Consider the following 57,671-nt stretch of genomic DNA (forward strand, 5'->3'; position numbering starts at 1 on the left):
GCGCTGCGCAGCCTGCTTCCGCAAGCAGCCGCGCCTGACGCGTTGCCTCAGGCGGCGGCGCCAACGCCTGCGGCGGAAACCACCGCTGCGGCTCCGGCCACGCCAGAGGGCGCTGCGCGTACTGCCGCCGCTGGCGCACACGCCGCAGCGGCGCAGCCGCTTGCAGGCACGACGGCAGCACAGCCCGCCGCCGGAGGCCGCCGCACGCGGCTGGATGCAGCAGCGTCCCGGTTGGAGGCCGCTGCTGCATTGTTGAGCCCGTACCCTGCCATGCAAGCGGCAGTACGGGATTTACGCGCCCGCGCCGCTGCGCTGGAGGGCGGGCGGTTCACGCTGGCGCTGTTCGGAGCATTCAGCGCCGGGAAGTCCAGCTTCGCCAACGCTTTGCTGGGCGAAGCGGTGTTGCCTGTATCGCCGCATCCGACGACAGCGGCGATTAACCGGATTATGGCGCCCGCAAGCCAGGAGCGCCATGCCACCGCCGACGTCCATATGAAATCAGTGGACGCTTTGCGGGAAGACCTTAAATACTCGTTTCGGCTGTTAGGGCTGGGAGAACCGGGTGCAGAGGGATGGCAGGATACCGTACATGCGTTGTCCCCGGAAGGCATTCACCCTGCCGGGCGGCCCCATTACAGCTTTTTGAAGGCTGCCGCCGCTGGATGGGAAGAAGCTGAACGTTTGCTAGGCCAGCAGCTTCAAGTGAATCTGGAGCAATACCGGGATTTTGTTGCATCCGAGCATAAGTCATGCTTTGTGGAGCATATTGATCTTTATTATGACTGCCCTCTGACCCGTCAGGGGATCGTGCTTGTGGATACGCCTGGAGCGGATTCAGTCAATGCGCGTCACACAGGTGTGACCTTCAATTATATGAAGCATGCGGACGCTCTTGTATTTGTCACGTACTATAATCACGCGTTTACCCAAGGAGACCGTCAATTTTTGAACCAATTGGGCCGGGTGAAAGAGACGTTGGCAATGGATCAGACCTTTTTTATCGTCAATGCAGCAGACCTCGCTTCGTCCGAAGAAGAGCTGCAATCCGTAACCCGGCATGTGCAGGAGCAACTGCAAGCGAACGGGATTCGTAAGCCGCGTATTTATCCGCTGTCTAGTATGCTGGCGCTGGAAGCAGCCGAGCAAGGAGAGGCTTCGCTGCGTGCCGCTTCACGTTTTGATGCGTTTGAAGATGATTTTTCAGCATTTGCAGCCGAAGAACTGGCCGGACTGTCCATCGCTTCCGCCATGCAGGAGCTGGGTCGGCTGCGAAGCAGGATAGTGCAGCACGCCGCAGATGCCAGATATAGCGTGGAGGAACGCGAAGGACGGTTGGAGCGATTAACCCATATCCGTGAGGAACTGGAGCAAACATTATTGAGCTTGTCTGATAGCAGTGGTGCAGCTGTGTTGTCTGGGGAAACCGATGAACTGCTGTTTCACGTACGTCAACGGCTGGCTTATCGGACTGGAGAGTTTATCGCGGAGGCGTTTCATCCGTCTGTCCTGCGGGAAGGTGTGGGCGATCTTCGTTCAGCCTTTGCTTCCTGTGGTCGTGAACTGATGCGCCTGATCGAACTGGAACTGTCACAGGAATTGCTGGCAACCACGCTGAGGCTGGAAAAAACGGGGCAAAGCTTGGTACGCAAGGCTATACAGCGGTGTGTAGAGGACATAAACCATCAGCTGGAAGGACTGGATTGCACGGTTCCAGAACCCAGAGAATGGGCTGTTCCCGAATGGAGTGATATTTCCCTGCAGGAGTCCATCCATTGGAAAGAATATTGGGGCAGCTTTAAAAATCCTAAGCTATTTTTTGAAGGATCCGGCCGTGCAGGTCTGCAAGCCACACTGGAGCCGGTGCTGCGTGAGCGAGTCGGGGAAGCTGTAGAGCAACAGCGAGAACGAATGTCCTCTTTTTACATTATGCTGGTACAGGAGGAACAAACGTGGCAGACGACTCAGCTTCGGGAGCAGATGCTGGAGACAATTCGCGGTATGGAGCATGCACTTACGGGTGGTGAGCAGCCACAGGTTTGGGAAGAGCTTGCCAGTCGGATCGCCGCCTTGGAGCAGGAAGAATCGCTAACGTAATTCTTTTCGCACATTGCCAAAGTTCATTTTTCAGATGGCCTAATCAGCCGCCTAATAGCATTCCATTCATAGCTTGCGGGCTACCGCCGCTTCATGGACAAGCTATCTTTCATCAGGACACCGGGTTGCGGGACAACCCGGTGTTTTACGCATGCTTCAAAAAGACAGCAATACCGAGTAATTAGCCATATTCAATGATAAGAAAGCGATTTAATTTGTCTAATCACCCGCCAATTGCGAACCTGCCTGAAAACGGTCAGTTATCCTCTTTGCCCCCTTGGAATGCGAATGGTAAACTTCACTAAGCCATATAACAACGTCGTGCAACTAATGGAGGGACATTGACATGGAAGTGCTCAGGCAATTGCAGGGCTTTTTTCGTGAGAGGAGACATTATCTATTTCTTTCCATTCTATGCCTTGCGATAGCGACGGCCCTGGGACTGGTGTATCCAAACCTGCTCCAAAGGCTAATTGATAACGCTATCATTCCCGGTGACTTCGGGAAAGTCCCCGCGCTGGCTCTAACTGTGCTGGGAGTCGTGATCGTCAAAGGCTTTATGCAATTTTTACACGGTTTTTTTGGTGGACGGCTGGGTAACTATCTGGCATACCGACTCCGCAATGCTTGTTATGAAAAGCTTCAATTTTTGTCCTTCAGATATTATGACACTGCCAAAACAGGGGATCTCATGTCCCGTTTGACGGGTGATTTGGAGGCGATTCGCAACTTTATCGGGTTTGGTTTTGCCCAAATCCTCAATGTGGTACTGATGGTCGTATTCGGATCAATAATGATGCTGTATATCAACTGGCAGCTCACCCTCATTACGATGATCAGCATGCCCTTGCTGCTCTTCGTCACGTTTAAGTTCGAATCCCGAATTCACCCCACCTTTCAGGAAATGCGGCTTGCGCTCAGCGCCTTGACGACAGCGGTGCAGGAAAATATAACAGGTGTGCGCACCGTCAAATCATTTGCCCGCGAATCATATGAGGTTGAAAAATTTTCAGTGCGAAATGAGCAATACAAAAATAATCAAATTCAAGCTGCTTCCCTGTGGAGCCGTTTCTTCCCCGCCATGGAACTGATTGCTTCGGTCAGTGTCGTTCTTCTACTGGGCATGGGGGGCTATCTGGTCATTGAAAAGTCGCTGACTCTGGGTCAGCTTGTCGCCTTTTTTAGCTTAATTTGGTACATTATCGGCCCCATCTGGAACATTGGCTTCCATATCAATAACTATACCCAGTCCAAAGCTTCCGGTGAACGGGTCTTGGAGCTACTGAATCAATCGGTGGATGTTACCGATGAAGCTGATGCTCTGTCGCTCGATGCTAATGAGGTAGAGGGCCATGTCACCTTTGAGCATGTCACTTTTGCTTACGGGAATAAGCTGCCCGCTGTCGTTGACATCAACCTGGATGCGCCCCCGGGATCAGTCATCGGTATTTTGGGCGGAACCGGATCAGGTAAATCCACCATTATTCAGCTGCTTATGCGAGCTTACAATGTGAACGCAGGCAGCATCAAGCTGGATGGGACGGATATACGCCATTTGAAAATCCGTGATTTACGTGCTCAAATTTCTTCCGTGTTCCAGGAGACGTTCCTGTTCTCATCTTCCATCCGTAACAACATTGCTTATGGATTAAGCCATGTCAGTAAGGATGACATTATACGCGTATCCAAGCTGGCCCAAGCGCATGAATTTATTACCGAGCTGCCATTGGGTTATGACACAGTTGTCGGTGAACGGGGACTGGGGCTGTCTGGTGGGCAAAAGCAACGGATTGCCATCGCGCGCGCACTACTTAAAAATCCGAAAATTCTGGTGCTTGATGATGCGACCAGCGCGGTCGATATGGAGACGGAGCATGAAATCCAGACCGGTTTTCAAGAGGTTATGCGGGGACGGACGACCTTTATTATTGCTCATCGTATTTCTTCACTTCGCCATGCTGATGAAATTGTAGTGCTGGAGGAAGGGCGGATAGCCCAGCGAGGAACGCATGAACAGCTCATTGCCACTCCAGGTCCGTATCAGGATGTGTATCATATTCAATACGCCGACTACATAGCCCAGACTCCTGACGGTGCATCCGAAAGGCAGGTGAGATCATGAATGTACCCGCTGAAAAAGCCAAAACGATTCAAAAACCAATGAATGAGCGATTTGTGTACCAGGATGATGATATCATCGACAAACCGTTTAACTGGAACGAATTCAAACGGTTGCTCGCATACATGAAGCCTTACGCCCGGCAGATCCTGCCGATACTACTGGTCATGATGATTCTTGGTACCATCACCAAGCTGACTGTACCCTATTTGATCAGTCTGGCCATTGACAAGGCGATTGCTCCCGTAGGGCCTGCACTGCCGAGTGTAAAATTGCTGCTGCTTATAACGGGAGCAGTGCTGTTGCTATATTTAATTCAATGGGCAGCCAGTACGTACCGCATTAAATTCACCAATATTATCGGTCAACGTGTCATTTACGATCTGCGTGAGGATCTGTTCAAGCATATTCAGAAGCTTTCTTTCAACTTTTTTGATAAAAGACCGGCTGGATCTGTCTTGGTACGCGTTACGAATGACATCAACTCGCTTCAGGATCTATTTACGAATGGTGCGGTGAATGTCCTGATTGACTGTGTACAGCTCACTGGAATCATCGTCATTTTGCTGCTGATTAACTGGAAGCTTGGTCTGGCGGTCATCGTGACTGTTCCGATCATGTTTTTAATCTCTACCAAGCTGCGTGTGCGCATCCGCCGTGCCTGGCAGGAAGTACGCATGAAGAATTCCCGTATCAACTCTCATCTGAATGAATCCATTCAGGGTATCCGTGTGACACAGGCGTACACGCAGGAGCAGGAAAACATGGCTTATTTCGATAACATGAACAGCTCCAGCAAGCGATCTTGGGATAAAGCATCTGCCATGAATCAGATATTCGGCCCGCTCATTGATATTACCGGAGGCTTGGGTACGCTTGTGCTGTTCTGGTTCGGAGCGCATCTGATTCAGACGGATCAGCTTACGGTAGGTCTGCTGGTTGCGTTTGCCAACTATGTGGGGAACTTTTGGGACCCGATTAATCGACTGGGCCAGATGTACAACCAGTTGCTGGTAGCGATGGCTTCGTCGGAAAGAATTTTTGAGTTTATGGATGAACAGCCGAATATTGCGAATAAGCCGGGAGCCCAAGACCTGCCGTCTATTCGTGGCGATATCCATTTTGAAGAAGTTATTTTTGAATATGAAAAGGGGCGTCAGGCGCTTAAAGGCATTCATCTCTCTGTCGAGGCGGGTCAATCCATTGCGCTTGTCGGGCATACCGGATCTGGTAAAAGCACAATCATTAACCTGCTCAGCCGGTTTTATGACATTACATCAGGGCGACTTACGATTGACGGTCATGATGTGCGTGACGTAACGGTGGAGAGCTTGCGTAGCCAAATTAGCATCGTACTTCAGGATACATTTATTTTTTCAGGTACGATCCGCGATAATATTCGATTCGGTCGACTGGATGCAACGGATGAGGAAATTGAAGCGGCTGCGAAGGCAGTCAATGCTCATGAATTCATCGTTCATTTGCCGGGCGGCTATGAAACAGAGGTAGAGGAGCGGGGCGGGATGCTGTCCATGGGCCAGCGGCAGCTGCTATCCTTTGCCCGCGCTTTACTGGCTAATCCACGTATTCTCATATTGGATGAAGCCACAGCCAGTATAGATACGGAAACAGAGCTGAAAATTCAGGAGGCTCTTCAGGTGCTGCTGGAAGGCAGAACCTCCTTCATGGTTGCTCATCGTTTGTCCACCATTCGGAATGCGGATCATATCGTCGTGCTGGATCACGGGCAGATCCAAGAAAGTGGGAATCATGAACAATTGATGAAAAAACATGGAATTTATCGGGGGCTGGTGGAAGCACAATTTAGATTTTTGTAAAAAAAAGATCAAAAAATCGCGATTTTTGTAAATTTAAATGCGGAGCGCTATTGCATTCTTGGAGCTAAACCCTGAAAATAAAGATGAAAAGAGATCAGAGCAATATCTTCAGAGGGGGAAGAGTTCAAGATGTGGGGTGCTCCTTTTTCTGCCGGGGCTAAAAAGATGCTGCTTCTGGGTAGCGGCGAATTGGGAAAAGAAGTCATTATTGAAGCTCAGCGGCTTGGCGTGGAATGTATTGCTGTAGACCGCTATGAACTGGCTCCAGCAATGCAGGTGGCTCATCGTTCTTATGGTTTGGATATGCAGGATGCTGAGGCATTGAAGGCACTGATTCGCAAGGAAAAGCCCGACATAATTGTACCTGAAATCGAAGCTATTGCTACGGGTGCTTTGGAAGAATTGGAGCAAGAGGGATTTCACGTAGTTCCAACGGCCCGGGCCGCTCGTCTTACGATGGACCGGGAGGGTATTCGCAGGCTTGCTGCCGAGAAGCTGCTGCTTCCGACCGCCTCCTACCGCTTTGCAGATGATTTTGAGCAGTTGCGGTCAGCGGTTCATGAGCTGGGCACGCCATGCGTGGTCAAGCCCTTGATGAGTTCGTCGGGTAAAGGGCAGTCTGTATGCCGGACACCCGAAGACGCGGAATCCTGCTGGAATACAGCGTTGGAAGGCGCACGTGCCAAAACAACACGTGTCATTGTTGAAGCTTTTGTTCCGTTTGAAAGTGAAATTACGTTATTGACTGTCAGATCGGTATCGGGTACGACTTTTTGCCCACCGATTGGCCACATTCAAAAGGATGGGGATTATGTCGAATCTTGGCAGCCTCATGGCATGACGGACAAGCAACTTTCGGACGCGGAGGACATTGCCCGTACGATTACGGATGAACTGGGTGGTTACGGATTGTTTGGCGTGGAGCTGTTTTTAACGGCTGATGGCGTCGTATTCAGTGAAGTATCCCCCCGTCCGCATGATACGGGAATGGTAACAATGATTACGCAGGATTTGTCGGAATTTGCGCTTCATGTACGGGCCATTCTCGGATTCCCGATACCGTCTGTTACACTGCTAACCCCTGGGGCTTCGGCTACCTTGAAGGCAGAACAAGCTACACGGGATTTTGTAATCGGTGGTCTGCATGATGCATTATTGCTACCCCGGACACAGGTGCGAGTGTTCGGTAAGCCAGAAACCAAGCCGGGACGCCGGATGGCTGTAGCGCTTAGCGCTGCGGGAGATGTGGAAACAGCACGGAAGACGGCCAAAGAAGCTGCCAATATGCTGAAAGTGGAGGTAAATCATGTCTAACAGTGTGATGATTCCAGTACTGACAATTCGTTCCGTAGAGCTTGGCGATTGCGAAGCCGTAACAGGACTGCTAAGAGAAGTCGGATATCCGATGACTTGTGGTGTGATGAAAGAAGTTATGGGAACTACGCAGGAGGACTGCCAAGCCAATATGATGGTCGCAGAAATGGATGGTCGTGTTGTCGGCGTAATCGGCATGCATACGGCTCAAAGCCTGGCTTATCCTGATCCTGCCGTACAAATCACCATGCTGGTCGTGAGCAAGGAGTATCGCGGCGAGGGCATCGGCAAGCGCTTGGTGGCCTGCGGTGAGGAGTGGGGACGTGCACAAGGAAGCTTTCATTTGTTCATTACCGGAGCAAATAACCGCATCAAACAAATAGAGGCCCAGGCATTCTACAACCGAATCGGCTTTGAAAAGCAAGGCTATCGTTTTAGCAAAAAGCTTAAATAACAGCCCTGTACAAGCCCGGATTATATTCAGAGCCTCATTACCATAGATCAGTTCCGTTTAGGCCATTGCCGAACGGGGCTATTTTTTTTCCAACTTTTATACCATTGATCCTGCTATGAAACATGTTATACTGCTAGAGTAAAGATTACAAAGTTGTAACCAGGCAGGTTCACAACAAGGCATTATACAATAAGGAGATGACGAAATGAAGAATATGTTGAAAAAAACACTGGTGATGGGAAGTTTAACCGCTATGTTATCCGCAGGATTCATCGTTCCGGCATCAGCTTCACCAGCTGACGATTTGTCTGCCCAATTACAACAATGGTTCCAGGATAACGGATATACGGTGAATACCTCTAACGGAACGACTACGATTACGAAGACCGTAATTCAAGATTTGTCCGGACAGGCTCAAGCGAAAACAAAGACAACGAATCCTTCTTCCGACAAGCAAGTAGCAAAGCCTGCTAACCAAAAAGGTTCACAGCCTGCTACCAACAAACAGTCGAAAGCTCAAAATACGAATTCAGGAGCAGGTCAGTCCGCCGGGTCGGATGCACAGCTCAGTAAGTCTCAATTTGCTGTAGAAGTAGTAAAGCTGGTGAATAACGAGCGTAGCCAAAAAGGTTTAAGCCCACTCGCTTCTAACGCGAAGCTTACCGAAGTAGCTTTGGCCAAGGCAAAGGATATGAGTACAAACAATTACTTTTCCCATACATCACCGACTTACGGCTCACCTTTTGATATGATGAAGAAATTCGGCGTAACTTATACGTATGCGGGTGAAAATATTGCGATGGGACAACAAACACCGCAAGAAGTTATGAAAGCCTGGATGAACAGTCAGGGACACCGTGAAAATATTTTGAAGGCAGAATATACACAAATCGGTGTGGCTTACTATAATGGATACTGGGTACAGGAATTTACACGTAACTAAAAGTCGATCATAAAAAAAGCGTTTCAAACGTCATTATGATATTATACTGACAACCTAACGCTAAATTCAAGGCCTGCTGACACGTTCAGCGGGCTTTTTACGTTGTTTTCCCCTCTATTGGTGCGCTTATCTATCACTTTTACTTATATGCAAGAACAGGCATAAGTGCGACAAGTATAGTATGATAACACTAAACTATATTGATAACTGATAACTGATAACTTATGGGAAAGTCAGGTGAACGAATGAGCTACGAAATTGTGCATGAAGGTGCCTTTGCTATGCTCAAGGTACAGATGAACCCTGGAGAAACGATTAAAGCGGAGATGGGAGCTATGGTTTCCATGTCTTCCAGCGTGGATATAAAGGGGACTGTGGATGGTGGGTTGTTGCGCGGCTTAGGCCGGATGCTGAGCGGGGAGAAATTCTTTTTTCAGGAGCTGAGAGCATCTCGAGGGCCAGCTGAGGTGCTGCTTGCTCCGGCAAGTATAGGCGATGTACAAGCAGTGGAATTGGACGGTACGTATAGACTTTTGGTGCAAAAGGATGGCTTCCTGGCGTGTACGGAGGGCATTGAGGTCAGCACTAAAATGCAGAATCTGATGAAAGGATTGTTCTCGGGCGAAGGTTTTTTTATCGTTGAAATTAGCGGTCGCGGAACTGTGTTTTTATCCTCTTACGGAGCCATTTATCCGATTTATGTTGCACCCGGAGAAGAGCGTATTATTGATAACGCTCATCTGGTGGCATGGCCGGACTATATGGATTACAAAATTGAAAAAGCGTCCAAAGGCTGGTTGTCCAGTGTAACGAGCGGAGAAGCACTTGTATGCCGTTTTCGCGGCGAGGGGACGATATTGATCCAAAGCAGAAATCCGGGCAGCTTCGGACAATGGATCAAAAGCTTTATACCCGATACCAAGTGAGTTTTTCAGCTATGCAGAGGTAAAGGACGAACTGTATGAACCAAAAAGTCGTAATAAAAAGGATGGCGATATGCCATCCTTTTTAGCATGCTACAGCATTTTGCATCATTCGATTCCCAACGCTCGAAAGTACAATAGATAGACGAACTAAACCGTTTCGATTTCTATATTGCTGATTTGAAATAGCTCTTGGGATTGTTGCAAAATGCTCATGTATGCTTCATAACACTCAGAACGGTTTATTTGCAAAATGATATGAGAAGCTTTATGTTTATTTCACTAAGTTATCAGGAGGGAACACGAGTGAATTCATCAAAATGGATCTGGCGGTCTGTCGGTTCCGTGTCCATCGCCGCCACACTGCTATTATTGTACGGATTTATTGCCGCAGTACGAAGCATTACGGCTCCAGAGCCGCTCGTTAGCACCAAACCTGTAAATTCGGGTTCATCGCAGATACAAAATGCGCCATCCGCTGCAACTCAGACGGGGGAGTTTCGGGTAGCTGCCATTGGAGATTCGCTGGCGAAAGGAACTGGCGATGACTCAGGCAGCGGTTTTGTACGACGGTCGGTGACCTTGTTAAATGATCAGGAAGGCCATAAGGCTCAGCTCATTAACAATCTGGGCATTAACGGCCTGACGACTCAGGGACTTTTGACCAAACTGGATGAGCCTGGCGTGGCCTATGTGTTGAAAAAGGCCAATGTTATTATTGTGTCCATTGGCGGAAATGATTTGTTTCAGGGGGCACAAGCTGCCCAAACCGGCAAAGAGCCACCTACGCTTAATGGCTTGCGCAAGGCTCTGCCTGATGCAGCCAAGCGTTTACAAAAAGTGCTGTTAAAAGTCGGGAAAATCAATCCTAAGGCAAAAATTATATACGTTGGACTATATAATCCATTCAGTGACCTGCCGGAAATGAAAATTCCGGGAAATCTGGTCGTGACGGAATGGAATTTGGCTGCTATGGCAATTACCAATAAAAACAGTCATATGACGCTGATTCCAACCTTCGATTTATTTCAGCAAAATTTGCCGGTTTATTTATCCTCCGATCATTTTCATCCTAACGGACAGGGCTATCAGGCAATTGCTGAGCGAATCGCTCAAGGGTTTGCAGTAGCAGCAGCGGCTAAGGAAGGCGACAATACGGGGGATGGACAACAGTCCACGAGCAGTCAACCTGCTGAAGTGAAGAAGGGAGGGAACAAGTGATGAGCATCCAATCTGCTGACAAGACTGAGTCCGATGTAGCCAAAGATTCGACAAGGATGAATGGAGCATCCGGCTATCATTCCGACTACCAGATCGGAAGTCAAGACGGAGGCAGAAGCAACAACGAAACGGTTCTCTCTGTTCAGCACGTCAAAAAGCGTATTGGACGCAAAATGATTATTCAAGATGTAACCTTCGATGTGCGTGCGGGTGAAATTTTTGGCTTTCTTGGTCCCAATGGGGCTGGAAAAACGACGACCATTCGGATGCTGGTCGATCTGATCAAGCCTACGGAGGGCACCATTACTGTGTGCGGTCATAATGTGAACCGTGATCCGGAGCAGGCTTTGCGGCATATTGGTTCTATTGTGGAAAATCCGGAGGTATACAGCTATTTGACAGGGTGGGAGAATCTGGAGCATTTTGCCCGCATGCAGCGTGGCGTGAATGAACAGCGCATTCGTGAAGTGGTGGAGCTGGTGCGGCTGGATCGCCGTATTCATGATAAAGTAAGTACGTATTCTCTTGGGATGCGCCAGCGTCTCGGTATTGCTCAGGCATTGCTTGGCAGACCCAAGCTGCTTATTCTGGATGAACCGACAAACGGATTGGACCCCAAGGGGATCAAGGAAATGAGAGCTTTTATACGTCTGCTAGCGGCAGAGGGCATGGCTGTATTTGTTTCCAGTCACTTGCTTAGTGAAATCCAGTTGCTGTGTGATCGTGTCGCGATTATTAGCAGGGGAAGGGTGCTTGCTGTTGGCGGTGTGAGGGAATTGGTTGAAACACATTCGCGTATGGCGGTATGGCAACTGGAGCCCCATGATCAGGGTCTTGCCCTGTTGGAAGGCTCTCCGCATGTACAAATCATTACAAACGCCGATGAACTGATTGATGATAGCATTGTTGCAGGCAGCGGAGCGGATGCTATTTTTACAGAAATGGACGAAGAGCATATCGCGGAGCTGGTCGTACAAATGGCGGCTTCCGGCATTTCCGTTAAAGGTGTAACCAAAATCAGCCCTACACTGGAGCAGTTATTCCTGAAAATGACGGAAGGTGAGATTCTTGAATAACATTTTACCGCTCGTACAAAATGAAACACTCAAAATCATCAAGAAGAAACGATTTTATGTCATTTTACTTGTTTTGCTTGTGCTTGTGCCGATTTTTACGTACGCTCAGATGAAGGTGGCAGAAAATAACCGCGAAAAATTCGGCAATGACTGGCGGCTGGAGCTGCGTCAGGCCATTACCGACAACCAAAATTCGCTGGGCAGCGACCGGGTTCCGGAGGAATGGAAGACCTACAGGCGTGTATTTGTCCAACAAATGCAATATTATCTGGAAAATGACGTGAACCCGAATGAACCAAGTGGTGTAACCTTTACCAGAGAGTTTATGGACAATTCCATTAATTTGTTCGTTCCATTGCTTATTATGGCGATTGCCTCCGATCTGGTTTCAGGAGAACGGACGACGGGTACGATAAAAATGCTGCTGACCCGCCCTGTCAGGCGGTGGAAGGTGCTGCTAAGCAAGCTGCTAACACTGTATATGTTCGTTTCGCTCATCATTTTGGCTGTGTTTGTGATCAGTTATCTTATATCAGGACTGTTTTTTGGCTTTAAAGGCTTTAATGTTCCGGTATTTACGGGCTTCCAAATTGCTGGATCAACGGTGGATGTGTCGGCGGTACATGCGATCCCGCAATGGTACTATCTGATGCTGCAAGCCGGATTGATCTGGTTCGTCAGTCTTGTGATAGCTTCGCTTGCCTTTATGGTTTCGGTGCTGGTACGTAGTACGGCGGCAAGCATTGTGGTGATGATGGCTGCGCTCATTTCGGGCACGATTTTAACGAATATGGCCTCATCCTGGCAGAGTGCCAAATATTTATTTATGGTTAACCTCGAATTGACCGATTATTTATCAGGAAGTCCCGCCCCGATTGAGGGGATGACCTTGCCATTTTCTTTAGCTGTACTGGGCATTTGGGGGGCTGCGGCGCTGATTGTTTCATTCGCCGTCTTTACGAAACGGGATATATTGAATTAAAATGGACAAGGTAAAAGAAAACATCTGTTTGCATTTTTGGTGAAAATCATCAAGAATAAGGCAAAACACGGTTACGATTAGACAAAGGGGGAGCATGAATGGTCGACAAAATCGACTTGTCTGCGGGAGCGACCGGCACTCAGAACGGAGCTTCAGAATATGGCGTGGACGACATTCAAGTGCTCGAAGGGCTTGTGGCAGTTCGCAAACGGCCGGGCATGTATATTGGGAGCACCAGTTCTTCGGGACTACATCATTTGGTATGGGAAATTGTGGACAATGCGGTGGATGAGCATCTTGCCAAGTTTTGCTCCCGCATTGACATTACAATGCATAAGGACGGTTCCGTTACAGTAACAGACAACGGACGTGGTATTCCTACAGGAATGCACAAAACAGGAATCCCAACACCGCAGGTAGTATTCACCATTTTGCACGCCGGAGGTAAGTTCGGCGGTTCGGGATATAAAAAGTCCGGGGGTCTGCACGGTGTAGGCGCGTCAGTAACGAACGCTCTTTCGGAATGGCTTGAAGTGGAAATTTACCGGGACGGCAAGATTCACCGTCAGCGGTTTGAATATTGGCAGGACAAGAAGGGCGTGGAACATGTCGGGGAACCGACCACAGGCCTTGAAGTGCTGGGCAATACCAACAAGACAGGTACCAAAATTACTTTTAAACCGGATATTCGTGTATTTCAGGCGGGCATTTATTTCAATTACGATACGCTGGCCGAGCGTCTTCAGGAAATTGCTTTTCTGAACTCAGGTCTTCGTATCCAGCTTAAAGATGAACGCAGCGGGAAATCGGATGAGTATTTTTATGAAGGCGGAGCAAGCCAATTTGTTGCTTTTCTGAATGAAGGTAAGGACGTGCTGCATGACGTCATTCACTTCAACGCGGAGAAGGAAGACGTTGAGGTGGAAATTGCCATTCAGTACAACGCAGGTTATACCGAAACGATTGCTTCGTTTGTCAACTCCATTCCGACACGCGGCGGGGGTACGCATGAAACGGGCTTCAAAACCGCTTACACCCGTGTCATGAACGACTATGCGCGACGCACGGTAATGCTGAAGGAAAAGGATAAGAATCTGGAAGGCAATGATTTACGTGAGGGAATGATGGCCGTAATCAGTGTCAAGATGGCCGAGGTTGAATTCGTCGGTCAGACGAAGGATCAGTTGGGTAGCGCTTCCGCACGTAGTACGGTGGATGCAATTGTATCGGAGCAGATTCAGCGTTTTCTGGAGGAAAATCCGCAGGTAGCGCAAACGTTAATCAAAAAGGCAGTTCAGGCGTCCAGAGCGCGTGAAGCAGCACGTAAGGCTCGTGACGAAATGCGTTCCGGCAAGAAACGCAGTGAAAGCTCTAATCTGAATGGCAAGCTATCGCCTGCGCAGTCCAAGGATTTTACACGAAACGAGCTGTTTATCGTGGAAGGTGATTCGGCTGGAGGATCGGCGAAGCAGGGACGGGATTCCAAAATTCAGGCTATTTTGCCCTTGAAGGGCAAGCCGATGAACCCGGAGAAATCCAAGCTGGCGGATGTTATGAAAAATGATGAGTATCGCGCGATTACAGCAGCAATCGGGGCGGGGGTAGGAACAGAATTTACGCTTGAAGATAGCAATTATTCCAAAATCATCATTATGACGGATGCGGATACAGACGGCGCCCACATTCAAGTGTTGCTGCTGACGTTCTTTTATCGGTATATGAAAGAGCTGATTGATGCGGGACGCATATTTATCGCTCAACCGCCATTGTATAAAATAACCCGTAAGTCAGGTAAGCTCGAAACGGTACGTTATGCTTGGACTGATGAGCAGCTTGACAATTACTTAAAGGAATTTGGACGGAATTTTGAGCTTCAACGCTATAAAGGACTCGGGGAGATGAACCCTGATCAGTTATGGGAAACAACGATGAATCCCGAGTCACGTACCTTGCTACGCGTCCAGATTGAGGATGCAGCCAAGGCTGAACGCCGTGTGTCCACATTGATGGGCGACAAGGTTGATCCGCGCAAGCGCTGGATTGTGGAAAACGTAGATTTTACGGAATATGTAGAGTAGTGCTATCAAATGAGGTGTATACATGAGCTTATCGGAGCAATTTTTGCCAGCTTTTCTGGAGGAAGTGGTCGGTGACCGCTTTGGCCGATATTCCAAATATATTATTCAGGATCGGGCGATACCGGATGTGCGGGATGGGTTAAAGCCAGTACAGCGCCGTATTCTGTACTCCATGTACGATTCCGGCAACACACCGGATAAGGCTTATCGGAAATCTGCCAAAACCGTCGGGGATGTGATGGGTAATTATCACCCCCACGGTGACTCGTCAATTTACGATGGTATGGTACGGATGGCGCAGCCTTGGAAAATGAGTCACGTACTGGTGGACGGTCATGGCAACTGGGGTTCCCAGGACGATGACCCTGCGGCAGCTATGCGGTACACGGAGGCACGTCTGTCTCCAATCGCGATGGAAATGCTGCGTGACATTGAAAAACGAACGGTTTTGTTCAAGGATAACTTTGATAACTCGACCAAGGAGCCAGTTGTGCTGCCTTCCCGTTATCCGAATCTGCTAGTCAACGGCTCCAGTGGAATTTCAGCTGGATTCGCGACTGAAATTCCAACACACAGCTTACGTGAGGTCATTGACGCCAGCATTGCCGTGATGGAAAAGCCGGATATTGAGCTGGAAGAGATTATGACCTTTATTAAAGGCCCTGATTTCCCGACGGGCGGACTAATTATGGGTGGCGAAGGCATTAAGGACGCATATCGTACAGGCAAAGGACGTATTTATATCCGTTCCAAAACGGAAATACAGTCTTTGCGCGGAGGTAAGCAGCAACTGGTGATTACGGAGATTCCATACCAGATTGTCAAATCAAGGCTCGTAACCGCCATGGAGAATATCCGTCTGGAGAAAAAGGTGGAAGGGATTGCCGAGGTTCGTGACGAGAGTGGCCGGAACGGTCTGCGAATTGTTGTGGAACTGAAGAAGGAAGCCGATGCGGAAGGAATTTTGGCATATCTGTTGAAAAAAACTGACCTTCAGGTGGCTTACAGCTTCAACATGGTAGCCATTGTGAACAAAGCGCCGCATCAGCTTGGTTTGAAATCCATTTTGGAAGCGTATATTGCCCATCAGCGCGAAGTTGTCACACACCGTATCCAGTTTGAGCTGGAGAAGGCGGAGGATCGCGCCCATGTGTTGGAAGGCTTGGTTAAGGCGCTGAACATTCTGGATGAGGTCATTGCGGCCATTAAATCTTCCAAAAATCGCCAGGACGCGCAAAATAATTTGCAATGGATGTTTGGCTTTAGCGAACGTCAGGCAGATTCTATTTTGACCTTGCAGCTGTACCGTCTCACGAATCTGGAAATTACTACGCTGGAAAAGGAATTAAGTGAAATCCAGAAAAAAATTACACAGTACCGTTCTATTTTGGAAAGTGATCGCAAGCTGGTCAGCTTGATCCGCAAGGAACTGCTGGAAATCCGTGAAAAGTACGGCATTGACCGCCGTTCAGACATACAGGGTGAGGTTGATGAGATTAAGGTAAATCTGGAAGTCATGGTTGGGGCAGAGGATGTATTGTTGACTCTTTCCAAAGACGGCTATGTGAAGCGCACAGGTATGCTGTCCTTCACCCGCTCTGGTGGGGAGCGTTCAGCTTCCGGCGTCAAGGAAGGAGATTATGTCACCCAATTGCTTGATGTCAACACACTGGATGTGCTGCTCATCTTCACTCAGCGCGGACAATATTTCTTATTGCCTGTGCATCAGGTGCCAGAGTATAAGTGGAAAGAGCCGGGAACCCCGATTGTTAACGTTATTCCTTTAACCAAGGATGATCGGATCGTGAGTGTCATTCCGATCAAAAATATGGAGGAAATCGGCAAAAGTCTGGTGTTTGTAACGAAGAAGGGCCAAGTGAAGCGAACCGAGCTGAAGGATTATGCAACGAAACGTTCCAGTGCCGTAGCAGCCTGCAAGGTAGCAGGGGACGATGAGGTATTATCGGTAACGCTAAGCGACGGTACCCGGGATATTATGCTAATTACCCGTGCGGGGATGAGCATACGCTTCAAGGAGCAAGAGGTTAATGCAATGGGTCGCGTCTCGGCTGGTGTCAAAGGTATACAGCTGGCGGAAGGCGACGAAATTGTTGCAGCGCTGTGGGTGGAAGAGGATGAAGGAGAAGTGCTGGTGCTGACGGAATCCGGTTATGGCAAGCGTACGCTTCTACTGGATTATCCTGCTCAGGGACGAGGCGGTAAAGGAATCACCACCTTCGAATTCAAGGAGGGCAAACGGGTACGTTCGAACGGAACTCGGATTGTGGCTGCCTTCTATTGCCGTGAAGCTATTCAATTGTTTGCGATCACTGCAGATGGACAGACGATGTCCTTCCTTTCGGAAAAAGCTCCTTTGACTGACCGCAAGGATACAGGCAAGCTGCTGGCTCCTGTGGAGAAGAAGGACGAAATTGTGAATGTGCTGCCGCGTAGTGAGCCACAGGCTTCCCGGTCCATAGAATAACAGGAAAGTCAAGCGCTTTTTAGCTCGAAAAAGAGAGGTCCTCTCGTGCCATTCCGGCACGAATGAGGACCTTTTTGCCGTCATGCTGTCGAACCTTGACCAGCCTCCAAAACCGAAGTGAGACTTCCTTCCCCTTTTCAATTGATGCTCCAAAAAGGGCAGGAAACCGGGGCTGAATGGCGAAAATTTAATGTGATGAAATACAATCCGGACGGTGGCCCATACGGTAACTATGATGCTTTTACTGACCCTGTTATTCAAAGGAGTGAGGCAAATTGCAAACGACCGAATTTGCGAAAATCTGGTCCAGAATGGCTAAGGATTACAAGGTTCATATGGAGCAGAAGTTGGCTCCATCATTAACTGAGGCTCAGCTTACGGTGCTGGAGGTTCTGAATGATTACGGCCGCATGAAACCGTCTCAACTGATCCCGTATCTCGCAACCACACCTGCGGCGGTTACAATGCTGCTAGACCGGATGGAGCGGAATCGCCTGGTCACCCGCTTTAGAGACGTAAAGGATCGCAGAATCGTATGGATTGTTATTTCGGATCAAGGAAGAGAAGAAGCGGAACGGGGACTGCAAATAAGGGATGATTTTCTAGGCTCTGCACTAAACCGCATTTCGCAGCATAATCAAAATTTGCTGGTTTATTTGTTAGGTAAAATCACCACAAAAACGAAAACTTCTGCATCGGCAAACGAGACAAAGGCAGTAAAGGAACAAATGGAGCGAGCGGAGTAAGCATCTCCTCTTTCATATTCTAAATAAAAATGCGCGGATAAGGCTGGCCAAAGGGGTCACACATATCCGCGTTTTTGTGTTGAAAAAACACATTCTGTAGCTGGTGACACCTTTTTTAAATGGATTTCTGTATTCTGTAAGCTTCATCTGCTCTTTTCAATACTTATATTTGTTACAGGGGTGAATGTTGACATTTACATATAACATGATAAAATTATTATACATGAATAACATTTCGTATACGAATAGTTGCTTGATTATGTATATGGAATGTGAATTGGGTAATGGGAAGAAGGATGGTTCCAATGAGTGACAGAGAGGAAGACAAACTTGAGGTGTATCGGATTATTCAGTCGGTAAGGGAGGTTAACAAAACGATATTTTATGCCTTCTGGAATGAGGAGCAGCATTTGGATCTGACAGCCGTTCAGCATATGGCTTTGGCGATTCTGAATAAACGACCCAATATCGGGTTATCTGAGCTGGCAGACTTAGCCCATATGGGTTGTAGCTCCATGAGCGGGGTGGTTGACCGCTTGACCAAGGCAGGATATATCGCTCGCGGACGGCATGAGCATGATCGTAGATCCTTAGTGCTGACGCTTACGGCAGAAGGAAAAGACATCATGCAAAAAGTAGACGCCATGTGGATGGAGCGCGTCTTGCCCATTCTGGACATCCCGAAGGAGCATCTGGACATGGTCTTGGATATCCATAAACAAATGATGATGAAATTGACACCGAAGGGAATGAATCAACCTGAGCAGTCCTCAAATGACACTACCGGGTAATGTACGCAGAGCACCCATTGTGGCCGCTCTGTTGATTGGCGCGTTTGTTGCGATTTTAAACCAGACGTTGATAAGTGTGGCTTTACCGAAAATGATGAGTGATCTGAATGTAGATACCAATGTGGCTCAGTGGCTTAGTACGGGCTTTATGCTCGTGAACGGGGTATTGATCCCAGTGACCGCATTTTTGATTGCGCGTTATTCCACTCGTAAATTGTTTATTAGTGCAATGATTATCTTTTCAATCGGCACGCTGTTGTGCGCTATTGCGCCGAGTTTTAGCATATTGTTGATCGGACGTCTCATTCAGGCCGCGGGCGCGGGTATTATGATGCCTTTAATGATGGTCGTTATCTTGAACATCTACCCCATTGAGCGTCGTGGCCGGGCGATGGGAACACTGGGGATTGCGATGGGTTTTGCTCCAGCCATTGGACCAACCTTGTCCGGTTATATAGTCCAGCATTACGACTGGCGGGTACTGTTTTGGATCATCCTGCCGATTTCAGTGATTTCGATTGTGATCGGATTTATTTTTCTGAAAAATGTAACGGAGCAGTCCAAGCCTAAGCTGGACATTCCCGGCATCATTTTGTCTACGCTCGGTTTCGGCGGACTGTTATACGGCTTTAGTGATGCAGGAACATCGGGCTGGGGAAGTATTCCGGTTCTGTCTACGCTTATTGTGGGGACGATTGCACTCATTCTGTTTATTGTTCGCCAGTTGAAGGTTGATGAACCTATGCTGGAGTTCCGCATCTTCAAATACGATGTGTATAGCTTGACGACCATCATTAATGTCATTGTGACGATGGCTTTGTACGCTGGTATGATATTACTACCGATTTATTTGCAAAATATTCGCGGCTTTTCACCGCTTGAGTCCGGTATGCTCATGTTGCCGGGGGCGATTCTGATGGGGGCCATGTCTCCTGTGACCGGGGCTATTTTTGACCGAATTGGAGCACGCTGGTTGTCCGTGATCGGCTTGTTGATCATGGCTGTGACGACTTGGGAGTTCTCACGCTTGACCGAGACAACGACCTATATGACACTGCTGGTTAATTATACGGTTCGGATGTTCGGGATGTCATTGCTGATGATGCCGATCCAAACGGCCGGGTTGAATCAGCTTCCGCAACGATTGAATGCGCATGGTACGGCGATGAGTAATACACTGCGTATGATTTCCGGTTCAATCGGGACGGCAATTCTGGTGACGGTGATGTCGACTCAAAGCAGCAACCGTCTGACGAATATTGTTGCATCTGAGGGATTATCTGTTACAGATAAAGCAGAGATGCTGGCAGCAGGCAATCAGGCTACGATTTACGGTATCAACTCAGCCTTTATCATTGCGACGCTGTTGAGTGTGGCGGCCCTGATTTTGGCGTTTTTCATCAAGAATACGAATGCTCAAAACGCTCGGCCCCGTCAGCAGTTGGTGAACAGCAAGAAAGGGCAGTCTGTGGTCTCCTCGTCATAAGGATGGGAAGGTTAATAGATTTTTTTTAAAAAAACCCGTAATGCATGTTTGTTTGATTACATGCGTTACGGGTTCTTTTTGTATATTGATTTGAAGATATTAAAAGCTAAATACGCAGACTTGCCTGCTCAATTCTCAGCTTCGATCATGCTTTCATAAAGCGATTTAGGCCACTCACTCCATGGGAATTGGGCTGGAGGGAACGAGTGGAAGCTCATGTTCTCCTTGCTAACTGGATGCGGCGCTCCGGCAAGCAGAGACCAGAGCGCCAATTGTTGACCTGGGCGGCTCAGGCTGCCACCGTATTTTTGATCCCCGTATAGAGGACAGCCGATAGCCTGCATCTGTACACGAATCTGATGCGAGCGTCCGGTGAGTAGCTCAATTTGTACAAGACTGAGCCCATCTGCTTGTCCAAGTACGCGGTACTCCAAAATAGCCTCCTTGGAGCCAGCCGTGCCGGGACGAACCGCCTGAACAGTGTTAGTGCGGCTGTCCTTTAGCAAGTGATGGGTCAGACGGCCTTGTAAGGCCGTGGGGACACCGTTTAGAACCGCTACATACATCTTGCGGAAACTACGACCTCGAACCGACTCAGACAGCCGGGAAGCAGCTTTGGACGTCTTGGCAAAGATCATGGCCCCGCCTACAGGCCGATCCAATCTGTGAACCAGTCCCAAAAACACGTTACCAGGCTTATTGTGTCTGATCTTGAGATCTTCTTTGAGTAAAGAGAGCAGATCAGGATCACCGCTGGCATCCTCTTGTGTTGGAACATTGACAGGCTTCACAATCGCCAACACATGGTTGTCCTCATAAAGAACAGCAATGTCCGATTGTGTATGCCCATGCCGGATAAGCTTATCTGGAGTCATAGGAGGAATTAAGCCTCCCAGCGTCCGAGAATACCGCATGGCAGGTTCAAGCCCGAGCGGGTGATCGGCAATCCGATTTCACCAGCACTGATTTGACCGCCGTACTTTTGCTGCATCGTCATGCTCAGCATGTTGCGCAGTACGGTAGGGGAAATACCCGTGGTATAGGAGTTAATCAGCATGAATAGCGGTTGATCGGAAATGATACTCATGCAGGATTCCAGGAACGGATACAGGCTTTCTTCCAGTTTCCACGTCTCACCGTTGGGTCCGCGCCCGTAGGAAGGAGGGTCCATAATGATCGCATCATATCGGTTTCCCCGGCGTTGTTCACGTTGCACGAATTTGAACACATCGTCCGTAATGAAGCGTACCGGACGGTCGGCCAAGCCGGACAATTGCACATTCTCCTTCGCCCACTGTACCATGCCCTTGGCGGCGTCCACGTGAACTACACTGGCCCCGGCATACGCTGCGGCAGTAGTGGCTCCCCCAGTGTAGGCGAACAGGTTCAGTACCGAAATCGGTCTGCCAGCGCCTTTAATCTTATCCATCATCCAGCTCCAGTTCGCTGCTTGCTCCGGAAAAAGACCAGTATGCTTGAAGCTGGTCGGTTTAATGTGGAATTTAAGCGGCCCGTAGCTGATCGTCCAGCGCTCGGGAGTAGGCTTTTTCATATCCCAGCTACCGCCCCCGGAGGAACTGCGATGGTAATGTCCATGAACATCGCGCCACTCGGCTGTTTCTTGGGACAACGGCCATATAATTTGCGGATCAGGCCGCCGCAGGACAATATCGCCCCAACGCTCCAGTTTTTCGCCGCCGCCTGTATCCACTACTTCATAATATTTCCATTCTTGTGCTACATACATGTACAATCCATCCTTCAGCAGTCAATTCAGGATTCCGGCAGTCCTCTGCACAAAAATCCTCATATGGAATCTATTGTACAACAAACCTTAGCAACAATCGAATGATTCCGTGGTGAAGCAAACAGCCTGAAAGGCCAAAAATATTTTTTTGCCGAATACACTTGTAATTAGAGCGCTTCCATATTAAAATGAAATCAATCCCACTTGTACGTACAACTAATCATTTTTCATCATAATGTTGAGAAAAATATTAGATTGTACGTACATAATATTTTATCTATGAATACAGCTGCAATTATACTTATTTCCTGACTGGAGGAATTTTTAATTATGAAACCGTTTAAATTTTGGTTTGCTACAGGAAGTCAGCATTTGTATGGACCCGAGACGCTCGATCAGGTACAAGAGCATTCTCGTCAAATTGTAGAGGGATTGAACCGTAGTGGTCATTTACCGTTTGAAGTGGTACTCAAGCCGGTTCTGACGAATTCCGACGCGATTCGTCGTCTCATTATTGATGCGAACGGAGATGACCTGTGTGCAGGGATTATTACCTGGATGCATACTTTTTCTCCGGCGAAAATGTGGATTGCTGGCTTGACGCGTCTGGCAAAGCCTTTGTTGCACCTGCATACTCAATTTAACCGTGATATCCCTTGGGATAGTATTGATATGGACTTTATGAACCTGAACCAATCCGCGCATGGTGATCGTGAATTTGGTTTTATCGGTGCCCGTCTGGGTGTAACTCGCAAAGTCGTCGTAGGCTATTGGGAGGAAGAAGGCGTTCAGAAACGCATCGGAGGATGGATGTCTACGGCTGCTGCTTATAGCGAAAGCCAAAATCTCAAAGTAGCCCGTTTTGGTGACAATATGCGTGAAGTAGCTGTAACCGACGGCAACAAAGTATCTGCTCAGGCCCAGTTGGGCTGGTCCATCAACGGCTATGGTGTGGGTGATCTGGTTGAGGTCGTTAATAACGTGTCAGAGGGGGATATCAACTCTCTGTTCGAAGAGTATAACGACCTGTATGAGTTGTCCGCAGAAGCCAAGCAACCGGGTGCAGTACGTGATTCTATTTTGGAGCAGGCTCGTATTGAGCTGGGCTTGAAAAAGTTTTTACAGGATGGAGAATTCGGGGCCTTTACGACGACGTTTGAAGACCTGCATGGTCTGAAACAACTGCCTGGTTTGGCGGTTCAGCGTTTGATGGCTCAAGGCTACGGATTCGGTGGCGAAGGTGACTGGAAAACGGCAGCATTGACACGTCTGATGAAGCTGATGGCGAATAACGTGGATACTTCCTTTATGGAAGATTACACCTATCATTTGGAGCCGGGCAATGAACTGAATTTGGGTTCTCATATGCTGGAGGTATGTCCGACGATTGCTGTGAACAAACCGCGTATTGATGTTCAACCGTTGGGTATTGGTGGCAAAGCCGATCCGGCTCGTCTTATTTTTGAAGGCAAACCGGGTAAGGCGCTCGTAGCATCCATCATTGAGCTGGGAGGACGTTATCGTCTGATCATTAACCAAATCCATGCTGTGGAAAATAAAAACCAAATGCCGAAGCTGCCTGTAGCCAGCGTTTTGTGGAAACCAGAGCCTTCGCTGGAAGTGTCCGCAGAAGCATGGATTCATGCGGGTGGAGCGCATCATACGGTGTTGTCCTATGCTGTAACCACAGAGCAATTGCTGGATTACGCAGAGCTGACAGGCATAGAAGCCGTCGTCATTGACAACAACACGAACATCCGTCAGTTCCGTCAGGAGCTGCAATGGAATGAACTGTACTGGCGTAATAAATAATGGATGCAATATATAAACAAGCTGCTTGTTGAAGCAGCTTACTCATAGGGTTTATCTGCGAACAGCCGCATGCTATGCGGCTGTTTTGCGTATGTTGGACCATGTGTAAAACACATATTTGAAATTAATATTTGACAATGATAATCATTATCAAATATTATTTGAGTAATAGGGAATGAATGCGTTCCATATGTCAAACAAAAGTGAGGGATGAACTTGGGTAAAATCATGATTGCTTATGCCAGTATGACTGGTAATACAGAGGAAATCGCAGAATTGATCGCCGAAGGCGTCCGCCAGGCAGGACATGAGGCGGAGTTGAAGGCTTCGTATGATTGCAGCGCGCAGGAACTGCTCGGTTATGACGGGTTCCTGTTGGGTGTATATACATGGGGAGATGGTGAGCTTCCTGATGAATTTTTAGATTTTTACGAGGAACTGGATGAGCTTGATCTATCCGGTAAAAAGACCGCTGTATTTGGCAGTGGAGATACATCCTATACACTATTCTGCGGCGCGGTTGATCTGGTAGAGGAAAAAGTCAAAGAACGTGGCGCAGCTGTTGTTCAGGAGAGCTTGAAGATCGAATTCAACCCACTGGACGATGAGAAGGAAAATTGCCGGGCTTACGGAAGACAATTTGCACAGGCTGGTATTGGGGTGTCCTGAGAAGAGAGCGAGGGATAGGTATGCGCAACAGCGATAGCTTAAGCGGCTTTCCTCTTCTGCACGACTACCAGCTTGAGGAGATGTGGAGAACTCCGCAGTCTACACGTCAATCGCAGGGAAAACGCGGGCGTGAAGGCTGGAATTGGAGGCAGCGGGTTCAATATGCGGTAGGGCATGCGCTAAATGAATACTTCGGTATGGAAGTAGAGGTGCGGCGGGAAATCCCCGTCCAGTACGTACTGGAGAAATGGTGGCCCACACAGCCAGTCGGCTTCGAATCGTTGTTCCATTATTGGGACGTCAAAAATAAAGTGTCAGGCGAGCTGTCTAACATTTGTGCGTTAAATAGGGACTTGTCAGTGCCGGTGATGTTGTACGAGCAATTTTGCACGTCGGTCCCTGAGCTTGAGGTTGACATTTCACTTATTGTACAGTCGGCCTGGCAACTGTCAGCTGGAGCGGATTCCTTACTGATTCAGAAGTACATCGTGGATTATAATCCCAACGTTATTCATACATTTCAACATTTGACGAATGTTTTTTGTTATTATGCATTTGGCGCTCTTCCGCAGCTTATGGAGGTCTACTGTTTGCTGGAAGGCAAAAAAGTCCGCTTTATGCCTGGTGCTGCTTCTTTACAGCAATCTTTGGATTACGTTCAGTTATTGCGGGACTCCAGAAAGGATGTACACGCGACAACAGAACGATGTCGTTGCGGAGCCTGCATAGAGGAACAACGATCACAGGGCAATAGCAACAGGATGGATAAGAACAAAAAAGAGCAGCAGGAGGCCAAAAACCGTAAAGAACGGTTGTTGGGACCTATGCTTTTCTCTTAGTACATTTTTTAACCCTTTAAATGCGAATAATCCCTTTTCATTGAAGAAGCCTTGGGAAACAAGGCTCTTTTTTATGAAATTTTTTTTGAAAAACTGAAAATTTATATTGCCTGAATAGATAAATATAACTATAATACTTCAATGTAAGATATTTATATGAAAATATTTAAATATAAAAGGAGACGATGTGTGTGTGCATAGTCAAGGATTACCTACCTACATAGATCATGTTCTTTCTCTAAGCATGGTATCCTGCTATGTGCTTATTTTACGTTCACGATTGGTTTGATGGCCTAATATTTCAAAATTAAAATATTAGCGTTGAATAATAAAATTTTTTGGACAACAGGGGTGGAAGAAGTGAGTAAGAAAACCGTACTGCCAATTCTCATCATACTGCTCATTCTGAGCGGCGGAACCATTGGCTACTATTATTGGTATCAGGCAACACACTTTGTTAAGAGTGACGATGCACGTATTCAAGCGGATCAATATAAGGTAATGCCGCAAATTTCCGGAGAGATTACACACATTGATGTGGAGGAAGGCGATGTTCTTCAGCGCAATGAACCGATTGCCGAGCAGGATGTATCGGGGCTGGATTCCAGCATGATCAGCAAGTCTGTACTGCGTGCGCCGATCAATGGTACCGTTATTAAGATTTATTCGAAGGAGCATGAAATCGGTTCTCCGGGCAGTGCTGTTGCGACCATGGTTGATATGAACAGCCTGTATGTCTCCACGAATATTGAAGAAACCGATATTGACCGCATTAAACCGGGACAGCTTGTTGACATTACGCTTGATGCAGCAGGTGACAAGACGATTCAAGGCAAAGTTCGCAAAGTGGGCGAAGCCTCAAATGCGGTGTTCTCGCTCATTCCTGCGGTAAACACAAGCGGTAACTTTAACAAGGTGACCCAGCGTGTGCCTGTAGAAATAGCTGTTAACAAGCCGAAGGATATGAAGCTCATTCCAGGAACGAACGTGGAAGTTAAAATCCATACATCTTAAAAAGGAGGGGTCCATGTGGCTGCCAATGAAACTGCTGCTGCTCCTTCGACAGATTCCTCCAAAGAACGCTGGCTTGCTTTTTTTGCCATCGTTTTAGGCGCCTTTGTCGCCATTCTGAACAACAGTCTGATCAATGTCGCCATTCCTCGATTGACGACGGACTTAGGATCAACGACGACACGTATTCAGTGGGTTATTACAGGTTACACGCTTGCATCTGGTGTAATCGTCCCGATTACCGGATATATGGAGCAGCGCATCGGATACAAAAAGTTTTTAATACTTGCGCTCAGCGTGTTCTCGCTGGGAACGGGAATATGTATTTTTGCATGGAGTGATTCTTCCCTGATCGCGGCACGGGTGCTGGCTGGTCTGGGAGGCGGTGTTATTATGCCGCTGAGTATGACGATTATTTACAAAATCATGCCGCGTGAACAAATCGGGATGTCCCTCGGGATATGGGGGATCGCCGCAATGGCGGCTCCAGCCGTTGGACCTACACTGAGTGGCTATTTAATTGAATGGTTTAACTGGCGTTTCTTGTTTATTGTCAGTGTGCCGGTAGCTTTATTTGCAATTTTAATGGTTATTCTTCTGATCAAGGAGCCGCCTAAAGCAACACCGAAGCCATTTGATTTGCCGGGCTTTTTGCTGGCCGCAACTTGCGCAGGAACACTCTTGTACGCACTGACCAACGGTCAGCATGATGGCTGGACTTCTTTTAAAATTGTCTCTCTACTGTTCATCGCCTTCTGGGCGCTTGTCTTTCTTATTTATGTGGAAAGCGGAAAAGACAATGCTGTAATCGAAATTTCATTATTTAAAAACTCAAAATATACGATTAGTGTCATTGCCTCCAGTCTGGTCATGATGGGGATGTACGGAGGAACGTTTTTGACACCGTTGTTTTTGCAAAATATTCAGCATGTGTCACCGATTGATACCGGAATCATCCTCATTCCACAGGCGATTGCAATGGCGGCTATGATGCCGATTGCCGGGCGGTTATTTGATAAGTTCGGCATTGTGCCTCTGGGACTTGTTGGCCTGACGCTGACCAGCTTTATGACATATCATTTGCATCAGCTTACGCCAGACACACCGCATATTTGGCTGGAAACCGTAATGGCATTTCGGGGCCTGGGAATCGGTATTTGTATGATGCCATTGTCTACAGTCGGTATGAACGCTGTTCATCCGAGTAAAGTAGCGAATGCGTCTACAGCATCCAATCTGGTGCGTACCGTTGCAGCTTCTATGGCTATTGCAGTGTTGACAGCGATTATGCAAAGCCGTTCGGCAGCTCATGCTCAACAAATTTCGGAGACTGTTACACCGGACGCGGCTCATGCGCTGCAAGCGTCGTTGGGTAGCTCATGGATGTCATCCGTAAGTAGCTTAATCACACTGGATGCCACATCAAGAGGAATTGCGGATACGTTCCTCATTTCATCCATACCGCTCTTTTGCACGATTCCACTAATCTTTTTGTTTATTCAAAGGAAGAAAGCAAAAACACAGCCGGAAGCTTTATAAAGAACTACAAAATATCGACTGGATGGCTTACATTATTTCCACGGACAGAAAGAAAGGGAATTATCATGAAAATATTGAGAGTAGAAAGTACATTAGCGGCCTTAGTGCTCAGCGGCGCAATGCTGGCAGGCTGCTCCAGTAATAGCGGCGCGGCACAGGATATGGTCGTTCCTGTCAAGATCAGCCAAGCGCAGCAGGGTATCATTGGGCAAGGGAACATTTATACAGGAACGGTAACACCTTCAGAGACGGTGAATATCGTTCCAAAAGTGGGCGGTAAAGTAGTTGAACTGCCTGTGGATATTGGCGCAGAGGTCAAAAAAGGTCAAGTGCTGTTCAAGCTTGATGACAAGGACATGCGGAATAATGTAGCGAAGGCCCGCGCCGCCGCTGCAGCAGCAGCAGCAGGAGTGAGCTCTGCTCAGGCATCCCATGAATCGACGATGGTTCAAGCCAACTCGGGCGTAGTACAATCCAAAAGCGGCGTGATTCAGTCCCAAAGCTCAATCAATCAGGCGCAGGGAGCCATTAATCAGGCTACTACAGCCGTAGAACAGGCGACACACGGCGTTTCCTCAGCGGCCAATACGGTGAAGCAAACGCAGCAAGCCTTGGCGGATGCTCAGAAAAATGTAACGCGTACACAAAGCCTGTTTGATGCGGGTGCGAGTACGCAAGCACAATTGGAACAAGCAAAAACAGCCGTTGTGAACGCAGAAGCGACATACAACAATGCGCAAAATGCACAGGCTAATGCCCAGGACCAACTGGTGGCTGCTCAGAAGGCGCTCACTACGGCCCGTAACAGCTACGATTCAGCAAAAAACAGCTACAGTAATGCTAACAGCGGTTACAGCAATGCACAAAATCAACTGAAGGTATCTCAAAATACAGCGGTTATCGAGTCCAGCCAACAGTCTCTCAAGCAGGCTCAACTAAATGTGAGCATTGCTCAGGACGCACTCGACGATACCGTGATTACATCACCGATTAACGGTATTGTAGGTACAAAAAATGCAGAAGTAGGCGAAATGGTATCCGCACAGACGCCTGCGCTGGTCATTGCCAACCTGAGTACAGTTAATACACTGATCTATGTACCGGCAGAGCAGATCAACAATGTAAAAGCAGGCGACAAGGTACAGGTACGTGTAGCAGCTTCCAATATTGTGACAACAGGTACAGTGAAAAATGTAAGTCCGTTGGACGCAAGTGGAAAAGGATATCCTGTGGAAATTTCGGTGGCTAATCCGGACGTGAGACTGAAATCCGGTATGCTGGCTGATATCAGCTTTGTCGCTGCGAATGCACAAGAAGGTATTGTCGTTCCTACTGCAGCGATTCAAAAGGATCAGGGCAAGCAATATGTATACGTTGTGAATGGTGACCATGCGAAACGCAAGGAAGTGAAGACAGTTCAAACGACAGGCTCACAAACACTGGTTACCAGTGGGCTGAGCAACGAAGAGAGTGTAATCGTGAGTAATCTGGCATTGCTGTCGGATAACTCGCCAATCACCATTAGCCAATAATTCGGCTTCAAAATCTATTGTGTTATATAGTAGAGATTTATTTGGGGAGTATCAGCCTAGGGCAGACTGGAGTAATTTTACCGGGCTGCCCTAGGCTGATTTCATGCGTACATTTTACATAGGATTAATGTCGATAGGGGTCTATTTTTGACGAACATTGGTATGATAGGATAGACTAAACTGGGAATAGATAGTTTACAAGGTAGGGATTTATTACATTTTTAAATCAGTGATCGGAGGTATTACGAGATGGAAGTAAAGCTGGTTGTAGATTATGATGCTTATGAGAAGGGTCAAACGATGGCTAAGTCCATTGAAGAACAGGCAGTCAAGCCAGAGAGTGCAGAAATAACGGATTTGATTATTGGAGACTGGGGCGGAGCCTACGAACAATCGCCGGAGGATTTTATTCCGGTACTGGTAAAGCACAAAGATCAATTTCCGAAGCTGCGTAAGCTGTTTATCGGGGATATGGAATATGATGAGTGTGAGGTTTCGTGGATTAATCAGACGAATCTGTCTCCGCTGCTGGAGGCGTTTCCAGCATTGGAATCCTTTTATGCCAAAGGAAGTCAGAACTTGAGCCTGGAACCGTTGCGGCATAGCCATCTTCAGGAATTGGTTATTATTTGCGGAGGCTTGCCAGCGAGTGTCATTCAGGAGATTCGCAATGCCGAGCTGCCAGAGCTGCGCAAGCTGGAGCTGTACTTGGGCGTGGACGAATACGGTTTTGACGGTGGTCTGGAGGACGTATTACCGTTCCTGAACGATAATCTTTTTCCCAAGCTGACTTACTTGGGGCTGAAGGATAGTGAAATACAGGATGAAATTGCGATTGCTGCGGCAAACGCACCCGTGATTGGACAACTGGAGGTGCTTGATCTGTCTCAAGGCACGTTGTCCGATAAAGGGGCAGAGGCACTACTCGCTAGTGAAAGCATCAAAGGGCTGAAGCACCTGGATTTGAGCTATCATTATATGTCTGATGAAATGATGAAACGTTGGAAAAGCTCAGGACTGAATGTGAATGTGGAGGATCAGCAGCAAGAGGACGAGGAAGATGATTGGCGTTATCCATCGTTGACGGAGTAAGTGAGGTGAGGCGGCTTTATGGCTGGGATATCAGACAGTAATGTCAGCGAGCCGTTTATTTTGTTCGGCAATCCAGGGAATCGGCGGACCACAGGACTACAGGAGGCGCGAAGCAGATTGAAGTTGTCGCCAGCTGTTGAGATTTCCTATAAAAATGTGCTGGAAGCCATCCGGGAGAAGCAAAGTCTGGACGAACTGATGGTCCGAATAGCTGGACAGTCTGCGTCAGACGGTGTAAATGCTAGTGTTTATGTGCAAGAGAGCATCCGTCAGTTACAGACGGGGCGGGCGGACATTAGTCCGCTGCTTCGTCTGGATGCACCGGGTGAAAGCTTTGAGGTAGAGCGTGAATTGATTGCTTTGGGAGCCCCGGATGCGGAGGGAGACGATTCTTTGTTGCCGTGGGCAGAATTAGCACATGACCCAGGTATATTGGCGTCAGAAGCGCGAGGCCTGCTGGAGCAGCACGGTCGTATTTGGCACCCGGCACAATGGTTCCGGGGCTATTGCCGTTTGTTGGCGTGGCTACAGCAAGAAGCGGCCCTGCTATGGCCCTCCTCACGCTGGATGAATGATCCAGTGGAAGTGGCTGTGATGTTCGACAAACGGCGTTGCAGCGTCGTATTGGACAAGGCGGGCATAAGGGTTCCGCCTGTGCTTTCACCACCAGACGGTACCTTTCGTGATGTTGCTGATCTGCACGCAGCGATGATGGAAAGCGGGGTTCACCGCCTGTTTGTGAAAATATTTTGCGGGTCCGGTGCTTCTGGTGTAATAGCTTATCAGGTGCATCCGCGGACACGGGCAGAACTGGCGGTAACCACCATTGGAACGGAAATCGTACACGGACAGCGTGTGTATTACAATGCCGGACGCTTGCGCCGTTATACGGACAAGCAGGACATTCATGCTATCCTGGGCTGGCTATGCTCGGAAGGGGTGCATGTGGAGCGCTGGATACCTAAAGCGAGTCTGAGCGGACGTGTTTACGATGTACGCCAGCTCGTTTGCGGATCAGAGGCTTGTCATGCTGTTTTACGTTTAAGCCGAGGCCCCATTACGAATCTGCATTTGCGCAATGAACGGCTGTTGCTGGAGGACGCCGGGTTGCCGCAGGATACGATAGAATCGGTGCAGCAGACTGCGGAAGCCGCAATGAGCGCTTTTCCGGCGTCTATGGTTGCTGGGCTGGATGTGCTGGTTCCGGCGCATGGCGGTCGTCCCTACGTGCTGGATGTAAATCCGTTCGGAGACCTGCTATACCGTGTAAAACATCAGGGCTGGAATCCTTATGAATGGGAAATGCTGCATCTCGCCAATGGGACTTCAACTTTGGAAAGGAAAGACTTGTTATGACCGATATGAACCAGATTGTCGGTTCTCATGATATTGTCATGATTACGCTCGACACGCTGCGTTACGATGTAGCCAAGCTGGAGGAAGAGAACTGTCCGAACCTGTGCGAGTCCGGGCCGTGGGAAAAACGCCATACGCCGGGCAGCTTTACCTATGCTGCACATCATGCGTTTTTTGGCGGATTCTTACCTACACCAGCCAATACAGATAAGGCCTCTCACATACGGCTGTTTCATACAAAAGATACGGGACTGCGAACGCATCCGCATACGTGGCTGTTTGATGCACCGGATATTGTATCCGGGCTGGCGGGTGAGGGCTACCGGACGATCTGCATTGGTGGAGTTATTTTTTTTACAAAAAAAAACAAGCTTGCCAAGGTGTTGCCGGGGTATTTTCAGGAAAGCTACTGGCGTATGACCTTCGGCGTTACGAATCCCCGTTCGACGGAGCATCAGGTGAATCATGCCCTAAAGCTGCTGGAGAAGGCGGACCCGGCGCAGCGGCTGTTTTTGTTCCTGAATGTTTCAGCTATTCATGGCCCTAATCACTATTTTCTGGAGGGCCCAGCCAAGGATTCCGTGGAGTCCCAACGTGCAGCCTTGCGTTATGTGGATGGGCAGCTTGGACGTTTGTTCGACGCTTTACGAAACCGGGGGAAGACATTTTGCATGGCCTTTTCCGATCATGGTACGGCTTATGGGGAAGACGGCTACGAAGGGCATCGTCTGGCGCATGAGGTCGTATGGAATGTGCCTTACCGCGAATTTGTATTGTAGGGTAAAAGAAATGATAGACTGCACTGGTAAAATGTAAAGAAATCAATCCAGCGCGAGGAGGGAGCAGAAATGAAAGCCATGAATCTGAATCACTCGCTTCTAACGGGAGCAGGAGCCAATCCCCCTGCGGGGCTGGACACAAACTCGACATCAAGGTCTTCATGGCCTGAGAACCCTGCCCAATGGGCACGCACGATCCGTGAAGCTCCCTACCGCTCCTATTTGTACTCTTACCCGCATAAAACGGCCTATCGGTCGTTTGATACACCACTCTCACTGCAAGAATTGTGGGAGAAGGAGGAGCTGGAGAGCTATTTTTTGTATATGCATATTCCGTTTTGCGCGGCTCGTTGCGGGTTTTGTAACCTGTTCACTTTGCCGGACAAGCGGCTGGATGTGCATAAGGAGTATGTGGATGCGCTTGAAAGACAAGCTCGCCAATGGGCGCCAATCATGGGTGGTCGGCCGTTTTCACGCTTTGCCATCGGCGGTGGCACGCCAACCTTGCTGGAGGCTCCTTTGGTCGAACGATTGTTTGACATTGCGGAAAATCTGATGGGTTTAGACCCTGAGCATGCTTCCATTTCGGTGGAAACGTCGCCGGATACGGTAACCGAAGATCGGCTGGAGGTGCTCAAGCGGCGTCGAACGGACCGTGTCAGCATGGGGATTCAGAGCTTTGTGGAGTCGGAGAGTGCGGCCATATACCGTCCTCAGAAGCCCAAGCTTGTGCGTGAAGCGCTTGCGCGGCTGGTGGAGTACGATTTTCCACTGTTGAACGTAGATCTGATCTATGGTCTCCCCGGTCAAACGGCGGAAACGTGGCTGTATTCTCTGGAAGAGGCGTTATCTTACGCACCGGGTGAAATTTTTATTTACCCATTATACATTCGGGAAAATACGATTTTAAAGCCGGGCTATACCGGGCTGGAGCATGATATTCGTCTCAGCTTGTACGAAGTAGCACGTGAAAGACTCAAACAGGCGGGATATGTACAATATTCCATGCGCCGTTTTGCCAAAAATGATGATGCACCCGGCAAGGAGCTGCTGCCATACAGCTGTCAGGAGGAAGGCATGGCCGGTCTGGGCTGCGGTGCGCGCTCCTATACGCGTAATGTCCACTATGCCAGCCGATACGGTGTTAGTGCAGCGGCAACGCGTGGCATTATTGCTGATTATGTCGCCGCCGAGCGTCATGATCTGGCTGATTACGGCTTTATTTTAAATGTGGAGGAGAGCAAGCGGCGTTTTATTCTGAAGGCACTTCTCCATCGTGAAGGTCTGGAGCTATCTGCTTACGCCGCGCGCTTCGATGCGTCTTTGGCGGATGATTTTGCAGGAATGTCCTTGTTATTGGAATCTGGTATGGCAGTGGTTGTAGACGACACATTGCGACTGACCGAGGAAGGAATGGCTTATTCCGATGCGATTGGCGACTGGATGATATCCACGGCAGTACGGGAGCGAATGGAAGGCTACGTAGGCGCATGAGAGCAACCCTATATTATCGTGGCTCGTTGACTTCCTGCAACTATACTTGCTCTTACTGTCCGTTCAGCAAAAACGTGGATAGCCGTGAGACATTGCACAAGGATCGGGCGCAACTGGAGCGTTTTGCCGATTGGGTACGGGAGCAGGGAACTTTGGGGCATCGACTTTCCATTTTTTTTAACCCGTATGGAGAAGCTCTGATTCATTCCTGGTACCGCAAAACCATGATTGAGTTTTCCCATATGGCGCATGTAGATAAAGTGGCTGTACAGACGAATTTGTCCACTAAGCTGGATTGGGCCAAGGAATTGAATCCGAGGACGGCTGCGTTGTGGGCGACGTATCATCCGGGAGAGACGAAGGAGCAGGCTTTTATATCTCAAGGCATGAAGCTATATGAACTTGGTATTTCCTACAGTGTCGGCACCGTGGGATTGAGGCAGGCTTTTCCCGCTATTCATTCCTTACGATCACAGCTTCCGAAGGATGTTTATTTGTGGGTCAACGCTTATAAGGATCGACCACATTATTATAGCGATGCCGAGATTGCTAAATTAACGGCTATAGATCCCTATTTCCAATGGAATTTGCAGGATTACAGCAGTCAGGGACGGGCGTGTCGTGCTGGGGAGGATGTATTTTACGTACAGGGTGACGGACGTGTAAAACATTGCTACCAGGATCGGCGAGTGCTGGGTCACTTGTACAGAGATGGCCTTGAAGGAATAAGCGCCAAGCGCCCGTGCCGGATGAAGGAATGCGGCTGTTATATCGGGTACATTCATATGGAGGAGCAACCGTTTCGGGAAATGTACGGCAGTGGTCTGCTCGAAAGGGCACCCCAGGTTCCTGTATCCTCAGCTCCACATATTTAGCATGGTCCTATAGAACGTAAAAATGAACCGACCCTTGCATTAAGCGAAGGTCGGTTCTTCCGTTTCACTGCATATTTTGTTAGGTGACTCTACACTTGATTCAGTCAGTCTGGACAATAGCTGTAATTTCTTCGTCCAGATCCAGTCTGACCTGCTCGCGATAGGCACGGATATTGTACTCGGAATGCAGGTATCTCAGGATGGCCTCAATCATGTTGGCTTCCACCAGATACTGGCTGCGACCCTGTACATGGACTTCTGCTGAGTATCCTGTATCCTCTTCCCAGCTTAATTCTACTGTCACATCATTGGGCTGGACACCTTTGCGTTCAGCCATATGCAGACAGATGGCGTTTACAATTTCATCCATACTTAAAATCATAACTTAGTAACGTCCTCCACGGGAATCATCAGGTCTGCGACGATTTTTAATCGCACGGTAGATACCTACTCCGACCATGATCAGGACGTATATAGCGAGAACGTTGACCGCAAGGCCAAGCAAGCTGCCCAATGCGCCCATATTACCGAACAGTCCGCCGAAGAGCATACCTGCCAAGCCACCCAGCATCATGCCCTTCAGGAATCCGCCGCCACCACCAAGGAATCCACCCGTTCTGCTTGCATTACCCGCAGTTGCACTGGATTTGGATCCGCTATCAGACTTATTGACTCCGTTGTTGTTAGTGGCCTTGCTCGGTGTAGATTGGTACGATTTTGGCCCGGATTTAAATCCGCCGCCTCGCCTCGCGTCAGCTGTAGATGGTGCGACCATAACAATCAGCAGGGTAAAAGCCATCATCAGCATCATCATATTTTTAAAAGTAAAAGTTTTTTTCATGTAAATATAATCCCCCTTGGTATGTTGGTTTGATATAGGTCAAACAGCCGCTTACCAGTAATACGAAACGGATAGAAAAGGGTTTCAAAAAAATTAAAACATTCAAATTTTATTGATATATAAAGCCTATGCTGAATGGACTAAAGCATTCTGTCTTACGGTTTAAGTGAAAATGGATTAGTATCCGCTCTTACATCTCCGGCAAGCAGCATACGCAGTACCATTTGGCACCACTCCAGACCCGCTTTGGCATTCATAAGCCCTTTTTGCACGAGAATGTAATCGCCGAAGCTTTTGCTGCCAAAATGCAGATCCTCGTCGGGAATGTCGTTCAGAATATCCTCAAGGTGCCGTATTCGCTGAATAAAATGACGCTTGCGTTCCTCCAGCATACGGTTGGCACTGCTTTTGTCCGTCAGCCAGAGACAGAACAGCCGCAGACTTAATTCGTCCCGTGTGACCGGAGCGGCCAGTGATTCCTGGGACCATTGCTGAAGCATATGAATTCCCTTGTCTGTAATGGTATACATTTTTTTATCAGGTTTGTCGGACTGCTGAATCCAGCGGGAAGCAAGCAATTCCTTGCTTTCCATACGCGCTAGCAGTGGATAGATCTGACTGTGCTTAGCCTGCCAAAAAGGCTGGATACGCAGCATCAGATCATAGCCGGAGGATTCTTCTCTGGCGAGAAGGCCCAACAGACCATACGATAGTAAATTCATAGATTTTATCTCCTTCATCCATCTTAGTAACGGTTATAACGGCTCTACGGCAGGTGTTCTGCCGCTTCATGAAAAGTGTACACTGAAACTGTATGGTTTGACAACTTTCAGATAGGCCGTTCACAGGTTAGCCAAAATTAACTCCGATCATCATACACTCATATGTGCTTATTTTCATAAAAAAGAGGGTATCTTTAGGCCGTTTTATGACCTAAATATACCCTCTTTAACGTTAATTATAGGATTTTTACTGCTTATTTCCATCAACAACCAGCGTCAGCTCCCCGGTGTCCGGATGGATGACCATACCGTGAACAGGTGCATTAGGCGGAAGCAAGGGGTGATTCTTAATAAGCTTTACAGTACTTCTAACCCCTTCCTCGATGTTGTCAAAACCTTTCAGCCATTTATTTAGTTTAATTCCTGCATTCTCCAAAGTGCTTAGTACCTCTTGTGAAATCCCACGCTCCAGCATTTCATTGACCATGTGGTCGGCATTCAGCGCGGCCATACCGCATTCGTAATGGCCTATGACGAGCACTTCATCCGCTTCCAGCTCATACAGGGCAACGAGCACACTACGCATAACGCTTCCAAAAGGCTGGGAGATAATCGCACCCGCATTTTTAATAATTTTGACATCACCATTGCGCAGATTCATGGCTTTGGGCAGCAGTTCGGTCAGACGCGTATCCATACAGGTAATGATGACCATTCTTTTATTGGGGAACTTGCCTGTACGATAGGCTTCGTATTCTTTGTTTTCCACGAAAACGCGATTGTATTCCAAAATCTCTTTGATGTGATCCACGATTGTTCCCTCCGTATGCTATTTAATGTTGAACTATTTTTTGCAGCAGACCAGCATGGAAAAAGCCTAATCCAGGTTTTAGCAGGCCGGAAATCAGGCTGTACCCCTTGACAAATATGTACTATCTGACGGGTTTTCGAAGCCTTCAGGAGCTGGTCGCAAATGTTGTGTGTTGATTATACTTTTTAATATAAGTATCATCAAGTATAAGAAGTATAAAGTTTTATCCATTTTTAGATAAGAGGTGACCTCGATTATGGCGCAACAGACGTTGGATCAATTGGCAGCTTTAAAAGAATTAGCACACAAAATCAAAAGTTATGGTGAGGCCGTGGGCTTGATGCACTGGGACTTACGGACAGGTGCTCCGCGCAAGGGCGTTGATATTCGTTCGGAAACGTTGGGTATGTTGTCCACTGAGATGTTCAAGCTGATTATTTCGGATGAAATGGGACAATTGCTGCAATTTTTTACAGCAGAAGACAAACTGGAGCAACTGGAGGAAAATGATCGCAGACTGGTGGAAGAATGCCGCAAAAATTATGAGCTGAACCGTTCGGTTCCGGCTGACCGTTACCGGGAATACAGCGTACTCGCTGCTCAGGCGGAGAGCAAGTGGGAGGATGCCAAGGAACATAGCGATTTTGCCGGATTCGAGCCTTATTTGTCTAAAATCGTAGAGATGAAGCGAGAGTTTATCGGTTATTGGGGAGTCAAGAACACGGAATACGACACGCTTTTGGATCAATATGAACCGGATATGACGGTAGAGAAGCTGGATGCTGTGTTTGATCGTCTCAAAAAGCGTCTGGTGCCGCTTTTGTCTAAAATTCAGGCTTCACCAAACCAGCCGGACAAGAGCTTTCTGGATGGTGTGTTTGATGTAAAGCAGCAAGAGAAGTTCGGCCTGTTCATTTTGAGACAGATGGGTTATGATTTCGACGCAGGTCGTTTGGATGAGAGCGTGCATCCTTTTGCGACAGGATTAAATCCGGGCGATGTGCGTATAACAACACATTATTTGCAAGATGATGTGACTAGCGCGATTTTCAGCTCATTGCATGAAGGTGGTCATGCGCTGTATGAGCAAAATATTGCGCCTGAGCTGGCAGGATCGCTGCTTTCTGAAGGAACCTCCATGGGGATACATGAATCCCAGTCTCGCTTGTGGGAAAATATGATTGGACGCAGCCGTGCTTTTTGGGATCGGTATTATACTGACCTGCAAAAGCATTTTCCAGACCGTCTGGCAAAGGTCACGGCAGATCAGTTCTACCTGGCCGTTAATCGTGTGGAAAATTCACTGATTCGTATTGAAGCGGATGAGCTAACATATAACTTACATATCATTATCCGCTATGAAATTGAAAAAATGCTGTTTAATGAAAAGCTGGATGTGAAGCGCCTTTCAGAAGTATGGAATGCGAAATATAAGGAATATCTGGGAATTCTACCGCCGGATGACGGGCATGGCGTTCTACAGGATGTTCACTGGTCCGGTGGTGCTTTTGGTTATTTTGCCTCTTACTCGCTTGGCAATATGTATGCAGCGCAAATTTTGGCGACACTGCGCAAGGAGCTGCCAAATCTGGATGAGCTGATTGCTGCTGGAGAGCTGGAGCCGATCAAGCAATGGTTGACTGAACGGATCTACCGTTATGGTAAGAGCCGGACGCCGTCCGAGCTGATTGTAGCCATTACGGGCGAGGATCTGAACCCGGATTATCTGGCTGATTATCTGGAAGAAAAATATACCTCCATATATAAGCTGTGATTTACTAGCTGTCATATCATCATTGGTGCATCTACCCCGCGTTCCTGGGCGAACGTGGGTTTTTTTTGTGTGATTAACCATTGAGTAGGCAGTCGCATAACAATATATGAAGTCTATAATGCAAAAAGGTGGGGAGGGAACAGGGATGAACATCGGCGCTCGTTTTAAAGCTGTGGGGGCTGCGGCACTGCTCGGGTTGCTGCTGCTCGGCGGGTGCGCACACAAAGGGGAGCAGACGATTGAGATCAGACTGGGTGAAGTAGCTCGAACGGTCTTTTATGCGCCACAGTATGTAGCCTTGAGCCAAGGGATGTTTGCTCAGGAGGAACTGGATGTCCAACTGGCGACGATTCCCGGTGGCGACAAGACGATGACGGCGTTGCTGTCCAATCAGGCGGATATCGCGCTTATCGGTGCGGAAACATCTATTTATGTGTATCAGCAAGGGGCAGAGGACCCCATCATTAATTTTGCACAACTGACGCAGACGGACGGAACCTTTTTATTTGCCCGGCAAATGCAGGCTAGCTTTGACTGGGAAAAGCTGAAAGGGCAAAATTTTCTTGGACAGCGCAAGGGTGGGATGCCACAAATGTCGTTGGAATTTGCACTGCGCAAACACGGCATTGATCCACATAAGGATTTGAAGCTGATTCAAAATATTGATTTTGCCAATGTTGCCTCTGCTTTCGGTTCCGGTACAGGGGATTATGTGCAGTTATTCGAGCCACAGGCATCTATTTTCGAAAAAGAAGGCCGGGGACGCGTAGTGGCCTCCATTGGTGTGGAGAGCGGCGAGCTGCCTTATACCGTATATATGGCTAAACGAAGCTATCTGAACGAAAATGGCGAGGCCGTACAAAAATTTACGAAGGCTGTATATCAGGCACAGCAGTGGATTGCCACGCATTCACCTGAGCAGATTGCTGAAGCCATTATGCCCTATTTCAAGGACACAGATCTGGCGGTTTTGACCAGTAGTGTCAAGCGGTATAAGGAACAAGGCACCTATGCCCTGAATCCAATGATTGAGGAAAAAGAATGGAAGAATTTGCAGGATGTTATGACTTCGGCGGGCGAGCTGAAAAGTCCAGTTGCGCTGGATCAACTGGTGAACCGAAGCTTTGCAGAGAAGGCGATTGCAGCAAGCTCATCAGGGAATGCCGACCAGCCTGCAAAAGCGGGAACAAATGGAGCCGCTGATACAGGTGAAGACGCCGGAGGCTCGCCATGACAGAAGAATGGAGTTGTCTTATTTCGGATGCAACGGTCCCGGTGGTGGAGCTGAAGCAAGTAACGCATGTGTATGTAACAGACCGGGAGGCCTCGCTTGCGGTTGAGGATATCGACTTTGCTGTAGGGACAGGAGAGTTTATCAGTTTGGTTGGCCCAAGCGGCTGCGGCAAAACGACAATCCTGTCCATGATCGCCGGATTATTGCGACCGGCGATGGGCCAAGTGCTGCTGCAAGGTCAGCCCGTAAATGGTCCGAGTCTGGAGGTCGGCTACATGCTGCAGCAGGATTATCTGTTTCCGTGGCGTACGATCATGGATAATGCGTTATTGGGTCTGGAACTGGGCAATCGGGTAGATGAAGCCTCGCGTGAACGGACCCGACTGCTGCTGGAAGGCATGGGGCTGGGAGGGAAGGAGCATCTGCATCCGTCCCAGTTATCCGGGGGGATGCGCCAGCGTGTGGCGTTGGTACGGACGCTTGCGACTAATCCAGGGCTGCTGCTGCTGGATGAGCCATTCTCCGCGCTGGATTATCAGACCAAGCTCCAACTGGAAGACCTGATTGCCGAAACCTTGCGTGAGCGGGGGAAGACGGCTATTTTGGTCACACACGATTTGGCCGAGGCGATTGCGGTCAGTGACCGGATTATTGTGCTGGGCCGAAATCCGGGCCACATCCGGCGTACCTTTGCAATTCCGGATGCGATCCGGGAAGTTCAGCCTTTTTATGCGCGCGAGCAGCCGGGCTTTAATGAGCTTTTTCATGAAATATGGGGTGAACTGGAGGCTTCGGGAGCAAAGGAGTGAGTCAAAGGATGAAGGGCGAAGATGATCGGCTTGGACAACACTGGATTCAAGGGCTGTATCAGGAGTGCCGACGCAGAAGGCGTTCGGAGCGGCGGTTGGTAACGGGTGTACAGACAGCCATTTTAGTTTTTTTATTCGTGTTGTGGGAAATTGCGGGTCGGATGAAATGGATTGATGTACTACTGTTTAGCTATCCAAGCAAAATATTTACCCAAATTGGCAAGGATGCGGTCAGCGGTGAGCTGTGGGGGCATGTCGGTGTCACGGTTGGAGAGACGTTGGTGGGTTTTTTACTGGGAACGCTGCTGGGGACACTGCTGGCTGTGCTAATCTGGTGGTCGCCGTTTCTTTCGAAGGTACTGGACCCCTATATGGTTGTCTTCAACAGTATGCCCAAGGTGGCGCTGGGGCCCATTTTTATCGTCATGTTCGGAGCCGGATTTACCGCTATTTTAATGACGACCCTCTCGATTACGGTCATTATTACGACGTTAGTTGTGTATAACAGCTTTCAGGAAGTGGACTCGAATCTGATCAAAGTGGTTCGCACATTTGGTGGATCGCGGCGCGATACGTTTAGCAAGGTGATTTTGCCTGCGTCCTTTCCGGCTATCGTCTCTACACTAAAGGTGAATGTCGGTATGGCCTGGGTTGGCGTGATCGTCGGTGAATTTCTGGTAGCTAAAAACGGGTTGGGCTATTTAATCATCTATGGCTTCCAGGTATTCAATTTTACGCTGGTGATGTCCAGTCTGCTTATCATTGCGGTCGTAGCGACACTGATGTATCAGGCGGTCGTGTATGTCGAGCGTCTGCTGCTATCTGATCGTCCTCAGCGATAAGAATCAAACTTCTATACAGTTCAGGATTTTTCAAATTCCTCATTTGTGTAAAATGTGAAAATAAAGTACCATGAAAATGAAAATGATTCAAAGTTTACGAAAACAGATTTCATCCAGAGAGGACAGAATTTTTTCATGGGCTTTCGTACGATTAAAACAGCTATTGCCGCATTAATGGCCGTACTGATTGCGGATGGTTTTGGCATTCATGGAGCCACCTCGGCAGGGCTTTTGGCTATTTTGGGGGTCGATGTCACGCGCAAAAGAAGCCTCCGTACCATTTCGGCGAGATTTTTTGCATCCGTTGTGGGGCTTCTTTTTGCTTGTGTTTTGTTTGTTGTATTCGGATTCCATGATTGGGTACTGGCATTATATATTTTATCGGCGTTTCCGGTCATTGTACGGGTGGGCTTTAAGGAAGGAATTGTCACGGGTTCGGTTGTGGTTTTCCGTGTGTTCAGCGGTGGTGTGATTGATATGCAGGTGCTGCTGACCCAGCTGTGTCTGCTGGTCATCGGACTGGGGTCCGCGATGGTTGTCAATTTGGCCTACATGCCACGCTCCGATAACACCATGCAGCAAATCCGGCAGGAAGTAGACCGGACGTTTTCCATTATATTCACAAATATGGCCAATACATTACGCAGTCCAGCATACATATGGGATGGCAAGGAAGTTATAGAAGCGAACAGCGTCATAGCCAGAGGGGTGACCGAGGCAGGGCGTTCATTGGAAAATCAGATGCTTCGTCCGCAAGAGGGCTGGAATGTGTATTTTTATATGCGCAGGGAACAACTGGATTCGATTCAAAATATGATGCAGCTGATCTCGCAAATGTATCAGCATATGCCGCAGGCCAAACTTTTGGTCGAGCTATTCGATCAGCTCAGCAATGACGTCCTGGCCGGGCATTATACGGGACAGACGGAGAAGCTGCTGGAGCAGGTACGTGAGGAATTCAAAAAAATGGAGCTTCCCGCAACCCGGGAGGAGTTCGAAATTCGTTCGACACTGTTGCAGCTTACACATGAATTACATCAGTATTTAAAAATTGCTAAAAAGGACAAGGCCCCCACTCCAGTCAAAGCTTAGAATCGGGGCCCAATCTAAACGGCTACTGTCTAACGATGGACAGTAGCTTTTTCTTGTTCAGTGATGACGGACGCAGCAGGAAGGGGTCGTTTGTGCCGAATTCGACCTGCAATCCATATGGCAACGGTGATCAGGCAAGGATAAAGCATGGCCCAGCCGACAAAGGGGAACACCACCGCCGTCGAGATGAATGACACCCAACTAATGGCTACGCCCCAGCGATTACCCCGTAGCAGCTTGATACCCGCAGCACACCCGCCCAGATAGGTCAGGATAAAGGTGGCGTTGGGGAACTGGATCAGGTTGGTAAGTGAAACAGTACCGCTACCGTAAAGAGACATAATGATGACGAAACAAAGGAAGAGAAACGCGATACCCCCAATTGGCGTATGAAAACGTCGGGACAAGAGGCCCATCCAGCGGAAGGCGTGTCCTTGCCGGGATAAGGCATACGCGACGCGTGAAGCAGCACCTACATAAGCGATAATTGTAGCTGTACAAATAAAGATGCCCGTCAGGCCCGCGATCACTGCGCCCCACGGACCAATAGCCCGGCTAATCACCCATACGAGCGAAGCATCTGATCCACCTGCAAGGTAGCTTTGTGTCCCGACTGTAGCCAGTGCAGTAAAAAAATAAAGCAGGCCAACGATGATGGCTGCAACGGTGACACCCTTAACAGCCGCCCGCTGAGGATTGGTGAATTCCTCCGACAAATGGGAGACGGCTTCCCAGCCGATGAAGCACCAGAACAGAATCGCGGCTGCCTGACCGACAGGAAGCCAACCGTGCGGAGCAAACGGTGTGAAGTGTACGGTTTTCATCTGAGGCAGCGCTGCGGCAATGGCGAAGATGAGGACAGCAACAATAGCAATAACAACGGCGATCTGAATACGTCCCGCAACTTTCATCCCGACCCAGTTAATGATCAGTCCAACCGCCAGCATGGCAGCAGCCAATCCCATGCGGCTCCCCTCTCCCCAGCCCATGGCGGCGGTCATATAGCCAGCTCCGGTGAGTGCGGCAACAGGTGCCCCAATCGGAACTGACATCAGAAAAAACCATCCGATATAAGAGCCTGCACGTGGTGAAAAAGCCAGCGTAACAAAATGTGAAACCCCTCCAGCGTTCGGGAATTTGGCGGACAGCAGTCCCATGGACAGGGCCATTGGCAAGATGAGCAGGGTCATAAAGCCCCACGCCAGTAGTGATGCCGGACCCGCCATTTCGGCAGCAAGACCGGGCACAATCAATATTCCCGAACCCAGCACCGCCCCGATATATAGTGCAATGGCCTGTGGAAGACCAATGGTGGATTGTAGTTTATGTTCATTTGTCATGCAGGTAAGCCTTCTTTCTCTTGTCATTTCTTTCAGCTTATCAGATAATCAATCTATCGGAAAAACGGAATATAACGATGGCTTGCATCGAAAAAAACGATTGAAGGAGCAACTTATGGAATCACGGCATTTGTTTACGTTTTTAAATGTGGTTGAGGCAGGCAGTTTTACCCGGGCGGCGCGTATACTGGACTATGCACAATCAAGTATAACTGCTCAAATTCAGACGCTGGAGACAGAGCTGGGCACACCTCTTTTTGACCGCATAGGTAAGAAAATCATGCTCACAGATGCCGGACGACGCTTGTTGCCCTATGCGCAGGAGATTTCCAAGATGCACGCCCTTGCCAAGGATGCGCTACGTTCAGAAACGGTGCTGACGGGCACACTGAAAATCGGAGCGCCAGAGTCGCTGGCCGCTTTCCGCCTGCCGAGCCTGATCCGTGAGTACAGGGAGCGATATCCGAAGGTAAAAATCGTGCTTAAACCCGGTGAATGCTGGGAATTGCGTGATATGACCCGCTCAGGTGAGCTGGATTTGGCTTTTTTGCTTCAGCCGGAAACAGAGGATAGAGAACTGCATGTTACTACGCTCATTCATGAGCCGATGGCATTGGTCGCACCATTGGGTCATCGACTGGCTTCCTATAATAAAGTAGAGCCAGCTGATTTGAAGGACGAAACCATTTTGCACACAGAGACGGGCTGCACCTATCGTATCCTTTTTGAACGGTATTTGAACAGACACGGAATTTTTGCAGACCCAAGTCTGGAGTTTTGGAGTATTGAAGCGATCAAGCAATGTGTCATGGTCGGATTGGGCGTTGCGCTGCTTCCGCTGGTTACGGTGCAAAATGAGCTGCGTGAAGGGAAGATGATGCGTTTAAGCTGGGATGACAGCGAACAGCAGGTGGCTACCCAGGTCGCCTATCACACGAAAAAGTGGAAATCCCCGGCGCTCAGCGAATTTTTACGGATTGTCGAGCAGCATGTAATACATTGGCGTGCATGAGTTCAAGCCATTAGGGCATAAGCTTATACAAATAATATTTTTTCCTTTTCGCCTATTCACTCAACATTCGCCCACAACCTGCATACATATGTATGGAATGATTGATTGATTGTATGGAGGAGGTTCAAGTATGGCATTAAGTCATAAAAATCGTAGAGAGATTATTACAAAAGCGATCTGCGGTAAAGGTCGCAAATTCTCTACCGTAACCCATACCGTAACTCCGCCTAATAATCCGACCAGCATTTTGGGGGCGTGGATTATTAACCACCAGTATGAGGCTGTGGCGGCTGGAGACGGCATTGAGGTCGTGGGGACGTATGATATCAATATCTGGTACTCATACGATAAAAACTCGCAGACCGATGTGGCTAAGGAAACGGTGTCGTACGTGGAAAATGTGCCGCTCTCGTATCTTGATCCGAAACATCGGGCGTCTACAGTGGAAGTATCCGCCGAGGCGACACAGGAGCCAAGCTGCGTTGAGGCCAGTGTGTCTTCAGGGGGCGGCAGCGTAATTATCCGGGTCGAGCGGGAATTTGCGGTGGAACTGGTGGCAGAAACGAAGATTGTTGTAGAAGTATTCCCGAATGGCAGCAGTGACGATTTTGACAAGGACTATGATTTTGGAGCGGAAGAAGGGGACTATGAGGAGCTCGACCCCGACCTCATCGACGACGAGCTCTGACGGAAGTAACCCAAAAGAGGGCCGCTTTACTCTTTGCGCCGGCTGAGACTGCGCAGGGGCAAAGGCCCTCCTTTTTGTTGTGTAGGGAAGGGAAATCGTTCAATCTTCCGTAATCTGGTAGGGAGGGGGAAGATGATGCAGCAGGCGGGACAGGCGCTTAGACGCTTCAGACAGATGTCGGATGATGAAAAGCAGCGCAGGCTGGAACGCTCCGGCATATTGGTTCGCTGGACTGACGATAACACAGCAGATTTTGCGGTAGGCTATGCGGTGCAGATCCATCAGCTACGAATGCTGGAAATTCGAAGACGCACGATTGAAGGACACTCCAAAGTCCGCGCGTATAATCCGTCTGCGTTGGATAGCAGCTCTCAGCTGTCCGTCCGAATGGAGCGTCTGGCTGTACGCACTTTGTACACACTCGGCCTCGACAGTGGCGAGGTGACGCTGACACTGCTGGGCGAGCGCATTTGTCAGGTGCGTGAAGTCGTGGCCCAGCCATGGCTAAATGATAGACGCCTAGACACGCTATTTGAAGACGCCGCTCGCGAAGAGGATGTTCAGGGGCAGGGCCTTCAAGCGGGACAAGGGGATAAACAGCTGCTAATCGGAATGGACCCTGAGTTTGTACTGGTCCGCATGCCGGAAGGTCGGGTCGTACCGGCTTCGCGATATTTGGGCCGCTTTGGCGTGGCGGGATGCGATGCGGTTACGCGCCGGGGTCGGACGTTGTACCCGGTTGCTGAGCTTCGGCCCGCACCAAGTGGCGATCCGGCTCTTTTGCTGACCCATTTACGCCGTGCCTTTGCGGCAGCAGCCCGGCGAATTGCCGATCGTACGCTAATTTGGCAAGCAGGCGGAATGCCGCAGTCCGGTTTTCCGCTGGGAGGGCATCTGCATTTTAGCGGAATTCCGCTGAACGGGTCTCTGCTACGTGCGCTGGACAATTATTTAGCGCTGCCTTTGGCGTTGTTAGAAGATGAACGCGCAGCCCGGCGCAGACCGCATTACGGCAATTTGGGCGATTTTCGCCGCCAACCGTATGGAGGTTTTGAATACCGTACACTACCCAGCTTTCTTGTTTCGCCGCAGCTCGCTAAAGGCGTGATTGGAATGGCTTTTCTCATCGCGTCTCAATATCCGCGCTTGCAGGGTAGGCCACTGGATGAGGAAAAGGCCCATAGAGCTTTTTATGAAGGAAATCGGATTGTGCTGGGGGAATATATGGAGCCTCTTATTTTGGATATCGTTTCACTGGATGTTTATCCACAATATAAAGCTTATGTAGGGCCTTTACTGGACAGCCTGCGTCAAGGGAAACAATGGGATGAATCGCGGGATTTGCGTCCGTTTTGGAAGCTTTCGTAAAATCTGTGATGTTGTCTGCGATACTTGCATGTTATCGACTGTCATTTTTGCTATAATGAAAGGTAATGTAAGTTTAAACGGAACAATGTGTGGGGGTTAGTAAAGGGTATGACTAAATATACACCGATGATTGAGCAATATTTATCCATAAAAGACCAGGCGCAGGATGCATTTTTGTTTTTTCGCCTGGGGGATTTTTACGAGATGTTTTTTGATGATGCGATTCTTGCATCCAAGGAACTGGAGATTACACTTACCGGACGCGAGGGTGGCGGCACGGAAAAAATTCCAATGTGCGGTGTGCCTTATCATTCGGCGGAAAATTACATACAGCGCCTTATCGAAAAGGGTTATAAGGTTGCCATCTGTGAACAGATGGAGGAAGCCTCGGCTACGAAGGGGATGGTACGGCGGGATATTGTCCGTGTCGTCACTCCGGGTACGGTGATGGAAGGCAAGGTGCTGGGTGACAAATCCAACAACTACATGGTATGTGTCACCGAGACGAACGGGATGCTGGCACTGGCGGCCTGCGATTTGTCAACAGGTGAGCTGTATGTGACCTCTGTACCTAATTCGAAAGAATGGCTATTGGATGAAATTAATATTTATGAGCCGTCAGAAATGCTGGGGGATGGTCATCTGCTCGATTTCGTAACCTCCCGAATGTCACCCGTTGGGCGTCGTGTTGTATACACAGCCTGGGACAAGTCTAAGGATGATCTTGTGCGTGGTCAATTTGGTGAAGCAACGTGGGCAAGGCTCAACGAGGAACGTAGGCAGTGTGTATCGCGTCTGATTGCTTATTTGAATGAAACGCAAAAAAGATCGTTAGGCCAGTTGACCCAGATTTCCGTTTATGAGCCAAACCATTTTATGATTCTTGATCCATTTACCCGCCGTAATCTGGAACTGGTGGAGACGGTTCGTGAACGCTCCAAGAAGGGATCGTTGCTGTGGTTGCTGGATCGGACGGAGACGTCGATGGGAGCGCGGTTGCTGCGACGCTGGATCGACAAGCCGCTGCTTAGCAGCCATCTGATCGAGGAACGGCTGGAGGCGGTTGACAAGCTGTACCACCAGTTTATTTTTCGTGAGGATGTGCGTGCACAGCTTAAAGAAATTTACGACCTGGAGCGCTTGGTTGGGCGAATTGCCTTTGGCAGCGCCAATGCACGCGACCTGATTGCACTCAAGCTGTCATTGACCCGAATTCCGGCTTTGCGTGAGCTATGCGCAGAATCGGAATCGGAGACACTGCGCCGAGTTGCCCAGACGCTGGATAGCTGTACAGACTTGTGCTCGTTGATTGAGGAAGCCGTGGCGGACGAGCCGCCTATTTCTGTAAGGGATGGGGGTCTCATTAAGGAAGGCTACCATCAGCGTCTGGACGAACTGCGGGAGGCAAGTGTGAACGGCAAACGCTGGATCGCCGAGCTGGAGGCCAAGGAACGTGTAGCGACTGGCATTCGGTCGCTCAAAATCGGGTACAACAAAGTATTTGGCTATTATATTGAGGTAACCAAATCCAATCTGGCTTCATTGCCGGAAGGACGATATGAACGCAAGCAAACGCTGGCGAATGCAGAACGATATATTACACCGGAGCTGAAGGAAAAGGAATCTCTGATTTTGGAAGCCGAGGATAAGATGGTAGATCTGGAGTACTCTCTCTTCTCTGAGCTTCGCAGTAAACTAAATACTGAAATTCCACGACTGCAAAAGCTGGCAGAGCGGGTGGCTGAAATTGATGTGTACCAGTCTCTAGCATCGGTCAGCGCAGAGCGTGGCTTCGTGAAGCCTGAACTGACAACGGGATATGATCTCGTAGTGGAGCAGGGGCGGCATCCCGTTGTGGAAGCCGTGATGAAGGATGGCAGCTTTATCGCCAATGGTACGGCGCTGGAGGAAGCAGATGCGCATATTTTGCTAATCACCGGTCCGAATATGGCCGGGAAAAGCACGTATATGCGTCAGGTTGCGCTGATCGCAATTATGGCGCAGATCGGTTGCTTCGTTCCGGCTGCACATGCGAAAGTGCCGATGCTGGATCGCATTTTCACGCGCATCGGTGCGGCGGATGACCTGATCGGCGGGCAGAGTACGTTCATGGTGGAAATGGCTGATATTCAGGTCATGACAGACAAAGCGACTCCGCGAAGCCTGATCATTATTGACGAGTTGGGACGCGGTACGTCCACCAGTGAGGGGATGGCGATTGCTCAAGCTGTGATTGAATTTGTCCATGACACAATCGGCTGTAAGGCGCTGGTGTCTACGCATTTTCATGAGCTGGCTCATTTGGAGCAAAGCCTGTCCTCGCTGCGGAATTACTCTATGGCAGTACAGGAAAGCGGCGACAAGGTGAATTTCCTGCGTAAGCTCATACCGGGCGCGGCCAGCAGCAGTTATGGTATTTATTGTGCCCGCCTTGCGGGTTTGCCGGATAATATCATTGAACGTGCGAACGGACTGTTGCATGGCTTTGAGCACGCGGCTGCCCAAGTGACGGCTGGCACCGAGACTGTTGCAGCAGCAAGGAAAAACGTTGTTTCGGACAACACCCATTCAGACCAGACGCTAGGGGAAAGCAGAGAAGCGGCGTTGCAGGCTCCCCTTGTGTCACAGCAAGCCACCGTTGTAAAAGAAAACACTCAGCAGGCGGTGAAAGACTCCGGTGTGCTGTACCATTCGGCTACCGGAGTCGTGCAGCTGTCCATTTTCGGAGAGCAAGACCTTGCTCCTGCCGAGCCGCAGTTGGAGACGGCCGAGGTTAATCCGATTGTGCGCCAGATTTTACGCAAGGTGAAAAACGCTGATGTCATGAATATGACACCTTTGCAGGCGATGCAGTTGTTAAATGAACTGAAAAACAAGGCCAATGGCCTGTAGTACCGATATCTGCAGTTAACGATATTATATTTCTATTTTCATCACACTTTGAAGTTAGGGGGAGGTAAAAAGGATGTCTAAAATTCGGGTACTGGATGAGCATATTGCCAACCAGATTGCTGCTGGTGAGGTTGTAGAACGTCCAGCCTCCGTCGTGAAGGAACTGGTGGAAAATGCGATTGATGCGGGCGGTACGCGTGTCGACGTATGGGTAGAGGAAGGCGGACTGCAAAGCATCCGGGTGACGGATAACGGTAGTGGCATTGAGCCTGAAGATGTCGAAACGGCGTTCTATCGGCATGCGACCAGCAAAATCGGGCATGGACGCGATCTGTTCCAGATCACGAGCCTGGGCTTCCGGGGAGAAGCGCTGCCGAGTATTGCGGCTGTATCGAAAGTGGAGTTGCTGACAGCAGCCGGAGATGACGGACGTGCCCGCAAATTGGTTATTGAGGGCGGCAAGCTGGTGCTGCATGAGGATGCAGCCGCGAGACAAGGGACGGATTTTACCGTCCGGGAGCTGTTTTATAACACGCCTGCAAGGCTGAAATATATGAAAACGATCCAGACGGAGCTGGGGCACATTTCGGATGTACTTTACCGAATGGCGCTTTCACACCCCGAAGTTGCCTTCACACTGCGGCATAACGGGAATACACTGCTTCAAACGCTGGGTAATGGTGATTTGCTTCAAGTGATTGCCGCTGTTTATGGAACCTCGGCAGCGAAATCCATGCTGCTGCTGGAAGGGGAGAGTCTGGATTACCGTATTAGCGGCTATGTCAGCCGCCCGGAGTGGACAAGATCGAATCGGAATGCCATCTCGACGGTGGTGAACGGACGCTTTGTGCGCAGCTATGGGCTGAATCAGGCGTTGCTCAAAGCGTATCATACCTTGCTGCCGATCAATCGTTTTCCACTGGCTGTGATCCAATTGGAAATGCATCCTTCACTGGTGGATGTTAACGTTCATCCCGCCAAGCTGGAGGTGCGGTTCAGCAAAGAAGCCGAGCTGTTTCAGCTGGTTGAGAACTCGATAAAAGCTGTTTTAGGACAGCAGGTGCTGATTCCGAAGGCAGTCAAGCGTGAAATCGGCGGCAAGGATAGCGGCTCGTTCGTGCAGGAGCAGTTTCATTTCTCGAAGGGAAACGGTATGGAAGGAAATTCTTCTGCTGGCGAGAGCCGAGGAGAGGCACAGCCGCTTGGCGGACCTTTCTCGGAGGGTCGTGACCCGCGCCAATCCATTCGCTTGGACGGAAATGAGGAGCACAAGCTTGGCACGGAGCGTGTGCAACGCCAGGATAGGGAGAGGCTCCTTGTCTCTGGTCGGGGGAACCCTTCTTCTGGGCAACGTGTCAGTGACGAGGAATTGGACGCAGATTTTGTGGATGGAAACGATGGGAATAAAGCCGAATCCGGTTCATCCCCTTTGTACAGCGGCAGAGTACAGGAAGCGGCTGCTTCTGTAGCTTATCGGCCTTCTGCTTCACCGGGTGGAGGAAAAGCCGAGGATTCCCGCTATTTCACGGATCAAAAGCCACGTCAGTCACGGCTGAATGCAGAGCAGTTGGCAGTGGTGTCGGGCGAGGCTCCCGAGATGCCCGCTTTTCCTGAGCTAAATTTGATTGGTCAGCACCATGGAACCTATTTGATTGCGCAGAACGATCAGGGGCTGTATTTAATTGACCAGCATGCTGCGCATGAACGGGTTAACTACGAATTTTATTATGAAAAATTCGGCAATCCCGAGGCGGTATCTCAGGAGCTACTCCTGCCGATTACATTAGAATTTACGCCCTCGGAGACGGAAAAGCTGAAAACAAGGCTGCAATGGTTTGAGCAGGCGGGAGTGTATTTGGAGCATTTTGGCGGTCAAACCTTCCGCGTTAGCTCTTATCCTTATTGGCTTCCTCAAGGAGAAGAAGCGGATGTTATTGAGGAAATGGCAGGATGGGTGCTGGATGAAAAAGCAATAGATCTGGCTAAGCTGCGGGAAGCAGCCTCGATCATGTGCTCCTGCCGGGCTTCAATTAAAGCGAACCAGAAGCTGACTGACCGACAGGCTGTCGTACTGCTGGAGCGTTTGGCGGCGTGCAGACAGCCATACACCTGCCCGCATGGGCGGCCCATCGTTGTATCCTTTTCCACATATGATTTGGAGAAGCTGTTTAAGAGAGTAATGTAAGGGAGTTTATATATGTTGCAGGATCGGGAAAACCGTGAAGAAGAAAAGCTGGCAAGGCTTCGGGAGGAACAAGCCCATTTATTGGTGACGACAGGGGATTCTCCCACCGCTGAGGTCGTGCAGCGGGCGGAACTGCTTGCAGCCGAGCTGGGGGTGCTGTATGCCCCCCGTCGTGGTATATCGGTAGCAAGGCTGACTGCTGCTCATAAAGTTCGTCAGGCGCTGGTGCTCGTACAGGGTGGGGTGAGGCTGATTAGCCCGGAGCAACCGCCGATGACTTTTCACCCGAGCATGGGCTTCATCCGCGCCAAGCGGGTGTTGAAGGGCGAGCCTGATCCGATGCTGACTGCCGCTCGGCTCGTTCCGGGGGACACCGTGCTGGATTGTACCGCAGGACTCGGAACGGATTCCCTCCTGTTTTCAATTGGAACAGGAAATTCTGGACAAGTAACTGCTGTGGAAAGTTCTTTTCCTGTCTATGCTTTAATCAAGGATGGAATGAGGCATTACCGTTCCGGCAACGCTGCGGTAGATGAGGCATTTTCCGGCATTGATGTCCGCTTTGGTCATCATTTGGATTATTTGCGAAGCTTGCCGGATCGTAGTGTGGATATTATCTATTTTGACCCGATGTTCCGTGATCCGTTGCTCGATTCTAGTGCAATCGGTCCATTGAGAGGATTGGCTAACCCGGATGCTCTGGATGAGGAAAGTATTGTTCAGGCAAAACGTATTGCAAGGAAAACAATTGTATTGAAGGAAAAACGGGGCAGCAGGGAATTTGCCCGCCTCGGCTTCCATGTGGAGCAACGGGGCACAACGAAAACAGTGTACGGAGTGATTGATATTGATAGCGGCATCTAAGCCTAAACTACTTGTTCTTGTCGGCCCGACTGCGGTCGGCAAGACGAAATTAAGCATCGAGATGGCACGGCAATTTGGCGGGGAAATTATTTCCGGAGATTCCATGCAGGTGTACCGTCATATGGATATTGGAACTGCCAAAATTTCCGAACAGGAAATGGAAGGAATCAAGCACCATTTGATTGATATTCATGAGCCGGAATACCCATATTCGGTAGCTGCTTTTCAGGAAGACTGCCGTCGTCTCATACCGGATATTCATGCCAGAGGGAAACTGCCGTTTATCGTAGGGGGGACAGGTTTATATGTGGAGTCTGTCTGCTATGAATACCAGTTTTCCGAGGTGGGAGCTGATGAAGATTTTCGTCAGGAACAGCTTGATTATGCCGAACAATTTGGAGCCGAGGCGCTTCATGCGCGACTTCAGGCGGTTGATCCCGAAAGTGCGCGTCGTCTGCATCCCAATGACCGGCGTCGAGTCGTTCGAGCGTTGGAAATATATCATGTTAGCGGAACGACGCTCAGCTCGCAATTGGCCAGTCAAAAAAAGGAATCTCCCTATCAGCTTTGCATCGTAGGTTTGACAATGGATAGGCAAATGCTATATAAACGTATTGAAGACCGAATTGACGGGATGCTCGATCAAGGGCTTGTTGCTGAGGTAACCTCCTTAATGGAACGGGGAGTGCGAAGCGATGCCATCTCCATGCAAGGTCTAGGCTATAAAGAGATATCCTCCTACCTGCGAGGAGAGGTGTCTTTGGAAGAGGCGGTGACTTGGCTGAAACGGGATACGCGTCATTTTGCGAAGCGGCAGCTCTCGTGGTTTCGCCACATGAAGGATATCCAGTGGGTAGATGTCACCGATTTCGGAAATTTTTCTGCTCATGCAGCCCGATTACACGAAATTATAGCAGGAAAGTTCCGGACAGACCTTGAATATACTTCAAAACAATCCAAATGATTATTGGGGGTACGGCTAAAATGAACAAGTCCATTAATATCCAAGATACGTTTCTGAATCAATTGCGCAAGGATTCTATACCGGTAACGGTATACCTGATCAATGGATTTCAGGTGCGGGGGACCATTAAAGCATTTGACAACTTCACAATTGTTATCGACTCGGATGGAAAGCAACAGCTGATCTACAAGCATGCTATTTCCACCTTTACACCGCAACGTAATGTGTCGCTTGTACAGCAACAGGATAACGCCAGCGATAACTGATTACGGCTTGACGGTCGCTTGGATTGATGAAACTTTTTAAGCGACCGTCTCGTCTAACCGTATAGGAATGAGACCCGGAGCAACCTGAACAGGGTTGTTCTTTTCATTCCATTTGCTTTCATGCTGCCGACAGCAAGCTATATATAGGTTCGGCAACATGTGATTATTCGCGAAAGGGAGTCAGGGTAATGCCAAACGATTCATTGTCCAGATCCGGCAATCGCAACAGAAACACGCCTAAAGAGAAGCCGAAGGGCAAGAAAAAGAAGATTACAGGTAAGCAAGTTGGATGGACGCTGTTTATTACGGCGGCGTTGGCTATATTTTGCGCGCTTGGTGGATATTTGTTTGTCATGGTAAATGGCGAACAAATTTACAAAGCCAACAAGGATAAAATTACAGTGAACGAGACATCAAAGGTTTACGATCGTAATGGTGTGCTTATGGGCGAGCTGTCCGTACAAAAAAGTGATCCTGTCAAAAGTGAAGAAATTCCACCATTGCTCAAAAAAGCTTTTATAGCAACAGAGGATAAGCGATTTATGGAGCACCAGGGGGTTGATATTTGGTCTATCGGGCGGGCGGCCGTAAAAGATATCGTAGCCCGTTCGGCTGTGGAGGGTGGCAGTACGCTGACCCAGCAGTTGGCCAAAAACCTGTTTTTGTCGCGTGACAAGACCTTTTTCCGTAAAGCGACCGAGGTATCTATAGCAATGGCGCTAGAACGGAATTTGACTAAAGATGAGATTATTACGTTGTATTTGAACCGGATTTGGTTTGGACGCTCCTACTCAGGAATCAAGGCAGCTTCTGTGGGGTACTTTGGGCAATCGAACTTAAAAGAATTAAAGCTTTGGCAGATCGCCACGCTGGCAGCTATTCCAAAAGGGCCTTCCAAATATAATCCAATCAGTAATCCGGAAAAATCAAAGGAACGACGTGCTGTGGTTCTCCAGCTGATGTTTGAGCAGGGAATGATTGGAAAGCAGGAAATGGAAGAGGCCAAGGCTGTAGATTATGATTACAAGCAGCCGGAAAAAGTTCAAAAGTATCAAAGTTTTATGGAGTATGTGATGAATGAGGCGGAGGATGCTTTGCCGGGAGTCAGCGGAAACGATCTGATCGTTGGCGGCTACAAAATTCATACGACGATGGATGCTCAGTCCCAAAATGCGCTGGATCAGGCGATGGCAGATGATAGTATGTTCGAAAAGAGCCCGGATGATCAGCCTGTTCAAGGCTCCATGGTTATCATTAACAACCAGACGGGCGGAATTGCTGCGATGGCACCCGGACGGGATTACAAAAAGGGAACCTTTAACCGCGCAACACAAAGCCGCAGGCAGCCAGGTTCGGCCTTTAAACCTATTGCGGCGTATGCGCCGGCTCTCGAATCCGGTAAATTTACAATGGATACACCTTTGAGTAATGAGCGACAGAGCTTTAACGGGTATAGCCCGAAAAACTTGCACGGTTATTCTTCGACCATCAGTATGACCGATGCCATTACCAAGTCTGAAAATATCCCGCCAGTATGGTTGCTCAACCAGATCGGTGTGGAAAGAGGGGTCCAATTCTCGGAAAGCGTAGGCATCCCGATGGACAAAAATGATCACTCGCTCGCTATCGCATTGGGTGGTTTAAGTAAAGGAACGAACACGCTCGAAATGGCACAGGCATACAGTGCTTTTGCCAATAACGGACAGTTCCAAAAAGCTTACTCCATCAAGCAAATTAATGATAGTGATGACAAAACGGTTTACACTCACAAAGAAGAATTTAAAACCGTAATGAGCGAGAAAACAGCTTATGAAATGACGCAAATGATGCAAAATGTAGTCAATAGCGGTACAGGCCGCAAGGCCCGTATTGATTGGCCTGTAGCGGGTAAAACGGGTACAACCCAGAGTGGAATTAGAGGGAACAATGGCAACCGTGATATCTGGTTTGTCGGTTATACGCCGGAATATACTGGTGCGGTATGGATGGGCTATGACAAGCCAGACAGCAAACATATGCTGAGAAACTACAGTGGGCAGTCGGCAGCCTTTTTCGGAAGGGTCATGGGTGAAGCTCTCAAGGGGCACCCGGTTACGCAATTCAGCCATCCAAAAGGATATGAACCACCAGTTGAGCAGAAGCCAGACGTGCCAGTCCAGGCTACCGCTCCAAGCGGACTGAGCGGGTCTTATAGTCAGGATACCCAAATTGTATCGTTGTCCTGGACTGCGGCGGCGGGAGATAATGTGCAATACCGTGTGTATCGCAAAGAGGCTTCCGAAGGGGGCTTTACGGTGATTATGGAGGCGATGAAAGGCACGAGTGGTGAAGATACGTCTCCATTAGCCGGAGCCGCGTATGAATATTATGTAACGGCTTATGGAGCGGATGGTAAGGAATCTGGACCATCCAATACAATCCGTGTGGAAATTCCGACAGAGACCACTCCGGTAGATCCACAGCAGGGAACTGAGCCGAATCAGGATGGAACATTACCGGATAACAGTGGGACTACAGACGGTCAGAACGGCACCGATCAGGGGAATACAGTCCCTGGAGGTACGGATAATAGCACCAGCCCAGGGCAGGTTCCGACGATTCCTGGAGACACTGACGGAAATGGCACTGGCAGTACAGGCAATCATAGTGGCAACTCTGGCACCGGTAGTGAC

Annotated in this window: 47 protein-coding genes (1 of these 47 running past the window's edge); 40 read left to right on the forward strand and 7 right to left on the reverse strand. The window is 49.0% G+C overall.

The features are described from left to right. The 15 genes from ACIFQM_RS02230 to ACIFQM_RS02300 form a co-directional block, all read left to right on the forward strand. On the forward strand, positions 1–2,094 hold a 2,094-nt coding region (locus ACIFQM_RS02230; RefSeq protein WP_430064991.1), incomplete at its 5' end, for a dynamin family protein. A 346-nt stretch (positions 2,095–2,440) separates the two neighbouring features. After that, positions 2,441–4,216 carry an ABC transporter ATP-binding protein gene (locus tag ACIFQM_RS02235; protein WP_430043656.1) on the forward strand — a complete coding sequence of 592 codons (1,776 nt, stop codon included), beginning with the start codon at positions 2,441–2,443 and terminating at the stop codon, positions 4,214–4,216. Then, positions 4,213–6,051 (forward strand): ABC transporter ATP-binding protein, encoded by a 1,839-nt coding sequence (locus ACIFQM_RS02240; protein ID WP_430043658.1) that lies wholly within the window; start codon positions 4,213–4,215, stop codon positions 6,049–6,051. The genes ACIFQM_RS02235 and ACIFQM_RS02240 overlap by 4 nt, the downstream gene beginning before the upstream one ends. A gap of 129 nt (positions 6,052–6,180) precedes the next feature. After that, positions 6,181–7,365, forward strand: coding sequence for a formate-dependent phosphoribosylglycinamide formyltransferase (gene purT, locus ACIFQM_RS02245; RefSeq protein WP_430043660.1), 1,185 nt, complete (start codon positions 6,181–6,183; stop codon positions 7,363–7,365). Then, a complete protein-coding gene (locus tag ACIFQM_RS02250; protein ID WP_430043661.1) occupies positions 7,358–7,819 on the forward strand; it encodes a GNAT family N-acetyltransferase in 462 nt (153 codons plus the stop codon). Before purT ends, ACIFQM_RS02250 begins: the two co-directional genes overlap by 8 nt. A 205-nt stretch (positions 7,820–8,024) precedes the next feature. Beyond that, positions 8,025–8,762 (forward strand): CAP domain-containing protein, encoded by a 738-nt coding sequence (locus ACIFQM_RS02255; RefSeq protein WP_430043663.1) that lies wholly within the window; start codon positions 8,025–8,027, stop codon positions 8,760–8,762. A gap of 245 nt (positions 8,763–9,007) precedes the next feature. After that, on the forward strand, positions 9,008–9,688 hold the full coding sequence (locus tag ACIFQM_RS02260) for a TIGR00266 family protein (RefSeq protein WP_430043665.1): 681 nt from the start codon (positions 9,008–9,010) through the stop codon (positions 9,686–9,688). Positions 9,689–9,955: 267 nt separating this feature from the next. Then, positions 9,956–10,906 carry a GDSL-type esterase/lipase family protein gene (locus ACIFQM_RS02265; RefSeq protein ID WP_430043667.1) on the forward strand — a complete coding sequence of 317 codons (951 nt, stop codon included), beginning with the start codon at positions 9,956–9,958 and terminating at the stop codon, positions 10,904–10,906. Further along, the gene (locus tag ACIFQM_RS02270) at positions 10,906–11,982 is read left to right on the forward strand and encodes an ABC transporter ATP-binding protein (protein WP_430043669.1); all 1,077 of its coding nucleotides are present in this window, start codon (positions 10,906–10,908) and stop codon (positions 11,980–11,982) included. The genes ACIFQM_RS02265 and ACIFQM_RS02270 overlap by 1 nt, the downstream gene beginning before the upstream one ends. Continuing rightward, positions 11,975–12,964 carry an ABC transporter permease gene (locus ACIFQM_RS02275; protein WP_430043671.1) on the forward strand — a complete coding sequence of 330 codons (990 nt, stop codon included), beginning with the start codon at positions 11,975–11,977 and terminating at the stop codon, positions 12,962–12,964. Before ACIFQM_RS02270 ends, ACIFQM_RS02275 begins: the two co-directional genes overlap by 8 nt. Positions 12,965–13,062: 98 nt before the next feature. Then, positions 13,063–15,042 (forward strand): DNA topoisomerase IV subunit B, encoded by a 1,980-nt coding sequence (gene parE / locus ACIFQM_RS02280; RefSeq protein ID WP_430043673.1) that lies wholly within the window; start codon positions 13,063–13,065, stop codon positions 15,040–15,042. 22 nt (positions 15,043–15,064) lie between these two features. Next, entirely contained in the window at positions 15,065–17,527 is a 2,463-nt protein-coding gene (gene gyrA, locus ACIFQM_RS02285; protein WP_430043675.1) for a DNA gyrase subunit A, read from the forward strand. A gap of 275 nt (positions 17,528–17,802) precedes the next feature. Then, complete coding sequence (locus tag ACIFQM_RS02290) at positions 17,803–18,273, forward strand: MarR family winged helix-turn-helix transcriptional regulator (protein ID WP_430043677.1); 471 nt, start codon at positions 17,803–17,805, stop codon at positions 18,271–18,273. Positions 18,274–18,578: 305 nt separating this feature from the next. Next, positions 18,579–19,064 (forward strand): MarR family winged helix-turn-helix transcriptional regulator, encoded by a 486-nt coding sequence (locus tag ACIFQM_RS02295; RefSeq protein ID WP_430043678.1) that lies wholly within the window; start codon positions 18,579–18,581, stop codon positions 19,062–19,064. Further along, positions 19,048–20,550: a DHA2 family efflux MFS transporter permease subunit gene (locus ACIFQM_RS02300; RefSeq protein WP_430043681.1), complete on the forward strand. Its 1,503-nt coding sequence runs from the start codon at positions 19,048–19,050 to the stop codon at positions 20,548–20,550. The genes ACIFQM_RS02295 and ACIFQM_RS02300 overlap by 17 nt, the downstream gene beginning before the upstream one ends. 128 nt (positions 20,551–20,678) lie before the next feature. Here the strand turns inward: ACIFQM_RS02300 and ACIFQM_RS02305 are convergent, their stop codons facing one another. After that, a complete protein-coding gene (locus tag ACIFQM_RS02305; protein WP_430043683.1) occupies positions 20,679–21,425 on the reverse strand; it encodes an RluA family pseudouridine synthase in 747 nt (248 codons plus the stop codon). An 8-nt stretch (positions 21,426–21,433) separates the two neighbouring features. Continuing rightward, positions 21,434–22,297 (reverse strand): class I SAM-dependent methyltransferase, encoded by an 864-nt coding sequence (locus ACIFQM_RS02310; RefSeq protein WP_430043685.1) that lies wholly within the window; start codon positions 22,295–22,297, stop codon positions 21,434–21,436. Between the two features lie 330 nt (positions 22,298–22,627). Between ACIFQM_RS02310 and araA the strand changes: the two genes are divergently transcribed. From araA to ACIFQM_RS02365, 11 genes are all read left to right on the forward strand, one after another. Continuing rightward, positions 22,628–24,109 carry an L-arabinose isomerase gene (gene araA, locus ACIFQM_RS02315; protein ID WP_430043687.1) on the forward strand — a complete coding sequence of 494 codons (1,482 nt, stop codon included), beginning with the start codon at positions 22,628–22,630 and terminating at the stop codon, positions 24,107–24,109. Positions 24,110–24,319: 210 nt separating this feature from the next. Then, a complete protein-coding gene (locus ACIFQM_RS02320) occupies positions 24,320–24,778 on the forward strand; it encodes a flavodoxin (RefSeq protein ID WP_430043689.1) in 459 nt (152 codons plus the stop codon). A 20-nt stretch (positions 24,779–24,798) separates the two neighbouring features. Continuing rightward, positions 24,799–25,617 carry a hypothetical protein gene (locus ACIFQM_RS02325; RefSeq protein ID WP_430043691.1) on the forward strand — a complete coding sequence of 273 codons (819 nt, stop codon included), beginning with the start codon at positions 24,799–24,801 and terminating at the stop codon, positions 25,615–25,617. Between the two features lie 360 nt (positions 25,618–25,977). After that, positions 25,978–26,631, forward strand: a complete 654-nt coding sequence (locus ACIFQM_RS02330; RefSeq protein ID WP_430043693.1) for an HlyD family efflux transporter periplasmic adaptor subunit — start codon at positions 25,978–25,980, stop codon at positions 26,629–26,631. Between the two features lie 15 nt (positions 26,632–26,646). Continuing rightward, the gene (locus ACIFQM_RS02335; protein ID WP_430043694.1) at positions 26,647–28,167 is read left to right on the forward strand and encodes a DHA2 family efflux MFS transporter permease subunit; all 1,521 of its coding nucleotides are present in this window, start codon (positions 26,647–26,649) and stop codon (positions 28,165–28,167) included. Positions 28,168–28,232: 65 nt separating this feature from the next. After that, positions 28,233–29,699 (forward strand): efflux RND transporter periplasmic adaptor subunit, encoded by a 1,467-nt coding sequence (locus ACIFQM_RS02340; RefSeq protein ID WP_430064993.1) that lies wholly within the window; start codon positions 28,233–28,235, stop codon positions 29,697–29,699. A 249-nt stretch (positions 29,700–29,948) separates the two neighbouring features. After that, complete coding sequence (locus ACIFQM_RS02345) at positions 29,949–30,791, forward strand: STM4015 family protein (RefSeq protein ID WP_430046310.1); 843 nt, start codon at positions 29,949–29,951, stop codon at positions 30,789–30,791. Positions 30,792–30,809: 18 nt separating this feature from the next. Further along, positions 30,810–32,147: an STM4014 family protein gene (locus ACIFQM_RS02350; RefSeq protein WP_430043699.1), complete on the forward strand. Its 1,338-nt coding sequence runs from the start codon at positions 30,810–30,812 to the stop codon at positions 32,145–32,147. Beyond that, entirely contained in the window at positions 32,144–32,926 is a 783-nt protein-coding gene (locus tag ACIFQM_RS02355; protein ID WP_430043701.1) for an STM4013/SEN3800 family hydrolase, read from the forward strand. The genes ACIFQM_RS02350 and ACIFQM_RS02355 overlap by 4 nt, the downstream gene beginning before the upstream one ends. 69 nt (positions 32,927–32,995) lie before the next feature. Then, positions 32,996–34,420 carry an STM4012 family radical SAM protein gene (locus tag ACIFQM_RS02360; RefSeq protein ID WP_430043702.1) on the forward strand — a complete coding sequence of 475 codons (1,425 nt, stop codon included), beginning with the start codon at positions 32,996–32,998 and terminating at the stop codon, positions 34,418–34,420. Further along, positions 34,417–35,295 (forward strand): STM4011 family radical SAM protein, encoded by an 879-nt coding sequence (locus ACIFQM_RS02365; protein WP_430043705.1) that lies wholly within the window; start codon positions 34,417–34,419, stop codon positions 35,293–35,295. The genes ACIFQM_RS02360 and ACIFQM_RS02365 overlap by 4 nt, the downstream gene beginning before the upstream one ends. A 100-nt stretch (positions 35,296–35,395) precedes the next feature. Here ACIFQM_RS02365 and ACIFQM_RS02370 read toward each other — a convergent pair whose 3' ends face one another. The 4 genes from ACIFQM_RS02370 to ACIFQM_RS02385 form a co-directional block, all read right to left on the reverse strand. Beyond that, entirely contained in the window at positions 35,396–35,677 is a 282-nt protein-coding gene (locus ACIFQM_RS02370) for a YxcD family protein (RefSeq protein ID WP_430043707.1), read from the reverse strand. 3 nt (positions 35,678–35,680) lie between these two features. Further along, positions 35,681–36,136 carry a hypothetical protein gene (locus ACIFQM_RS02375; protein WP_430043710.1) on the reverse strand — a complete coding sequence of 152 codons (456 nt, stop codon included), beginning with the start codon at positions 36,134–36,136 and terminating at the stop codon, positions 35,681–35,683. A 155-nt stretch (positions 36,137–36,291) separates the two neighbouring features. Beyond that, the gene (locus ACIFQM_RS02380) at positions 36,292–36,858 is read right to left on the reverse strand and encodes a PadR family transcriptional regulator (RefSeq protein ID WP_430043711.1); all 567 of its coding nucleotides are present in this window, start codon (positions 36,856–36,858) and stop codon (positions 36,292–36,294) included. Positions 36,859–37,105: 247 nt separating this feature from the next. Next, positions 37,106–37,669, reverse strand: a complete 564-nt coding sequence (locus ACIFQM_RS02385) for a beta-class carbonic anhydrase (RefSeq protein WP_430043713.1) — start codon at positions 37,667–37,669, stop codon at positions 37,106–37,108. 256 nt (positions 37,670–37,925) lie between these two features. Here ACIFQM_RS02385 and ACIFQM_RS02390 point away from each other — a divergent pair, with 256 nt between their 5' ends. From ACIFQM_RS02390 to ACIFQM_RS02410, 5 genes are all read left to right on the forward strand, one after another. Next, positions 37,926–39,443, forward strand: coding sequence for a carboxypeptidase M32 (locus ACIFQM_RS02390; RefSeq protein WP_430043715.1), 1,518 nt, complete (start codon positions 37,926–37,928; stop codon positions 39,441–39,443). Between the two features lie 145 nt (positions 39,444–39,588). Then, complete coding sequence (locus ACIFQM_RS02395; protein WP_430043717.1) at positions 39,589–40,677, forward strand: ABC transporter substrate-binding protein; 1,089 nt, start codon at positions 39,589–39,591, stop codon at positions 40,675–40,677. Continuing rightward, a complete protein-coding gene (locus ACIFQM_RS02400) occupies positions 40,674–41,486 on the forward strand; it encodes an ABC transporter ATP-binding protein (protein ID WP_430043719.1) in 813 nt (270 codons plus the stop codon). Before ACIFQM_RS02395 ends, ACIFQM_RS02400 begins: the two co-directional genes overlap by 4 nt. An 8-nt stretch (positions 41,487–41,494) precedes the next feature. Further along, entirely contained in the window at positions 41,495–42,328 is an 834-nt protein-coding gene (locus ACIFQM_RS02405) for an ABC transporter permease (protein WP_430043721.1), read from the forward strand. A 135-nt stretch (positions 42,329–42,463) separates the two neighbouring features. Continuing rightward, positions 42,464–43,420 carry an aromatic acid exporter family protein gene (locus ACIFQM_RS02410; protein WP_430043723.1) on the forward strand — a complete coding sequence of 319 codons (957 nt, stop codon included), beginning with the start codon at positions 42,464–42,466 and terminating at the stop codon, positions 43,418–43,420. 29 nt (positions 43,421–43,449) lie between these two features. Here ACIFQM_RS02410 and ACIFQM_RS02415 read toward each other — a convergent pair whose 3' ends face one another. Next, entirely contained in the window at positions 43,450–44,760 is a 1,311-nt protein-coding gene (locus ACIFQM_RS02415; protein WP_430043725.1) for an amino acid permease, read from the reverse strand. Between the two features lie 115 nt (positions 44,761–44,875). Here ACIFQM_RS02415 and ACIFQM_RS02420 point away from each other — a divergent pair, with 115 nt between their 5' ends. The 9 genes from ACIFQM_RS02420 to ACIFQM_RS02460 form a co-directional block, all read left to right on the forward strand. Then, on the forward strand, positions 44,876–45,772 hold the full coding sequence (locus ACIFQM_RS02420) for a LysR family transcriptional regulator (RefSeq protein ID WP_430043727.1): 897 nt from the start codon (positions 44,876–44,878) through the stop codon (positions 45,770–45,772). 130 nt (positions 45,773–45,902) lie between these two features. Further along, positions 45,903–46,460, forward strand: a complete 558-nt coding sequence (locus ACIFQM_RS02425; RefSeq protein WP_014281435.1) for an outer spore coat protein CotE — start codon at positions 45,903–45,905, stop codon at positions 46,458–46,460. A 132-nt stretch (positions 46,461–46,592) separates the two neighbouring features. Next, positions 46,593–47,828, forward strand: a complete 1,236-nt coding sequence (locus tag ACIFQM_RS02430) for a putative amidoligase domain-containing protein (RefSeq protein ID WP_430043730.1) — start codon at positions 46,593–46,595, stop codon at positions 47,826–47,828. Positions 47,829–47,936: 108 nt separating this feature from the next. Next, positions 47,937–50,720: a DNA mismatch repair protein MutS gene (gene mutS / locus ACIFQM_RS02435; protein ID WP_430043732.1), complete on the forward strand. Its 2,784-nt coding sequence runs from the start codon at positions 47,937–47,939 to the stop codon at positions 50,718–50,720. 73 nt (positions 50,721–50,793) lie between these two features. Next, positions 50,794–52,905 (forward strand): DNA mismatch repair endonuclease MutL, encoded by a 2,112-nt coding sequence (gene mutL, locus ACIFQM_RS02440; protein ID WP_430043734.1) that lies wholly within the window; start codon positions 50,794–50,796, stop codon positions 52,903–52,905. A 12-nt stretch (positions 52,906–52,917) separates the two neighbouring features. Next, the gene (locus ACIFQM_RS02445) at positions 52,918–53,769 is read left to right on the forward strand and encodes a class I SAM-dependent methyltransferase (protein WP_430043737.1); all 852 of its coding nucleotides are present in this window, start codon (positions 52,918–52,920) and stop codon (positions 53,767–53,769) included. Then, entirely contained in the window at positions 53,753–54,733 is a 981-nt protein-coding gene (gene miaA, locus ACIFQM_RS02450; protein WP_430043739.1) for a tRNA (adenosine(37)-N6)-dimethylallyltransferase MiaA, read from the forward strand. Before ACIFQM_RS02445 ends, miaA begins: the two co-directional genes overlap by 17 nt. A gap of 20 nt (positions 54,734–54,753) precedes the next feature. Next, a complete protein-coding gene (gene hfq / locus ACIFQM_RS02455) occupies positions 54,754–54,999 on the forward strand; it encodes an RNA chaperone Hfq (protein ID WP_023989043.1) in 246 nt (81 codons plus the stop codon). 188 nt (positions 55,000–55,187) lie between these two features. Beyond that, a protein-coding gene (locus ACIFQM_RS02460; RefSeq protein WP_430043741.1) for a PBP1A family penicillin-binding protein crosses the window boundary here: on the forward strand, positions 55,188–57,671 show its 5' portion. The gene runs 177 nt beyond the window's last position; only the first 2,484 of its 2,661 coding nucleotides appear in the window; its start codon is at positions 55,188–55,190; its stop codon lies off the right edge, out of view.

Source organism: Paenibacillus sp. NRS-1782, assembly GCF_050467685.1.
Taxonomy (GTDB): domain Bacteria; phylum Bacillota; class Bacilli; order Paenibacillales; family Paenibacillaceae; genus Paenibacillus; species Paenibacillus terrae_A.

Excerpts from the sequence above, each read along its gene's own strand:
- purT (WP_430043660.1), top strand. The coding sequence starts at position 6,181 with ATGTGGGGTGCTCCTTTTTCTGCCGGGGCTAAAAAGATGCTGCTTCTG.
- hfq (WP_023989043.1), top strand. The coding sequence starts at position 54,754 with ATGAACAAGTCCATTAATATCCAAGATACGTTTCTGAATCAATTGCGC.
- ACIFQM_RS02320 (WP_430043689.1), top strand. The coding sequence starts at position 24,320 with ATGAACTTGGGTAAAATCATGATTGCTTATGCCAGTATGACTGGTAAT.
- ACIFQM_RS02260 (WP_430043665.1), top strand. The coding sequence starts at position 9,008 with ATGAGCTACGAAATTGTGCATGAAGGTGCCTTTGCTATGCTCAAGGTA.
- ACIFQM_RS02425 (WP_014281435.1), top strand. The coding sequence starts at position 45,903 with ATGGCATTAAGTCATAAAAATCGTAGAGAGATTATTACAAAAGCGATC.
- ACIFQM_RS02370 (WP_430043707.1), bottom strand. The coding sequence starts at position 35,677 with ATGATTTTAAGTATGGATGAAATTGTAAACGCCATCTGTCTGCATATG.
- ACIFQM_RS02340 (WP_430064993.1), top strand. The coding sequence starts at position 28,233 with ATGAAAATATTGAGAGTAGAAAGTACATTAGCGGCCTTAGTGCTCAGC.
- ACIFQM_RS02430 (WP_430043730.1), top strand. The coding sequence starts at position 46,593 with ATGATGCAGCAGGCGGGACAGGCGCTTAGACGCTTCAGACAGATGTCG.
- ACIFQM_RS02400 (WP_430043719.1), top strand. The coding sequence starts at position 40,674 with ATGACAGAAGAATGGAGTTGTCTTATTTCGGATGCAACGGTCCCGGTG.
- ACIFQM_RS02365 (WP_430043705.1), top strand. The coding sequence starts at position 34,417 with ATGAGAGCAACCCTATATTATCGTGGCTCGTTGACTTCCTGCAACTAT.
- ACIFQM_RS02420 (WP_430043727.1), top strand. The coding sequence starts at position 44,876 with ATGGAATCACGGCATTTGTTTACGTTTTTAAATGTGGTTGAGGCAGGC.
- ACIFQM_RS02445 (WP_430043737.1), top strand. The coding sequence starts at position 52,918 with ATGTTGCAGGATCGGGAAAACCGTGAAGAAGAAAAGCTGGCAAGGCTT.
- ACIFQM_RS02360 (WP_430043702.1), top strand. The coding sequence starts at position 32,996 with ATGAAAGCCATGAATCTGAATCACTCGCTTCTAACGGGAGCAGGAGCC.
- ACIFQM_RS02375 (WP_430043710.1), bottom strand. The coding sequence starts at position 36,136 with ATGAAAAAAACTTTTACTTTTAAAAATATGATGATGCTGATGATGGCT.
- ACIFQM_RS02405 (WP_430043721.1), top strand. The coding sequence starts at position 41,495 with ATGAAGGGCGAAGATGATCGGCTTGGACAACACTGGATTCAAGGGCTG.
- ACIFQM_RS02310 (WP_430043685.1), bottom strand. The coding sequence starts at position 22,297 with ATGTATGTAGCACAAGAATGGAAATATTATGAAGTAGTGGATACAGGC.
- ACIFQM_RS02395 (WP_430043717.1), top strand. The coding sequence starts at position 39,589 with ATGAACATCGGCGCTCGTTTTAAAGCTGTGGGGGCTGCGGCACTGCTC.
- parE (WP_430043673.1), top strand. The coding sequence starts at position 13,063 with ATGGTCGACAAAATCGACTTGTCTGCGGGAGCGACCGGCACTCAGAAC.
- ACIFQM_RS02270 (WP_430043669.1), top strand. The coding sequence starts at position 10,906 with ATGAGCATCCAATCTGCTGACAAGACTGAGTCCGATGTAGCCAAAGAT.
- araA (WP_430043687.1), top strand. The coding sequence starts at position 22,628 with ATGAAACCGTTTAAATTTTGGTTTGCTACAGGAAGTCAGCATTTGTAT.
- ACIFQM_RS02300 (WP_430043681.1), top strand. The coding sequence starts at position 19,048 with ATGACACTACCGGGTAATGTACGCAGAGCACCCATTGTGGCCGCTCTG.
- ACIFQM_RS02415 (WP_430043725.1), bottom strand. The coding sequence starts at position 44,760 with ATGACAAATGAACATAAACTACAATCCACCATTGGTCTTCCACAGGCC.
- ACIFQM_RS02295 (WP_430043678.1), top strand. The coding sequence starts at position 18,579 with ATGAGTGACAGAGAGGAAGACAAACTTGAGGTGTATCGGATTATTCAG.
- ACIFQM_RS02380 (WP_430043711.1), bottom strand. The coding sequence starts at position 36,858 with ATGAATTTACTATCGTATGGTCTGTTGGGCCTTCTCGCCAGAGAAGAA.
- ACIFQM_RS02265 (WP_430043667.1), top strand. The coding sequence starts at position 9,956 with ATGTTTATTTCACTAAGTTATCAGGAGGGAACACGAGTGAATTCATCA.
- gyrA (WP_430043675.1), top strand. The coding sequence starts at position 15,065 with ATGAGCTTATCGGAGCAATTTTTGCCAGCTTTTCTGGAGGAAGTGGTC.
- ACIFQM_RS02305 (WP_430043683.1), bottom strand. The coding sequence starts at position 21,425 with ATGACTCCAGATAAGCTTATCCGGCATGGGCATACACAATCGGACATT.
- ACIFQM_RS02390 (WP_430043715.1), top strand. The coding sequence starts at position 37,926 with ATGGCGCAACAGACGTTGGATCAATTGGCAGCTTTAAAAGAATTAGCA.
- ACIFQM_RS02325 (WP_430043691.1), top strand. The coding sequence starts at position 24,799 with ATGCGCAACAGCGATAGCTTAAGCGGCTTTCCTCTTCTGCACGACTAC.
- ACIFQM_RS02410 (WP_430043723.1), top strand. The coding sequence starts at position 42,464 with ATGGGCTTTCGTACGATTAAAACAGCTATTGCCGCATTAATGGCCGTA.
- ACIFQM_RS02235 (WP_430043656.1), top strand. The coding sequence starts at position 2,441 with ATGGAAGTGCTCAGGCAATTGCAGGGCTTTTTTCGTGAGAGGAGACAT.
- ACIFQM_RS02355 (WP_430043701.1), top strand. The coding sequence starts at position 32,144 with ATGACCGATATGAACCAGATTGTCGGTTCTCATGATATTGTCATGATT.
- ACIFQM_RS02255 (WP_430043663.1), top strand. The coding sequence starts at position 8,025 with ATGAAGAATATGTTGAAAAAAACACTGGTGATGGGAAGTTTAACCGCT.
- mutS (WP_430043732.1), top strand. The coding sequence starts at position 47,937 with ATGACTAAATATACACCGATGATTGAGCAATATTTATCCATAAAAGAC.
- mutL (WP_430043734.1), top strand. The coding sequence starts at position 50,794 with ATGTCTAAAATTCGGGTACTGGATGAGCATATTGCCAACCAGATTGCT.
- ACIFQM_RS02240 (WP_430043658.1), top strand. The coding sequence starts at position 4,213 with ATGAATGTACCCGCTGAAAAAGCCAAAACGATTCAAAAACCAATGAAT.
- ACIFQM_RS02350 (WP_430043699.1), top strand. The coding sequence starts at position 30,810 with ATGGCTGGGATATCAGACAGTAATGTCAGCGAGCCGTTTATTTTGTTC.
- ACIFQM_RS02345 (WP_430046310.1), top strand. The coding sequence starts at position 29,949 with ATGGAAGTAAAGCTGGTTGTAGATTATGATGCTTATGAGAAGGGTCAA.
- ACIFQM_RS02250 (WP_430043661.1), top strand. The coding sequence starts at position 7,358 with ATGTCTAACAGTGTGATGATTCCAGTACTGACAATTCGTTCCGTAGAG.